The organism is Streptomyces actinomycinicus (assembly GCF_016741775.1).
Taxonomy (GTDB): domain Bacteria; phylum Actinomycetota; class Actinomycetes; order Streptomycetales; family Streptomycetaceae; genus Streptomyces; species Streptomyces actinomycinicus.
Genome location: NZ_JAERRK010000004.1, coordinates 170532 through 226495 on the forward strand (window position 1 = coordinate 170532; position 55964 = coordinate 226495).

The following is a 55964-nucleotide window of genomic DNA, read 5'->3' on the forward strand; positions in this document are numbered from 1 at the left end:
CAGGACACCTCCTGCACGGGGTCCGGTTCGGCGTCGAGCAGGTGCACTTCGTCGCCGTCGGGGGGCCCGACCCACAGCTGGGGGACTCCGCCGCGGTCGCAGATGAAGGCGACGCGGAGTCCCGCGGGGTCGGCGGAGGGGTACCAGCAGCCGTGCGCGATGAGCCGCGTCGTCGCGTCGCGCGGCCCGGAGGCGTCCGGCAGCGGGATGCGGGCGGGGGCGGCGAAGGCCGCGGGACCGCCGTCCGGCGCCGGCGGAACCCCGTCGGCGCCGGACGGCGGGTGCGCGGCCACGGCCTGCCCGGGGGTGGCCGTCGCCGTGACCGGGCAGGCCACAGCCTCCGTGGTGCGCCTCTCGGTCAGATTCCGTGCGTCTGCAGCCATATCTCCAGCAAAGCCACTTGCCACAGCGCGTTGGCTCCGCGCCTGGTGCGGTGTCGGTCGGGGGCCGCCAGGAGTCCGTCGAGGTACGAGTCCTTGAAGAGGCCGCGCCGTTTGGCCTCGGGAGCGTGGAGCGCCTCGCGCACTCGTTCCAGGACGGGTCCGGCCATGTGGGTGATCGCGGGGACCGGGAAGTAGCCCTTGGGACGGTCGACCACCTCGTGGGGCAGCAGCTTGCGGCCGGCTTCCTTCAGGACGCCCTTGCCGCCGTCGGCCAGCTTCAGCTCGGGCGGACAGGCGGCTGCGAGTTCCACCAGCTCATGGTCCAGGAAGGGCACCCGGGCCTCCAGGCCCCAGTCCATGGTCATGTTGTCGACGCGTTTCACGGGATCGTCCACGAGCATGACGTGGGTGTCGAGCCGCAGGGCCGCGTCGAGTGCGGTCTCGGCGCCGGGCGCCGCCATGTGCTCCCGCACGAACCGGCCCGAGACGTCGTCGGCGGGCAGCATGTGCGGCTGGAGCATCGCGGCGAGGTCGGCGTGCGACCGGTCGAAGTAGGTGTCGGCGTACCTTGCGGGTTCGTCCTCGCGGGCGACGGAGGCCAGTCTCGGGTACCAGCGGTACCCGGCGAAGACCTCGTCCGCGCCCTGCCCGCTCTGGACGACCTTCACGTTCTTGGACACCTGCTCGGACAGCAGGTGGAACGCGACCACGTCGTGGCTCATCATCGGCTCGCTCATCGCCGCGACCGCCCCGTCCAGGGCCGTCGACACCCGCTCCGAGGGAACGACCAGCTGGTGGTGATCGGTGCCGAACTCCCCGGCGATCAGGTCGGAGTACGCGAACTCGTCGCCGTCGTCGCCGCCCTCGGACTCGAACCCCACGCTGAACGTCGCCAGGTCCCGCTGTCCCTCGTCGGCCAGGAGCGCCACGATCAGGCTGGAGTCCAGGCCGCCCGAGAGCAGGACGCCGACGGGCACGTCGGCGACCATCCGCCGGCGCACGGCGGTGCGCAGGGCGTCGAGCACCGCGTCCCGCCATTCGCTCGGGCTCATGCCCGCGTGCTCGGGACGGCGCGTGTACGACGGCTGCCAGTAGCAGTGCTCCTGGTGGGTGCCGTCGGGCTCGACGATCCGCACGGTGGCCGGCGGGAGCTTGCGCACCCCGGCCAGGACGGTGCGGGGTGAAGCCACGGTCGCGTGCCAGCTGAGGTACTGGTGGACGGCGACCGGATCCAGCGAGGTGTCGACGCCCCCGGCCGCGAGGAGGGCCGGCAGGGACGACGCGAAACGCAGCCGGCCGGGGCTCTGCGCCAGGTACAGGGGTTTGATGCCGAGCCGGTCGCGGACCAGGATCAGGCGGCCGGTGCGGTGCTCGACGAGCGCGAAGGCGAACATGCCGAGGAATCGGTCGACGCAGGCGGTGCCCCACTGCCGGTACGCCTTCAGGACCACCTCGGTGTCGGAGGTGGAGCGGAACCGGTGGCCGAGGGCCTGCAGCTCGCTGCGCAGCTCCTTGTAGTTGTAGATGCACCCGTTGAAGACGCCGGTGACCTCCTGCCCGGGGTCCGTCATGGGCTGGGCGCCGCGCTCGGAGAGATCGATGATCTTCAGGCGGCGGTGCCCCAGTGCCACCGCGCCCTGCGACCAGATCCCCTGGCCGTCGGGGCCGCGGGCCGCGAGCCGGTCGCTCATCCGGGCCACGGCCGCCAGGTCGGGCGGCCCGCCGTCGAAGCGCATCTCTCCGCTCAGACCGCACATCACGCACCACCTCCCCTGCGCGTCTCCGGGCGGAGCGGCGGCATGGCGTGCTCCGTCCCGTCCGCCGGTGTGTGGTCCGGGTTGGTGGACATGGTGGTGCGTCTCCTTCGGAACTCGTGCAGTACGGGATTCGGATTCGGCAGTGTCCCCCGGTCTCGCGTCAGCGGCCCGCGATCCTTGCAGGACGGGAGCCGGATGCGTCTTCGACGGGCACCGGACGGGAACCGGAGCCGCCTTCGGCGGACACCGGGCGGTTTTCGGAGGGCAGCTCCACGGTGGTGGGGCGCCCGGTGCGGCTCGCGACGGGCCGGCGGCGCCGGTCCTCGTCTCCCCTGGTCTCCGCGATCGCCAGGTCCGTGCAGGCCAGCAGGTCCTCCTCCGCCGCGGTGCGGCGCATGCGGTGGGCGGCGCTGCCGTCCGTGAGCGCCTTCTCCGCCAGGTCCCGGACCGTCTGCCAGTCCCCGGCCGCCTCCAGTGCCGGGCGGACGTGCGCCAGGAGGCCGCGGACGACCTCGGCCGCGGGCGCCTCGTGACGGGTGCGGGGGTCGACCAGGGATCCCTCGAGGCCGGAGCGTGCCGCCCGCCAGGACGCGGCGCGCAGCCATTCGTGGTGCCCGCCGCAGGCGGGGGCCCGCGCCCCTTCCAGCCGCTCACCGGCCTCGGTCACCAGGGCCCGGAAGAGCCCGGTGACCAGTACGACCGTGGCCGCGCGCGGGCAGGCGTCGCAGATGCGCAGTTCGAGGGTCTTCTGGTGGGCCGAGGGGCGTATGTCGTTGTAGATCATCCCCGCGTCGCTGATGACGCCCGAGTCGATCAGGGCCTGCACGGCCGCGTCGTACTCGGCGGCGTTCGCGTAGCAGCCGACCGGGCCCGCGGTGGGCCAGCGCTGCCAGACCATCGTCCGCCAGCTGGCGTAGCCGGTGTCGGTGCCCAGCCAGAAGGGCGAGCTTGCGGACAGGGCAAGCAGGACGTGCAGCCACGGCGACACGTCGCACATGACGCGTACCGCGAGGTCGCGGTCGGTGGCGTCGACGTGGACATGGGTTCCGCAGATCAGCTGTTCGTCGGCGACCATGCGGTACTCGTCGATCATGTGGCGATAGCGACGGCCGGCCGTGGGATGCATGTCCGCGGTGCGGGCCAGCGGTACCGTCCCGGCGGACACGACGGCAAGCCCGTGACTGGTCGCCGCGGCGTCCAGCCGGCGCCGGGTGCTGGTCACGTCGCCGTACAGGTCGTCCAGTGACGTGTGCACGCCACTGTTCGACTCGACGGTGGCCTGTTGCAGCTCGGTCGTGAAAGTGGGGCGGGGCAGCTTCTCCAGCACCGTGTCGGCTCGCGGTACGAGCAGGCCCGTCTCCACCTCGACGATATGGAACTCCTCTTCCACTCCGATGCGAATTGTCACGGCGCTCCTAAAGGTGAAGGAGGGACGCTCGGCGGGCGCTGGCTGTGCATCTCCGACTTCCCAGCTTCCCCGTTGCTAACCAGGACCGCTCAACGGAGACATCTGCATCACGGATGAGCAATCGGGGGACCCGTGCTCGTGCGGGGCGTCGGACACCGGCTCCCTGAGGGTGCGGCACTCGCCCCCCGGCTGCAAGGTGGGAGAGCCGTACACACGTTCCCCAGCAGGAGGTCGACCATGGCGAAGGCGAAGGGCACGCCGGGGAAGGACCAGCCTTCCAAGGGCGACAAGGTGGCGTGGCGCAGCCACGGAACCGAGACCACGGGCAGCGTCGAAAGAAAGATCACCAAACGCACCGAGGCGGCGGGACGCACCGTGGACGCCTCGCCCGACGACCCGCAGTACGAGGTGCGCAGCGACAAGTCCGGCCGCACGGCCGTGCACAAGCCCTCGGCCCTCAAGAAGAAGAAGTAGACCGGCGTGACCAGCACCGACCAGCACCGCGAGACCTGGGACGCCTTCCGGGAACTGGTGAACATGACCCCCTCCGCCCTGGAGAAATGGCTGGCGACGGAGGACTCCCGGGCCGCCGGACAGCACAAGGACGGGGGCGAGTCCACCGGTCACGCCTCCGGACGCGCGATCGTCACGATCCTGCGCAAGAAGAAGGACGACCTCTCGGACGCGGACTACGCGCACATGCGCAAGGTGATCGGCTACATCCGCCGCCACCTCGCACAGCGCCCCTCCGGGGACCCGCGGGACACCCGGTGGCGCCACTCGCTGATGAACTGGGGCCACGATCCGCTCGACGACGGCTGAACGGAGGCATTCGCACCTTTGCGGACGCCTACAGTGGAATGCGCCCCCAGTCCTGACCAGCCGAGCGGAGCAGCCATGAAGCACCCCTCCGCCACGCCGGCCGCCGACGTCGACGCCTTGTTCGGTCTGGACGCGCTGGACACCGGCGCGCCGCCGGACGAGTGCGGCTCGGCCGGCCACGACGGCGTCCGCGGGCCCGCAGCGGAGGACCGCTCCTCCTTCCGCGACTCGCCCACGGCCCGCCGCCTCCTGCCCGTGCGGACCGTCTACGCGGAACCCGGCTCCGCCGCATCCGCGCGCGGCCGTGAGATCCTCGCCCGCTTCCCGGACGCCGAAGTGACCGAGGTGGACTCCCACTGGCGCATCCCGGGGCTGCACGGGAACGAGGGGAACGTCGAGCGGTGGGTGCGGGTGAAGGGGGAGACGCTGGTCCTGGGCGAGCGGAAGACGCTGACCACACGGCCCAACGGGCGCTCCGCCGACTGGATCGCCCCCGGTGCGTCCAATGGATGCGCCATGGCCTGCGCGTACTGTTACGTGCCGCGCCGCAAGGGATACGCCAACCCCATCACCGTCTTCACCAACATCGACGCCATCATCGCCCATCTGGCCCGGCACATCGCCCGTCAGGGCCGCAAGCCCGAGCCCAACCAGTGCGACGAGTCGGCCTGGGTCTACGACATCGGCGAGAACGGCGACTGCTCGGTGGACGCGCTGATCAGCGACAACACCGCCGACCTCGTCCGGTTCTTCCGCCGGCGGCCCTCGGCGAAGGCGTCGTTCGCCACCAAGTTCGTCAACCCCGATCTGCTGGCCCTGGACCCGCGGGGCAGGACCCGCATCCGCTTCTCGCTGATGCCCGCGGCGGACTCGCGGCTGCTGGACATCAGGACGTCACCGGTGGACGACCGGATCGCCGCCGCCGCGGACTTCCTGGAGGCGGGGTACGAGGTGCACTTCAACCTCTCCCCCGTGGTGCTGCGCCCAGGCTGGCAGGAAGCGTGGACGGAGGTGCTCCGGCATCTCGACGACGTCCTGCCCGACCGGGTCAAACGGCAGGCCGCCGGCGAAGTGATCATGCTCACCCACAACCGGGAACTGCACGAGGTCAACCTGGGCTGGCACCCCCGTGCCGAGGAGGTGCTGTGGCAGCCCGCCCTGCAGCAGGGCAAGCGCTCCGAGAACGGTGCGCTGAACGTCCGCTACACCAACCGGGTCAAGGCGGAGGCCGTGCAGGCCCTGCGCGGACTCGTGGCGTCCCACGCCCCCTGGCTGCGCATCCGCTACGCCTTCTGAGGGCTTCGGACGCCCGCCGCCACATCACCGGCCTGCACGTGGGTACCTCCCCGCAGAGGAGGTTGCGATGTTCGAGGCATCCGATATCCGCGAATGGCGAGGGCACGACGTCGTCGACAAGGACGGGCACAAGATCGGCACGCTGGAGTCGGTCTATGTGGACACGTCCACCGACCAGCCCTTCTTCGCCACTGTGACCGTGGGCCTGCCCACCCGGCGCCGCCTGGTGTTCGTACCCCTGGCCGGTGCAACCGTCGGTCCTGGGTACCTGAAGGTGGTGCACGACAAGGACCGGGTCAAGAAGGCGCCGTCGATCGACACCGACGGAGAGCTGCCCGCCGCCGAGGAGCCGGGGGTCTTCGCCCACTACGAACTGACCTACACGCCGGGCGCCGGCGGCGAGCGGCGCCTGGGCCGCCGTTGACGTACCGAAGCCGCCGGGAGAAACGATGAGCGTGTTCCTGTTCCTGATCCTCGTGGCCGTCGTCCTGGGCATCATCGGCTTCGCCGTGCACGGCCTGTTCTACCTGCTGATCATCGGCGCCGTCGTACTCGTCGCCGATCTCGTCTTCGGCGCCATGCGCTTCCGCCGGGGAGGCAAGAAACACCGCATCGCGCGTTGACGGGGCCCGCCGGCGCGGTGCCCGGCCGGTCGGACCGCCGTGTCCACGGTCGACGTCCGCCCCAGTGTCCTGCCAGTGGCTTTCTGCCGTCGGCCGCGATCGCCGCGGCACCGCGCTGCCCGTGGAGGTCCACGACGGACTGCGCGACGGGCTGCGGTGCGGCGACCGCCACACCGCCACCGTCACCCGGCACAACGGCCGCACCTCCGAAGTCCCTTTACATCGACGGGACTTGGGAGAGGAGCGGCCACGGAGTCCGTGGCACAGAAGCTGAGCAGGGCGCGCGTGCGGGCCTTCACCGGCCGCGACGGACGGCCGGAAGCGTCGACAGGCAGATCATCGACGATCTGCCGGTGGAGTTCCCGACCCTCCGACGCCGCAGGTCACGAGGCCGCAACGGCATCCCGCCAAGGGCGTCGATGACCGGCCGGCGCAAACGATGATGGGCTGAAAACCGTTCGCCCCTGCGGCATACACGGGCCGCTCCTCCTCGACCGACAGGATTCGCCATGCCGAACTCCCGCCAGACCAGCCGTCTCAGACCCGGCACCGTGCTCCGTACGACCGTGACGAGCGCGGCCGTCGCCGTGCTGGCGGCGACACTCACGGCCTGCAACGGAGACGGAGCCCCCACGGCAGCTCCCACCGCCGCCGACACGGCGACGGCACAGCCGAGCGGAGGCGCTGCGGGAACCGGCACCCCGACGACCGGGGCCGAGCCGGCCGGCAAGCCGGGAGCGGGCACCTCGGCCCCCGCCGCGGCCACCTCGCCCGCCCCCACGGCACCGGCGCCGGCCGCAACGGCCACGCCCGGCAGCGCGGGCGACGGCACGGGCTGCGACCACAAGATGCCCATCTCCCCCGACGAGATCGCGGTCTACCGCTACACCCCCGAGGGCGGCTCGCTGAGCCTCATCGTCAAGCACGGCAACTGGGGCTGTGCCCCCGCGGACTCCGACGGCGCGCCTTTCGAGACGGTGGGCAAGGAGACGTACCTTCCCCTGGATCAGGCGGCGTACGTCACCGTCACCGACCCCGTCGTGGAGAGCACCGAGAACCAGCACATAGGAGTGCAGGAGTTCCTCGACTGGCTCGAAGCGCACCCGGACAGCGGACTGGTCTTCACCTACCACCTCGGCGCCGACGGGGCGATCGACCGCCTGGAGGAGGAATTCACGCCCTGACCGGTCACGCCGGCGCCGCCTCCCGGCCGGAATCCGGCCACTCGTAGGGCAGATCGTCGGGAACACCGGGGAAGGCGTGCGCGTACGTCTCGTGGTCCTTGCGGACCAGCGCGGACTGGTGGCTGCGGTGGAAGGCCTCGTCACCGAGCCACGGCGGCAGTTCCCCGGCGGCGGCCAGAGCGGCCTGGTCCCGTACACGGGCTCCCGGACGGCTCGCGGCGTATCCGGCGATCAGGGACGCGGCGCAGCTGTCCTGGTGGCCCTGCTCCCGCCAGACCCGGCAGATCTCGAGACCGTAGCGGACCAGGGCCTCCTCGTACCCGTGCCACATCCGCACCGCCGGGTGCCTGCGCCAGCCGTAGCCGGGAACGGTGAGACCGCGCAGGACCTGGAGCGCCTCGACCCGCTGCTTGCCCAGCCGGCGACGGTCCAGGAGCAGCGCGGAGCGCCGGAAGTCGGGGTCGGGCAGGAAGGTCTGCATGGGCGCCGTCCTGGAGCTGGGTGCCTGGCACGAGGCCGGTACGGCTCGTACCCGGCCGCATGTGTCTCAGGGTGCCGCTGTGCCTGTCGGGGTCACCGAGTGCCCGGGAACCAGGGGCTCAACCACGGCCCCGCCGTACCCCGCGGGCCGCGCGCGGAGGTACGCCTCCAGCTCTGCGGCTCCGGTCAGCAGCGCCCGCCCGCGGGCGGACAGCCGGCCGTGCCAGTCGTCCAGCGTGGCCTGCAGCGGCTCCAGACCGCCGGCCGCCCGTACCTGGGCGATCAGCGGGGCGATCTGCTCCAGCAGGTAGCCGCCCCGCCTGAGCTGATGGGCCAGCCGGGCGTCCCGTACGGCGGCCTCGTCGTAGACGCGGTAGCCGGTGAGCGGATCGCGGGTCGGGCGCACCAGCCCGGCGCGCTCCCATTTGCGCAGCGTCGCGGGCCGGATGCCCAGTTGGTCCGCGAGCGGGCCGATGAACGTGCCGCCGTACCCGGATGCCGCGGCCGGGCCTCGTCCGGGGCCGTACCCGGATGCCGCGGCCGGCTTGTGCTCCGCACCGCGCCCGTGGGCCACCGCCGGCCCGGGGTGCGCGCCGGGCTCGGGGGCCGGGGTGGACTCCAGGTCGCGGAGGGCGCTCTCCACGGCCTGGAGGGTCCGCCGGTCGTCGAGGAGCTGGGCATGGCTGCCGTCGATGAGACGGAACGCGTCGTCCATCGCGTCCTGGTGCACGGCCCGCATGATCGACGCAGCGGTCCGGTGGCCGTGGCCGGGCACCAGGGCGAGAAACGCGCGCAGGGCCGCCGCGTGCAGCGAAGAGTAGGTGCGGTAGCCGTGGGGCGTGCGAGCGGCGGCCGGAAGGATGCCGGCCTCCTCGTAGTTCCTGATCGCCTGCGTCGACAGACCGTGCCCGCGCGCCAGATCAACCGGCCGAAGTCGCTCGGCGCTTTGAAGGTTCCGCCCCATGAATCCGAGGATATCGCGGCGATGTCACCGCCAAGTTTCAACCGAAGGTTCAACGATACGGTTGAAGGCATGGCTACCGACATCAAGGAAACCGCCCGTGCCGTCGAGGCCGCCGCGGTGATGGGGCTGCTCCCGGGCCGGCCACGCCTGCTGGCCCTGGGCGAGCCCACTCACGGCGAGGAAGCCCTGCTCGACCTGCGCAACGGACTGTTCCGGCAACTGGTCGAGCAGGAGGGCTACCGGACGATCGCCCTCGAGACCGACTGCTTGATGGGGCTGGTCGTGGACGACCACGTCACCTCGGGCTCGGGAACGCTCGACGAGGTCATGGAGCGCGGAATCAATCACGGCTGGGGCGGCTTCGAGGGCAACCGTGAACTCGTGCGCTGGATGCGCGCGTACAACGACGGCCGGCCCGCGTCCGAGCAGCTCCGCTTCGCCGGTGCCGACGGCCCGCTGGAGATCACCGGCGCCGCGAGCCCCCGGCAGGCCCTGACGGCACTCCACGACTTCCTGTCGGCCCGGGTGGACCCGGACCTGCTGCCGTGCACCGCGGAAACACTCGACCGCTTGCTCGGCAGCGACGCACGGTGGACCGAGCCCGCGGCGATGACGGACCCGGCCGAGTCCGTGGGACGGTCGCCCGAGGCCGGGGAACTGCGGCTGATCGCCGACGACTTGACGGCCCTGCTCGAGGAGCGGACCCCGCACCTGCTCGCGACCGCGTCGCCCGACGACCGGGACCGGGCGCACCTCTACGGCCGCACCGCCACGGGCCTGCTGCGGTACCACTACTGGATGGCCGACACCTCACCGGCCCGCATGACCCGGCTGGTGAGCGTGCGGGACCACATGATGGCCGCCAACCTCCTCGCCGTCGCCGACCGGGGTCCTGCCCTCGTCTTCGCCCACAACTCCCGTCTGCAGCGGGAGAAGAGTTCCATGCGGATGAGCGGGAAGCCGCTGCAGTGGTGGAGCGCAGGCGCGCTGGTGAGTGCCCGGCTGGGCGAGAGGTACGCCTTCCTGCCCACGGCCCTGGGCACGATCCGGCACCGGGGAGTGGACACGCCGCCGCCGGACACCCTCGAAGGCCTCCTCCACGCGCTCCCGGAAGACCGCTGCGTCATCGACGCTCCCCGCCTGGCCACCGCCCTCGGCGGCACGCGGCCCACGCCCCGCGAGTCCCCGTGGTTCGGCTACGCCCCGTTCGACCCGGCCCACTTGAGCCACAGCGACGGTCTCGTGTTCGTCAAGGACGTCCGGTAGATCCGGTGCGGGCGCCCTCGCCCGTCTCGCCGGCGCTTAGCCTTTTCCGACCTGTCGGCCTCCCGCGCTCTCACAGGCCGAACAGCCTGGTGGCGTTGTCGTGGCACACGGACCGCAGCCATTCCGGGCCGAGGTCCAGCCGTTCCAGGGCGGCGAGTTGGTGGACGTAGGGGTAGGGAATGTTGGGGAAGTCGGAGCCGAGCAGGATGCGGTCGCCGAGTTCGGCCAGCCGGGGCAGGGCCCGGGGCGGGAAGGGCATGAGCTTCTCGGTGAAGTCCGTGAACGCCATCGTCGTGTCCAGCCGCACCTCGCCGTACCGCTCGGCGAGGCCGAGGAATTCCTCGTACTCGGGCATCCCCAGATGCGCGACGATCAGCCGTAGCCGGGGGTGCCGCGCCAGCACCCGTGCGATCGGCCCGGGCCCGGTGTGCTTGCCCGGTGCCGGCCCGGAGCCGCAGTGGATCACCACGGGTACTCCGGCCTCGGCCAGCAGCCCCCAGGCCTGCTGGAGCAGTTCGTCGGCCGGGTCGTACGCCCCCACCTGGACATGCGCTTTGAACACGCGCGCGCCCGCTTCGACGGCCTCGCGGACGTACGTCTCGACGCCGGGTTCCGGGTAGAGCGTGGCGGTGTGCAGACAGCCGGGGGTGCGGCGGGCGAAGTCGGCCGCCCACCCGTTCAGCCACCGGGCCATGCCCGGCTTGTGCGGGTAGAGCATCGCGGTGAAGGCCCGGACGCCGAACTCGCCGAGCAGGGCCACCCGTTCGGCTTCCTCCTGTCGATAGGCGATCGGCCACTCCAGCCCGGCGGTCAGTGGTCCTTGTGCGTCGAAGTAGTCCCAGACCTTGCGCAGGACGCGCTCGGGCATGAAGTGGGTGTGGACGTCGACGAGGCCGGGGAGACCGAGCCGCTGCCAGAAACGACGTACCTCTTCGCCCTCTTCACCCGGGGACGCCGCGCCCGTGGCCCGGCTGGAGCCGGAGGCCGCGTCCGGTTCCGGCATCCCGGCGGTGCAGCAGGAGCCGTGGACAGCGGCCGGTCGTGAGGAGTCGGCAGGATCGACGGGTGCGGCACGGTGATCGTTCATGCCGCCCACGATCGGCCCGGGCCGAGGGGCCGGTCCACCCCTCATCGCAAGGGGCGCGTGAGGGATGCGTCACGCGCGCCGTCGTCCTGCGCCGCATCGCCGGCGTGGTCCCGCCCGGTGGTGCGCGCGGGGCGGGCGGCGTCGCCGGCCGGGGTGGTGAGGACGGCGAGGCACAGGATGACGAGGGCGACGCCGGTCCAGCCGAGGGCGGGGAGGCGTTCGCCGACGACCAGCACGGCGAGGACGGCCGCGACGGCCGGTTCGAGGAGGGAGAGGGTGGTGGCCGTGCTGGCGGGCACGTGCGCGAGGCCCCAGCCGAACAGGGCGTAGCCGGCGAACATCGGGATCAGCGCCATGTAGATGCCCACGGCCGCGTTGGACCAGGACCCGACGAGCGGGGCGCCGGTCGCCGGCAGGACGGGTACGAGGAGGAGACCGCCGGCTCCGAAGACGGCACCCATAGCCGCGCGTGAGGGGATCCCCTGGGTGATCAGCCGGTGTGCGGCCCAGGAGTAGAGGGCGTACGTGGTGGCCGCGACGAGTCCGAGGCCGACGCCGAGCAGCGTGTCCGCCACGGGCGACCGCCCCGCACCGTCGGCGGCGTGGGTGGCTTCCGCCAGGCACAGCAGGACAGTTCCGAGCAGGCCCAGCGAGGCGGCGAGTATCCAGCGACGCGTGAGCCGGCGACCGTCGACGACCCGTTCGATGACTGCAGAGGCCACAGGAGCGGTGCCGAGGGACACCACCGTGCCCACGGCGACCCCGGCCAGGTGCATGGAGGTGTAGAACGCCAGGGGATAGACGGCCACCGAGGCGGCGCCGAGCAGTACGGTGCGGCGCTGGGCGCGTATACGCCGCGCATGACGGGTGATCGGCCCCACCGCGGCGAGCGCCTGGAGCAGTCCGCCCAGGCCCATGGCGAGGGCGCCGATGGCCAGCGGGCCCACCTCCGGGGCGAAGGTGGCGGCCGTCCCCGTCGTGCCCCACAGGACGGAGGCCGCCAGCACGCACAGCGCCCCGGTCGCCGCGGACCCGCCGCGGCCGGCTCTCCTCACAGCCGGTCCAGCAGGGCGGCGGCGAGTGAGCGGGCGCGCTGGAGACGGTCGCCGCCGCCCTCCAGGCCTGCGCGGGCCATCGCGCCTTCCAGGAGGAAGGCCAAGTGCTCGGCCGTCGTGCGCGCCTCGTCGGGGCGGCCGGGCAGCAGGTCCGCCAGATGTCCGGCGATCAGGTGCTCGACCTCCTCCTTGTGGGCGCGGACCACGTCTCGGCCCTCGTCTCCGGCCGGCAGCTCGGCGGCGGCGTTGAGCAGTCCGCAGCCGCGGAACCCGTGCTCGTAGGCGAAGGCGGCGTGGTCCGCGTAGGCGTCGAACACCGCCAGCACGCCCTCGCGTGGTCCTTGGGCCCGCGCCAGTCGGGCCCGGTACAGGCCGAGCCACTCCTCGTGCCGAGCGTCCAGATAGGCCCGGATCAGGTCCGCCTTGGAGGAGAAGTTGTTGTAGAGGCTCATCTTCGCCACGCCGGCCTCGGCGGTGATCGTGTCGATGCCGGTCGCGGCCACACCGTCGGCGTAGAAGCGCCGGGCCGCCGCCTGGAGCAGGCGTTCACGGGCCGGGCGCCGCCTCCGGCCGCCCGTCCCACTCGCGCCGGCCGTCGAATTCACGTCGGTCTCGCCCATCAGGTTCCCAAACTAGGTAGGTCGGTCTACCTAGCATAGCGGGTGTGCCGGCGGAGAGCAGCCGGCCCCCGACCCGGCGCACCGCAGCCCACCGGACTCAGCCGTCCGCCTTCACGGTCTTCATGGTGAGGTGGGAGGTGAGACGCGGGAGGACGGGCAGGCCGCTGAGCCATTACTCGCCGGCGGATCCCCACCGGCCGCACCACCGACCGCACTTCCACCACCAAGAGACGCCTACGCTGTGCCCATGATTCATTCGCAGTGGGCCGGCGTGCGGGAGCGTGTCCTGGCGTCGGGCGCCGAGCCGGGCGGCGCTCAAGGGTGCGCAGCGGGTGGCCGATGGCGGTGACATGGAGACGAGATCCTTCCTCGCCGCACGCCTTCGCATGAACCGCCGCCTGCTGGGGGCCGCTGCGGCGCTCTGCACCGTCCTGTGGGTACTGTCCGTGGTGCCGGCGGTGACGGCCGGGGCGTTCTCGTCGCACCCGGCGGGAGCCGCGGACTCGAAGGCCCTGCGGGCGCTGTTCGGGTCGGAGAACCGTGTGATCGGCACGCGCGAGCACGTCGTGGCCGTGACCTTCAACGCCGCCTGGAACGATGCCGGCCTGGACCGCATCCTCGCCGGCCTCGCACACCGGCACGTGCCTGCCACGTTCTTCCTGACCGGCGACTTCGCCGACCGGCACCCTGCTGCGGTGAGGAAGATCGCGGCCGCCGGCCATGGACTGGGCAACCACTCCTACAGCCACGCCTGTTTCACCCAGCTGAATGCGGCCGACAGCCGCCGCGAGGTCCGGGCGGCGGACCGGGCCCTGCGTATGGCCGGGGCGGGCGGCGCGCTGACCCCGTTCTTCCGGTTCCCCTACAGCGAGACCGACCCCACCCGCATCAGAGAGGTCAACGGGCTGGGCTTCGCGGACATCGAATTCACCACCGACACCAACGGCTGGATGGGTACCGAGGGCGGTATGACCGTGGACCACGCCGTGCGCCGGGCTCTGGAGGCGCTGCGCCCGGGGGCGATCCTGCAACTGCACGTCGGCGCTCCCGAGGGCCGCACCGAGGTGATCGACGCACAGGCCCTGCCACGGATCCTCGATGCGGTCACCGGCCGCGGTTACCGTGTCATCGACCTCCGCAGCCTGCTCGCCCCCGACCGGACCACGTGAACGCCGGACCCGACTGATCACGCCCATGTCCGCCGTGCCCGGTCGCCATCGGCCGCGGCCGGTGGGCCGCCGGGCCCGGGAACGCGGCGAGAGCGTGCCGCCCGGGCCGGGCGGCACGCTCTCGCGTGGGTGCTGGAGCGCGGACGGTGGCGGCCGTTCCGTTGTTCGCCCTCGCGGGATCAGCGCATGCGCAGGGCCTGGCGGATCGTGGTGAACAGGTCGGTCTGGTTGGTGAGACCGAGAACGCGGTACGCCTCCGGGCCCTGGGCGGCGATGCGCACCTGGGTGCCGGTGTGCTCCTGGGACTGACCCGGGGTGTTGGTCGAGTAGTTGACCTTCAGCTGCTGGCCCTCGTTGGTGACGAGCGTCGAGGACAGGCCGGGCGGGGTGGCCTCCAGCGGGACGATCTGGCTGGTGTGGCCGTGGTCGGCGGTGGTGACCACGAGGGTGTCGGGGTGCTTGGCCGCGTAATCACGGGCGATCTTCACCGCGCGGTCGAACGCCGCGGTCTCGCCGATCTGGCCGCAGGGGTCGGCGGCGTGGTCCTGCTTGTCGATCGAGGCGCCCTCGATCTGCAGGAAGAAGCCCTGCTTGGAGTGCTTCTGCTTCTGCTTGGCCTCGAGCAGCTGGATCGCCTTGGAGGCGGAGTCCGCGAGGCTCGGCGTGGTCGACGGGCGGTTCGGGTTGGAGGTCACGCACCGCTGCGCGTCCGTGCCGCCGACGGCCGCCGCCTTGCCGGTCCACTCCACCGGCACGTTGCCGTTGGCGAACAGGCCGAGCACCGGCTTGCCGGACTTCACGCCCTTCAGGCCCGCCTTGTCGGTGACGACCTGGTAGCCGAGCTTCTTCGCCTGCTCGGTGACCGTGAGGCCCTTGTACTTGCCGTCGGTGACCTTCTGGTCGAAGCGCTGCTTGCCGCCGCCGATGAGGACGTCGACCTTGTGGTTGACCTCCTGCTCGGCGATCGAGCCGGGGCCGCCCGCCGCGATCGTGTCGGCGGGGCACTTGGCCATGTCGGCCGGGCCCTGGCAGGAGCGGTCGGTGGCGTGCGAGGCGAGGACGGCCGGGGTGGCGTCGGTCAGCTCGGCGGTGGTGACGTCGCCGGTCGCGTAACCGTTCTTCTGCGCCAGCTCCAGGAGGGTCTTCACCGGCTTGTCGGTGCCGGGCGTCTTGGAGATGCGGCCGTTGACCGTCTTCACGCCGGTGGCCCAGCCGGTGCCGCTGGCGGCGGAGTCGGTGACATAGTCGGGCGTGCCGTCGGCGTGGACCGCGTACGTCGTGTAGGCGCCGGTGAGCGGGAACTTGTCCATGTTCAGGCGGCCGTTGGCACCGACGGTGTAGTCACGGGCGAGGGTGATCTCCGAGTCGCCCATGCCGTCACCGATGAGCAGGATGACGTTCTTCGCCTTCCCGCCCTTGATCGCGTCCTTGGCCTGCTGCGCGTTGTCGAAGGCACCGGCGGCGGTGGTGACGGCCACGGCGGCCGTGGTCGCGGCGACCAGAGCGGTCGCGATCGTGAGGTGACGGCGGGTGGGTCTGTGCATGAAATGACTCCTTGAGGCGTCCCGTGGGACGGTGCGAGCACCAACGCAAGCCAGATCACCAGGCGTTGGCAAAGCGAAGATGAACGGATGATCTTCTTGACGTATCCGCCACATGACACGCGTCCGGCGGCCGCAGGAGCCGACCCGGGCAGGCGGTGGAGAGCCGCCCGGCCGCGTGTGCCGGTGGGGGCCGGCACACGCGGGCCGTCGGTCAGAAGGTGAGTTTCCAGCTGTCGATGAAGCCGGTGTCCTGCGCGGCGACGTCCTGCACCCGCAGCCGCCACGTTCCGTTCGCCGTCTCACCGGACGCGTCGACGGTGTAGGTGGCGATGACGTCGTCCGCGGAGTCCGAGCCGCTGGAGTTCTTCAGCCGGTAGGCCGTACCGTCCGGCGCCAGCAGGTCGATGACCAGGTCACCCCGCCAGGTGTGCTTGATGTCCACCCCGACCTTGAGCGTGGCCGGCGCGTTTCCCGTACGGCCGGAGACGGTGATGGACGAGGTGACCGCGGCCCCGTTGTCGGGGACGGCGACGTCGGCGGTGTTCTCGTACGACTCGCCGGGCGGCGAGGACTCCGTCCCCAGCGTCCATATCGCGTGTGCGAGGGCGTCGCTGTTGCGGTCCAGCGCGGTGTCGTCGATGTTGGCCGTCGTGTCGCAGGAGGAGTGGTAGCACCGGTCGAAGGCCTGACCGGAGGTGCCACCCCACTTGGTGACCTGCGCGGCCGTCTTCGTGCGGCCGGCGCCCGTGAACAGGCCGCCGACCGGTATGCCGACGTTCTTGAAGGACGCGTGATCGGAGCGGCCGTCGCCCTCCGTCTCCGGTTCGGTGGGCACGCCGATGCCCGCGTACCAGTCCTTGAAGACCTTCTCGAGCGCCGGATCGTCGTCGTAGACGAAGTAGCCCGGGTTCGGGGAGCCGGCCATGTCGAGGTTGAGGTACCCGGTGATCTTGGCGCGGTCGGTGGCCGGCAGGTTGTTCACGTAGTACTTGCTGCCGACCATCCCCAGTTCCTCGGCGCCCCACCAGGCGAATCGCAGGTGTTTCGTGGGCTGGAGCTGCGCGCGGGAGACGGCGAGGGCCGTCTCGAGCACGGCTGCGGAGCCGGAGCCGTTGTCGTTGATCCCGGGGCCCGCGGAGACCGAGTCGAGGTGTGCGCCGGTCATGAGGACCTGGTTCGGGTCGCCGCCGGGCCAGTCGGCGACGAGGTTGTACCCCGTACTGCCCGAGCTGGTGAACTGCTGGAGGGTGGTGGTGAAGCCGGCTGCGTCGAGTCTGGCTTTCACGTAGTCGATCGAGGCCTTGTAACCGGTACGGCCGTGAGCCCGGTTCCCGCCGTTGGCGGTGGCGATCGACTGCAGCTGCGCGAGGTGTGCCTTGACGTTGCCGATCGGGATGTCGGGTGCCGCCAGGGACTCGGCGCCCGCTGCGGCGGGGCCGGTCCGGCCGGGCGTCGCCGAGGCAGCGGGTGTTCCGGCCAGCAGGGCCGCCGCGGCCGTCAGAGCCATGGCGGCGACTGCCCGGGAGTTGGCGCGGGGCAGCCTGGACCTGGGATGCGTCATGTGGGGAGCCGCACTTTCTCGTCGATGTGGGGAGTCGAACGGTGCCTGGTTCGGTGGTGCCAGAGCTGTGCGGGTGCTGTCTGCGCCTGATGCTCAGTCAGCGGCGGTTCCCCGTCAAGAGCCATATCCGGGCGTGAGCAGCCCGGCTTTCATCCGGTGAGGAAGGCGGCCAGCGCCTCCGCTGTCCTCTCGGGTGCTTCGACCTGCGGATAGTGGCCGACGCCGTCCAGGACGGTGAATGCGGCGTCGGGGCGCCGGCGACGCAGCCGGTCCAGGACGTGGGCCCCGCTGACGGGGTCTTCGGGACCCCACACGAACAGGAGCGGGCCCTCGTAGTGTTCCAGGGCGCTGGTCCACCGGTGGAAGTGGACGCGGCGGTCGTCGATGTACCGGAGCAGGCGCGGGGCCAGGTGGTGGCCGTTGCCGCGGGCCATCGAGGTCCACATGTCGTGCAGCAGTTCGTCGGGGACGGGTCTGGCCAGAACGCTGCGCAGGCCCGCGGTGAACTTCTTCTCGTCGGCGAGGCGGGCGAGGAGCGGGCCGACGGGGCTGTGCAGGAGGCGCTGGAGCAGGATCGGGCGGTGCAGGTCGGCATAGAGGCCGCCGTTCAGAAAGGCGGCGCGGGTGATCCGGCGCGGGTCGCGGGCCAGCAGCTCCTGTGCGACGGAGACACCGTAGTCGTGGGCGACCAGCGAGGTCTCGCCGACGGCCAGGTGCTGCCAGACGGCTTCCACGAGGTCCGCCTGCTCATGGATGGAGTAGCGGTGGCGGGGCGGCTTGTCGCTCTCCCCGAAGCCGAGCAGGTCGAGGGTGGTCACCTCGCATCCGGCCGCCACGAGGGCCGGGACGGCCGGTGCCCAGTCGTGTGAGGAGGTGGGGAAGCCGTGCACGAGCGTCACCGGTACCCCCTCACCGTCTCGGCGCAGGAAGAGGCGGTGCCCGTTCACCCGCACCGTGTCGCCGCCTGCGATCCAGTCGGCAAGGTTCATCGGGGATCTCCGATTCCGTCGAGGAGGGCGGTCAGGCCGAAGCGGAACTCCTGGTCGCCGTCGGGGAGGTTGAGCGGTACCGCGAGTTCCCGTACCAGCGGGTACTGCGGCAGGCCGGCGAACAGGTCCGTCATCGCGGTCCGTTCTCCGGCGCCGCGCGCCGCGCCGCCGGTGCCGAGCAGTGCGGTGCCGATGACGAAGTGCGTGACGGTCAGGTAGATCTGCACGGCCTGTGACGGTTTCCATCCGGCGCTGATCAGCAGGCCGAGGCCGGTCTCGCGGGCCCGCAGGGCGTTGGGACCGAGGAGTTGGCCCGCCGTCAGCAGCGGCACGATCGCGGGGTGGCCGAGGAGAACGCGTCTGAAGTCCCAGGCGGACTGTTCCGCGTCGGCCCGCCATCCCTTGCCGCTCTCCGCGGGCCTCACCTCCCCCAGAACATGGTCGACGAGTTCCACGAGCAGTTCGTCCCTGCTGGCCACGTGCCGGTACAGCGAGGTGTGCCGTACCCCCATCTCCTCCGCCACCCTGCGCATGGTGAGCGCGGCGAGCCCTTCGCCGTCCACGATCCGCAACGCCACCTCGGTGATACGCCCCAGTTCGAGCCCGCCGGCCCGCGGCCGCTGCCGCGCGAGCGCCGCGTAGCGCGCCTTCCACCATCCCGCTGATCCGGCTTTCACCCCGCGACTATGCGTCCAGCGGACGCATATAGCAACCCTCTGACGCCGGGAGGAGGGAGATTCTCCTTCTGCCGGTCCGCGCCCGCTGCGCGCGAGGGCGGGGGACGAGCCACTCCCCCGGCCGCCGTCAAGGGTGCGTGGACGCCGAGCCGGCGGTACCGACCACCCCCGCGCGCCGGGCGGGCGCCGGGACGCGGGTCGAACAGGGCGGCACGGTGATCCGCTCCGGGCACGCGTCCTAGCCGTCCTCCTCGTGCAGGTCCAGGCTCGTCGTCAGGTGGATGTGGGCCGTCACCCAATACGGGGCGGCCGCCGGAGCGCCCTGGTCGTGCAGGGTGCGGACGAGGTCGTCCAGGTGGTGGGCCGCGGAGTGCAGGCCGGTGCGGCGGAGGCGGGCCGCGCTGGTGGTGAGGGCGGTGCGGGTCGCGGGGGTCGCGCGGCGCAGGCCCTGATGGGCTGCGTCGGCCAGGGCCGTGAGGGCCGACTCCAGGGCTGCCGTGACCGGATCGGCCGGGCGGTGCACGGCCGCCGGGAACGCACCGTCGCCGACGCCGGGGGCCAGGTCCGGCACGGTCACGCCTTCGCCGGTGAGTACGGCCAGCGGGTCGAGCACGGTACGGCCCCCGGCCCGGGCCAGCATGCCGCTGACGGCACGGATACCGTCGTCGGCCAGCGCGGCGGCCAGCGCGTCGAGGCCTCCGGGGCACAGCGGGTTGTACTCGGCCCGGAGCCGGACGCCGTTGCCCGCCGGGTCGCGGAGAAGTGCTTCGAGTCGCTGTGCGGCGGGGTCGTAGCCGATCTCGTCGACCGCGTCCACCATGACCACCCGTACGGTGTCCGCCTCGACCCGCGGGCGGATCAGCCGCGGTGGGCGCTCGCCGGCCGACCGCAGGTGTGCGGCGGTGTCCCGCAGCAGCAGGCTCCCGGGGAGTTCCGTCCAGGCCGATCCGACCGGCGTGATGCTCGTCGCGGCGATCCGGCCGCGGGAGAGGGTGACCGTGCGGTCGGCGGCGCGTGTGGTGTGCTCGCTGACCACGTTCGCGGTGGCCAGGGCGCCCAGCGGGGAACCGAGCAGGCGGCGCGTGGCCAGGTCGTGGCCCGTGGGTGCCTGATCCCCCGTCAGGTTCCAGCGCGTGCGCAGGACCAGGGCGATACCGGCGTCGGCGTGTGCGAAGTACGTCTCGGCCGTACGGTCGTGTGTGGTGCCGCCGACCCGGCAGCCGAGCGCCACCAGTCGTACCCGGCGCAGCGGTGTCGTGAGCGCCTCCGCCGTACCCAGCACGCCGGCGGGGTCGTGGCCGGCGGCGCGGTCGCGGGCGTGCAGCTCGGCGAGGAGCAGGGCCAGGCGTTCGGGGGCGTAGCGCGTGGTACGGGCCGAGTACGCGTCGAGCTGGTCCTGGAGGTCGGCCAGCGCGCCCGCGGGCCAGTGCTGAGAGGTTGCGGTCAACGCCCGGGCGGCCCGGCGGAGCGATCCGGTGAACACCGGGCCCGCCTGTTGCACGCCGTCCAGGAGCAGTTCGCCGGCCAGTGCCACGGCCACGCGCCGCGCCTCGTCGGCGGCGGGCCTCTGCGCGGTCGGACGGCCGCCTACCGACACCTCCGTCGACTGCCCGGCGTCCGCGGCGCGGAAGGCCCACACCGCCAGGGTGATGACCTCGCCGCGCAGGGCCGTGGCGGCGTCGGTGAGGGCGTAGCCCAGCTCACGCGGGACGGGGAAGCGGACGGTGCAGGTGGGCAGCTCCACCCGGGGCGCCGGGTCCGCGGCGGTGGGGCGGTGAACGCGGGCCGAGTAGCCGCGGGCGCGGGTGCGCTGGGCGGCGGTCAGGGCGGCGCGGCCCAGGGCTGCGGACAACGCGTCGTCGTCGAACCCGCCGGGCGACCAGTCCACGAATGCCACTCCGGCCGCCGGCGCGTCGGCCCTCGGCGCGTCGGCCGTCATCGACTCGGCCGTCACCGCATCGGCGGTCTGCGCGTCGGCCGTCAGCGCGTCGGCTGCCTGCGCGTGGTTCGGTGCGGCGATCTGGGGCTCGGCCGGTGCGTCGGCCGGTGCGGCGGTCTGGAGCCCGGCCGGTGCGTCGGCCGGTGCGGCGGTCTGGAGCCCGGCCGGTGCGTCGGCCGGTGCGGCGGTCTGGAGCCCGGCCGGTGCGTCGGCCGGTGCGGCGGTCTGGAGCCCGGTCGGTGCGGCGGTCGGTGCCTCGGTCAGGGGCCCGGTCGGTGCGTCGGTGGTCCTGGGGCGGGTCGGTGCGACGCTCTGGTACGCCAGGACCAGCGTGATCCTGTGCCGGCACGGCCCCGCCGCCGCGCAGGTGCACTCGGCCGCGTCCAGGCCGCGGCCCGGGGGCAGCGCGGTCTCGGTGCCGTCCGGGAAGGTGCCGCGCACGGTGCCCTCGTCGCCGGTGGTCACCATCGGGCCGCAGCCGGCCGCCAGGTCCTTCTGGGCGCGTTTGACCAGGCCTCGGTTGGCGAGTGAGGCGAGCGTGTCGGGTGTCAGCGCCAGCAGGTCGGCTCGGGTCACCGGGTTTCCCCTCCCCGGCCGATCCGTTCCGCGACGAACTCGGCGAGCCGGCCCGGTGTCATCGCCCCCACCGGGGCGCCCACCGCGGCCAGCTGGCCGGCCAGATCCCGGTCGTAGACCGGATCTGCGGCCTCGTCCAGGGCGGCCAGGCACAGCACGGTGGTGCCCTGCTCGACCAGTTCCCGCACGGTGCGCACCAGGCGGAACGGGTCGCCGCCCTCGTAGAAGTCGGAGATGAGGGCGACGACGGTGCGCCGCGGGTTCTCCACGAGCGAGGCGCCGTAGTCGACGGCGCGGGCGATGTCGGTGCCGCCGCCGAGCTGCACCCGCATGAGCAGCTCGACCGGGTCGGTCACGTCGGAGGTGAGGTCCACCACCGCGGTGTCGAAGGCCACCAGATGCGTCTTCAGCCCCGGCAGGCTCCACAGGCAGGCGGCCGTGACCGCCGAGTGGATCACCGACCCGGCCATGGAGCCCGACTGGTCCACCAGCAGCACGAGCTGCCACTGCTCCAGGTGCCGGCGGGTGCGGGAGTGGAAGTGCGGGCGCTGGATGAGGATGCGGCGTTCATCGGGCTGGTAGTGGGCGAGGTTGGCGCGGATGGTGGTGCGGAAGTCGAAGTCGCGGGCGAGCGGCAGCCGGCTGGGGCGGCGGGACCGGGAGCCGGTGAAGGCGCGGCGTACCTCCGGCCGAAGTCGTTCCATGAGTTGCCGTACGACCGTCTCGACGATCCGCCGGGCCGCGGCCAGCACCTGGGGGTTCATCAGGTGCTTGGTGCGCAGGACGGCCCGCAGCAGGGTCTGGTTGGGCTCGACGCGGGCGAGGACGTCGGGGTCGGTGACGATCTCGTGGATCTCGTACTGCTCCACCGCGTCCCGTTCCAGCCGCTCCACGGTCTCCTTCGGGAAGAGGCGGTGGATGTCGTCGAGCCAGTCCACGGCGGTCAGTGCGGACGGTCCGCTTCCGCCCGTGCGGGATTCGGTCGAGCCGCGGCGCACGCCGCGTCGGTGCAGGTCCTCGTCGCGGCCGTACAGCCAGTCGAGTGCGGCGTCCCGGCCCGCGGACGCGCCGTCCAGCGGGCCGGTGCAGCGTTCCGCGGGGGCGCCGAGCACGAGCCGCCAGCGCTCCAGCCCCGGATCGGGGACCGGTGGGGCGCCGGGCGGCACCGGAGCCGGAGCCGGAGCCGGAGCCGGAGGAAGTATCGGGGGCGCACCCGGGGCAGCCAGGGTCGGGGCGAAGGCCGGCTGGGTGCCGGCAGGTGCCGGAGCCGGGGCGAAGGCCGGCTGGGTGCCGGCAGGTGCCGGAGCCGGGGCGAAGGCCGGCTGGGTGTCGGCAGGTGCCGGAGCCGGGGCGAGGGCCGGCGTTGGATCCTGGGGTGCTGGGTTCATCGGGTCGGCTCCGGGTGCGGTGCGGGCGCTGCCCGGTCCGCGGGCGAGGGCCCCAGCCCGTGGCGGTCGAGCAGGCGGGTCACGTTCTCCTCCAGGGCTCTGGCACGGGCCAGCAGCAGGGGGTCGGCGGGGGTGCGCAGCAGGGAGCGGGCCGAGCCGCGCAGCCGGCGGCGCTCCAGCAGGCGCTCGGCGATGCGCTCGCGTTCTCGCGGCGGGAAGAAGGCGAAGGCCTGGCGCAGGGCAGGCAGTCCGACGAGGAAATCCGGCTCCGGTAGCGCCGACACGACACCGTCGACGACGTCGATCAGAGAGTGCTCCTCGGCCCCGGTGTCATGGGCGACCTCCTCGCGCGCCACCGCGAACAGGCCGGTCAGCCAGTCTCCGAGTGCGTCCGCCGCGGTCGCGGCGAGTGCCTGGACCACCGGTCCGGGGTCGTCCGGTACGCCCAGAGCCCAGCGCAGGCCGAAGGCGGCGCCGCGCAGACCGGCCGGAGCGCGCGGGTCGCGGCTGATGCGGGCGGCGGCCTCGGCGGCGGTGCGGGGGGTGACGGACAGCAGGCCGGGCGCGTACCGAAGGGCGTCCCGTGCGGCCTCGAGCGCGCGCAGCGCGGCCAGGTCCACCCCGGGGCCTCCGTGCAGCCCCTCCGCCAGCCAGATCACCCGGTCGACGGCGCTGCGCACCACCCCGCCCAGCAGCTGGTCCCGGGCCACGCCGTACACCCTGTCGTGCCGCCACAGGCTCAGCGTCGCCGACAACATCTCGCCGAGCCGGCCGAGGTCGCCGACCTGTCCGACCCGGGCCGCGAACGCCGTCAGGAGGTCGGCGCAGAGCGCGCCGGCCCCGCACTGCACGGCGTCGAACAGCAGGTCGGCCGGCGCCCCGGCCTCCGGGCCCGCCGCACTCATGCGTTCACCGAGCCGCGCCGCTGCCGCCTCGTCCAGGCGTGCGCCGTAGGCCCCGGCCTCGATCAGGGCGGCCTCCCGCCCGCCTGCCGCCGGCCGGGGCTCCCACACCTCGGTGAACACCGGGTCCGTCCCGTCGGCCGGCCCCGAGACACGGGTGAAGCCCGGGACGCCCAGGACGCGCAGCCGGTGGAGGGCGCGGCTGCGGGAGCGGTCCTCCTCCTCGGTCAGGTCCAGGGTGACCGGCGCGTCGGTGTCGGCCAGTCCCAGACCGGCGAGGCGGGCGGCCACGTCGTGCACCAGCGGGGGCAGCGGTGTGCCGGGGTGCAGCCGGCCCACGGCGTCGCCGGTGCAGGCGGCGACCATCTCCACCACCACCGGGTGGTTGCCCGCGCCGAGGGTACCCCCGGTCGTCCATGGCAGCGGGCGGTCCAGGTCGTCGGCGATCAGCGCGCCGGCCAGGCCGTCGAGGACGTCCACCCGCGTCTCGTACGGGTGGCCACGCAGCCGGGCCAGGCCCTGGGACAGGGAGCGGGCGGCGATCAGGCCGGCCGTGGACAGCGGGATCCCGCGGGCGCGCAGCCGCTCGGTGACCGCGCGCAGCAAGCCCTGTCCGGCGCCCTGCGGGTCCGTCTCCCACAGCCGTTGGTAGTAGCCGGGCGAGGGCATGCCGGACTGGTAGCCGGCGAAGGCGTCCAGTTGCCGGAAGGAGTACGGCACCAGGAAGCTGCCGCCGAGCGCCCCGTCGGGCGGTGCCGGCACCGCGGGCCAGTCGGCCGGGGCCGCGGCCTGCGCGTACCGTGCGGACAGTGTCCGCAGGGCCGGCTGGTGGAAGCCGCCGGTGACCACGAGCACCGGGCGGTCACCCGCACGGGCCAGCGCGGCGTGCACCCAGGAGGCCATGTACTCCTCGCGCGCCCGGTCCGCCGCGTCCGCCTCCGCGTCGCCGCGCACCAGGCCGAAGTAGGTGTCGAGCCGGGTGCGCAGCTCCTCCGGGTCGGCATCCGGCCCCAGGACCTCGAACAGGCCGTCCCACAAGGCGTCCACGGTGTCGACGGCGAAGTGCTCGCACAACCTGCGCGTGGCTTCGGCGTACCGCGCCTCGGCGTCCGCGTAACGGTTGGCGTACCGCTCGGTGTGGCCGGCGACGGCCGGGTGCCAGGCGGGCAGGTCGACGAACCGTACCTCGGCGCCGGCCGCGTGGCCCTCCCGCAGTGCGATCCACTCCGGGGAGTAGTCGCACAGCGGCGCCCAGGACGTGGCGACGCGCTCGGCGTCGCGGTAGTGGCTGAACACGGCGATGGGCAGCGTGTGTGCGAGCAACAGCTCGTCCAGCCGGTCGTTCATGTCCGCCGGGCCTTCCACCAGCACGAACGCCGGCCGCAGCGTCCGGATGGTGTGGGCGACCAGGCGTGCGCAGGCGGGTGAGTGATGGCGTACGCCGAGGAAGACGGCGGGCGCCGGCGGGGTCGCCGGCGCCGGGCGCGACTGTCCCGCCGGCCGGTCCGGGAGCGAGGCCGGCATCAGTCCGCCAGCAGGTGACGGGCCTCGTGGAGGGCCTGCCATTGCGGGCCTGGGCGGCGCCGCGCCTCCTGTTCCAGGAAGCGGCGCAGCCGGGCCAGGTCTTCCGGGCTGTCCTTCGCGGCCGTGCCCGCCAGGCAGGCCACCACGTCGGCGGCCGCGCCCGGCTCGCCACGCAGGAACCAGGCCCGCACGCCCACCGCGTGGGCCACCGAGACGGCTTCCGCGGTGCTCATCACCGTCGACATCCGTTCGCCCTGTGCCGCGGTGCCCCGCAGTTCGCGGAAGGTGCCGACCAGCACCTCCAGCACGTCGCGGCGGGGCGGCGGCTCCACGCCGGACTGCCGCAGCAGCGTCGCGGACTCGGCCTCCACCAGGTCCAGTTCGGTCTCGAAATCGGCGATGGGGAACACGGTCTCGAAGTTGAAGCGGCGTTTCAGGGCGGCGCTCATCTCGTTGACGCCCCGGTCGCGGGTGTTGGCGGTGGCGATGACGTTGAAGCCCTGCCGGGCGAATACCAGGCCCTGCGGCCCGTGCAGTTCGGGGACGGTGATGACCCGGTCGGAGAGCAGCGAGAGCAGGCAGTCCTGCACCTCCAGGGGGCAGCGGGTGATCTCCTCGAACCGTACGATCCGGCCTTCCGCCATTCCGCGCAGCATCGGCGCGGGTACCAGGGAGCGTGCGGAGGGGCCCTCGGAGACCAGCAGCGCGTAGTTCCAGGAGTACTTGATCTGGTCCTCGGTGGTGGCCGCGCCGCCCTGCACGGTGAGGGCGCTGCTGCCGCTGACGGCCGCGGCGATCAGCTCCGACAGCAGCGACTTGGCGGTGCCCGGCTCGCCCACGAGCATCAGGCCGCGGTTGGTGGCCAGCGTCACCAGGGCGCGCTCCACGAGGGAGACGTTGCCGACGAACTTGCGGCTGATGCCGGCCTGTTCGTCGCCGACGATGAAGCGGCGGGCCGCTCGCAGGCTCAGCTTCCAGCCGGGCGGCCGGGGATCGTCGTCGTCGGCACGCAGGGCGGCGAGTTCGTCGGCGTGGCGGACCTCGGCGGGCGGGCGCTGGAACATCGCCTCGCCCGCCTCACCGGCCTCGCCGAATCCGGCGGTGACCGTCACTGGGCCGTCACCTCGGTGAGGTCGGCGAGGATCTCGGAGGCCATGACCGGGCCCAGGTCACCGAAGCGCAGCGGGTGCTCGTCCCTGGTCCAGTAGTCGCCCGGAGCGGTGTCGAGCCAGACGTACTCGAAGGTCTGGTCCGGGAAGAAGTCCAGCGCGCCGACGGCGATGCCCTCGTCGAGTGCGATGACGAGGTGCCGGCTGTCGTCGATCCGCCGATGGAACCAGCGCTCCACGCCCGCGTCCTGTGGCTCGCCGCGCTCCCAGCCCCGCTTGGTGAGGCCGAGGAGCTTGCCGACCGGCACCTTCGCGCCCTCGAACCGCGTGAGCCGGTGCCCGGCGGCCTCCTCCTCGGTCAGCGCGTGCACGGTCCGGCCCAGCTGGGGGAAGGGCTGGAGGATCTCGTAGTCGGCGAACAGGTCCGACCACGCGGTGAGGTCGTCGGCCAGGTGCAGCGGGTGCGCCACACGGACCGTGGCGTGCGCGGGCAGTGTCAGCTCGTCGTCGTGGACATCGGCGAAGGTGCGGTCCTCCGCCACCCGGAAGGCGGTCACCGTACCTGCGGTGTCGGCGAGCCAGACCAGGCGGCGGACCAGGTGCCACACCAGGGGGTGGGCGACGAACAGTTCCTGGAACTCCGCAGCCGTCCAGGAGCGTTGGGTCACCATGGCCGCCTCCAGGCGCCGCACCTGGTCGGTGGCGACGGTGCGGACGTCCTTCTTCAGTGCGGCGAACCGCTTGCGCTCGGCCGGGGCCAGTTCCGGGTCGTCCTTGACGCCGGGCGCGGGCAGTGCCTTGCGCTGTTTGCCGTCGGCGTCCCGGACGTAGGGGCGCAGTTGCTCGTCGAAGCCGACGGTGAACCGGCGGGGGCCGTAGTCGATGACGGTACTGCCGTCGGAGCCGAGGCCGAAGTCGGGCACCAGCCGGTCCCCCAGCTGCTCGCCGGTCAGGCCGAGGCCCTCGGCGACCTCGGCGATCTTCTCCTGGGCGCGCTGCTTGAGCGCCTTGAAGGGCACGCGCTGGGAGATGCCGTGCAGGTGCATCAGGGCCACGTCGGTGCCGATCGTCGCGAGCACGGTCAGGCCCTCCACGGCACGGTGGTGGCCGCCTTCGCCGGGCCAGGCGCGTACGACGGGGGTGAGCCGGCGCACGGTCCCGTCGTCGCCGAGCCAGCCGAGGGCGTACAGCGCCCAGCTGTCCTTGGGCGGCATCCCCGCCAGCCGCCACTGCTCGAACACACCCCAGGCGAACTCGGCGAGCGAGTCGGCGGTGCAGTGCGCGCTCACCACCGGGAGCCCCGGGTAGACCTCGCCGGGCTTGGACAGGGCGATCAGTGTGAGGACGTTGCGGACCGCCTCCGTGGGCAGGGCGCCGCCCTCGCGGAGCAGGATCTGCGGCAGCAGCGCCGGGTCCGCCCAGGCGCCGACCGTCGGCACACGCGCGGGCAGGGCGCTGACCAGCGGGTCGACGGCCAGCGTCTCCTGGACGATGCCCGCGGCCTCCGCACCGCAACCGGCGACGGCTGCCGTGAGTGCCGTGTCGCCGTGGGCGTCCGCCAGCAGCCGCAGCGCCCTCTCCGCACCGCGCCGGACCGTGCCGACCGGACCCACCGCGTGGGGGACGAGGAAGGGCACCGCGTCCAGGCCGTGCCGGTTCAGCCAGGCGCGGGCGGTGGACTCGGCGGACTTCGCCCGTGCCAGCCACTCGCACACCAGGGTGGTCACCTCGGCGTCCCGGTAGGGCAGCAGCAGCTCGCTCAGCGTGCTCGGATGCCGGGCCGCGGCTCGTCGCACCAGCGGCAGCGCGGCCAGGCCGTGCCGGGCGGCGACCGGTTTCAGCTCTGCCGCGCCGCCCCAGTGGTACTCGGGGGCGCAGTCGGCGAGCAGCGGACGCACGACGTCCTCGGGGCCGTGGATGAACAGGCGTACGTCCCAGGCGCTCCCGAGCCGCCCGGTCTGTGTCAGGTACTCGATCTCGCGGGACCAGTCGTAGTCGGCGCGCCAGCTGCCGTAGCGGGCGTCGAGCTTGGCCCAGGTGTCCTGCTCGCCCTCCTTCCACACCACCTGCGGTGCGGGGGCCGCGGGTGCTGCGGCGGCCACTCGCGGCTTGCGGGCCTTGCGTGCCCCCGCCCACGGCGGGGCGGTCAGCAGCGCGGGAAGCTTGTCGGCAGGGGCCTCGGCCGCCCGGTCGCGGGTGAGGTGCGGCGTCACGAACTCGGCTACCTGGGCGGGCAGTTCGGGCAGGACGGTCGCGGTCAGTCCGGCGTGTGCGTGGACGTGCGCGATGAGCAGCCGGCCGGCCATCTGCCCGTTCTCGCCGGAGCCGGTGGCCGCCGCGCCCAGCAGGCGCAGGGCGCGGACCGGGTACCGGCGCAGCGCCTCCAGGAGGCTCGGGCGGACGCGCTTGTCGTCGATGCGGTCCAGGAGCAGGCGGAACGCCTCGTCCGTCGGCAGTTCGACCACTGCGTTCGCCAGGGTCCTGATGTGCTCGGAGTTGCGGGCGCGGTCGAGGGCTTCGTCGAGGAAGGGGGCGAACGCCTTGCCGGTGCCTTCGGCGAGGGTGGCGACGAGCGCCATCGTCCAGCTGTTCCAGCCGAGGCCCGGACGACGGCCGAAGTGCCGCAGCTGCTCAGGGGAGTTCACCGAGTACAGCAGCGTCTCATTCAGGTGCGCGTCGGCCTGCGGCAACTCGGCGCAGCACTCGTCGGCCCACTCGCGCTCCGTGGGCAGCAGGTAGGACACGAGGAACCGGGAGCGTACGCGGGTCCGGCGGCCGGCCAGTGCGGCGACCGTCTCCCGGTAGGTGTCCTCGTCGGTCACGGAGAGCAGGGCGCGCAGCCGGTGGGCGAACTTCGGTCGCGTCCGGTGTTCGCCCGAAGCCGTGTCGGCGCGGAAGCCTAGCCAGAGGTCTTCGCGGCGGGAGCCGTGCTGCTGGTAGTGCGGCTCGAGGTCGAAGTAGTCCACCACCGCCTGCGCGGCGAACGTCAGGCCGTGCGCGCGGACCCAGGCGTCGACGGCTTCGCCGTCCGGGTCGTCCCATTGGAAGGTCAGCGATGCCAGCGCGGCGGCGCCCAACGGGTTGTGGCTGCCGTTCAGGTGAGCCCGGGTGGCCTCGACGATCCGTGGATCGCTCTTCGGGGAGGCGAGCAGTGCCTCGATCCAGTCGGCGTACTCGTGCAGCCGGGAGGTCGTCCGCCGCTCGGCCTCGGGGGGCAGTTCGGGGATGCACCGCTCGATCCCGCCGCGGCGTGGATGCACCAGCCTCCGCCAGGCGGCCGGCATCCGGAAGGTCTCCTCGTCGGGCAGCGGGACCGGCCCGTGCTCCGTTGCCGTCTGTCCGCCGGCCGCGGGAGCCTCTCCCCCGGCCTCCCCCTTCACCGAATCTCCCGCGGCCAACTCCGTGCGCGGCACAGCCCCTCCTCCGCCGACCCCCAGGCGGGATCGCTCGCTTGATCAGATTGGTGTCACGTTATCGGGGGCCACTGACAACGCCCCCGGTGCCGCCGGCGGAGCAGCCGTCCCGGGCGCCCCGCAGACCGGGTGCCCGGTTGCGGAGGCGTGGGCACCGGGCCCGGTGCGCGCTCCGAGGGGCCACGGACAACCCTTCGAACCCTTCTAAGGGGCCACGGACAATCGTTGGCCAGTGGCCCGGGGTGCGGCTGGTGCATCGGCGCAGTGGGGCGTGGACGCGCACGGGGGCGGGGCAGCGCCCGCGGCTCTCCGGTGGTCCCTTCATCGGCGTAGGCGGCGCTGTCCGTTCACGCGGACGAGGCTCGTGCCGAGGGGCGAGGCACCCTGTGTGCGGGGGCCGGAGAGCGGGCCCGGACGGCAGGCCGGAGCAGTCGGATGCGGTTCGCTCATCAGCGGTTTCCGCCACCGGAACCGGCGAGGTGCCGTCCCGCGCGGGCGGGTTCGGGCAGCGCGCGGCGTCCGTCGGCGCTCCGGCCGGACGGGCCCCGGGTGCGCCGGGTTCCCGTCGGCGGCCACGCGGGGGCGGACACGGCCACTACGCTTCCCGCGGGCTCCGGCCGACCGGTTTTCGTCGCCGTTGGGGAAATGCCGGAGCTGTCCGTGCGGCCGCGCGCCCGAACGCCTCGGCGTCCGGGCGTCCGGGCTCCGCGAAACCTTGGGGGGTTCCTTTGATCATGCGTTTGTCCTTGCGTCGCGAACACCGCAGACGGGGTCGCGCCGCGTGGCGCCGGTGGGCCGCGGCGCTTGCGGTGGCCGTCGTCACCGTCACCGCCGGGACCGCGTCCGCCGAGGTGCGCCCGGGCGCCGAGCCCGGAACCGTCACCCTGTCCACCCGCAACCTGCACCTCACCGCGGCGGACACGTCCTGCTTCAAGAAGTCCTACCCGAACTGCGCGAGTTCGGACCCGGCGGTGTCGTTCCAGCTCGTCAGCCGGGGCGACACCAGTGCCTGCTCCTTCACCCTGAGCACCACCTGGGGCGACGGCGCCGGCGGCACTCTCGACTTCAGCGGGGGTCCGGACGGGACCCTTCTGACGCCGGTGAAGCACACGTACACCAAGCCGAAGCCCTTCGTCGCGCCGAAGACCTACGCCGTCACCTGGTCGGTCACCGTCCGGTCGGGCAGCAACTGCCGCCCCAGTTCGGACAAGCTCAGCTTCGCCCGTACCTGCACGTCCAGCTCGCTGAGCGGTCCCGCCTGGGCCGCCCGCTTCCCGACCAGCACCCGGTTCGAGGATCTGAAGGACGGTTTCCGGGAACAGGTCACCTCGTTCGTCAGGGCCATGAGGAGCGGTGGCATCACGGTGGTGCCGCGCGCCACGCTCCGGCCGCCGCAGCGGGCGTACATGATGCACTACGCCTGGCTGATCGCGAAGAAGAAGACGTCCGCCGACAAGGTGCCGCCGTTCAAGCCGGCCGCCGGGCAGGCACCGGTGGACATCTGCTGGCAGCACACCAAGGCGGACGGCACCTTCGACTCGGCCGCCTCCGTGGCCGCGGCACAGCGCCTCGTCACGGCCTTCGGAATCGACCCGAACCTGAGGGTGGCCCCCTCCCTGACCACCTTGCACACGCAGGGGCTCGCCATCGACATGACGACCACCTGGTCGGCGCGCAGCATCACCGTCACGGATCACGGCGGTCACCGGGTGACGATCTCGACCACGCCGCACACCGGGCTGAACACCAAACTCATCTCGGTGGGCCGCAGCTACGGCGTGATCCACTACTCGTCGCCGCCGGAGGACGACCCCAACCACTGGTCGACGAACGGGCACTGACCCCTCGGCGTACCTCCGGGAGCGGGTGGGGAGCACGCGTTCTCCACCCGCTCTCCTGCGCGCATTCTCCCGCCCGTCCCGGCCCTGCCCACGGGGCCGGCCGAGGTGCCGGCCGCGCGTTCGCCCCGCCCGACGGTCCGACGAACTCCCCCGGGTTTCCAGGCGATGCCGGCCGAGGCCGCTCAACTCCGCCCGGGCCGCCCGCGTGGGCGTGGAACCGGACCACGTCCCGGAGACGGTCAGCCGCGTTGTCCCCGGAGTTCCCCGTTCCCCGCGTTGTCTTCCCGGAGTTCCCCGTTCCCCGCGTTTTCTTCGCGGAGTTCTCCGTTCCCCGCGTTGTCTTCCCGGAGTTCCCGTTCCCCCCCACTCGCACCCGGCCGGCGTCGGGCCGGGGGTGTCCCCCGGCCGTCGCCGTGCGCGCGTTCGTGTCTCCGCTCATGCTGGAAAAGACGGGTGACGCAGGAGGAAGTGGTGACGATGCGGACCGTTGTCGACCTCACGCGGTGCCAGGGCTATGCACAGTGCGTGTTCCTCGCGCCGGAGATGTTCGAGCTGCACGGGGAGGAGGGGCTGCTGTACGCCACGGCGGTTCCCGACGATCAGGTGGAACGCGTACGCCAGGCCGCCGCGGCATGCCCGGTGCAGGCGATCCTCCTCGGGGAAGAGGTGAGCCCCGATGGCCGATGACCTCAAGAGCGGCCGGATCGTCGTCGTCGGCGCGTCGCTGGCCGGGCTGCGGGCCGCGGAGAAACTGCGCGAAGAGGGGTTCACCGGCTCACTGACCGTGGTCGGCGACGAACCGCACGTGCCCTACGACCGGCCGCCGCTGTCGAAGCAGGTGCTGCTGGGCCAGGCTACGGCGGACACCACCGAGCTGCCGGTGCGCCGGAATGCGGACGCCGAGTGGCGGCTGGGCGTGCGCGCCACCGGTGTGGACCTCACGGCGAAACGGGTGCTGCTGGCCGACGGGGAGTCGTTGCCGTACGACCGGCTGCTGATCACCACGGGAACCCGTGCACGGCCCTGGCCGAATCCGGAGGAAGCCGGGCTGGCCGGGGTGTTCACCCTGCGCACGCGCGAGGACGCGGCGGGACTGAGCGAGCGGCTGTCCGCGGGACCGGAGCGGGTGCTGGTGATCGGCGCCGGCTTCACCGGCTCGGAGATCGCCTCCGCCTGCCGGGAGCGGGGGCTGGAGGTCACTGTCGCCGAACGCGGCCCTGCGCCCCTGGTGGGCGCGCTGGGCGGCACCTTGTCGAAGCTCGCGGCCGTCATGCACCGCAACCACGGCGTCGACCTGCGTACCGGGGTCACCGTCACCGCCCTGAACGGCAACGGCGCCTTCACCGGCGCGCAGCTGTCCGACGGCAGCCGCGTCGAGGCCGACGTGTGCGTGGTGGCGCTGGGCGCGGTCCGCAACGTGGAATGGCTGGCCGACTCCGGGCTCGCGGCGGACCCGCGCGGTATCGCCTGCGACGCCGGGTGCCGGGCCTTCAACATGTACGGGATCGTCACGGACGACGTCTTCGTGGCCGGCGACGTCTCCCGCTTCCCGCACCCGCTGTTCGGCTACCAGATGCTCTCCCTGGAGCACTGGGGCAATGCCGTCGAACAGGCCGAGGTGGCCGCTCACAACATGGTCAACCCGGGGCCGCTGCGGCGCCCGCACCTGGCCGTCCCGGTGTTCTGGTCGACCCAGTTCGGCCTCAACATCAAGTCGGTGGGCGTGCCCACCTACTCCGACCACCTCGTCATCGCCCAGGGCTCCCTGGAGGCGCGCCGTCTGGCGATGGTCTACGGCTTCAAGGGCCGGGTCACCGCCGCGGTCACCGTCGACATGGCCAAGTCGCTCGATTACTACCGGCACCTGATCGAGACGGGCGCCCCGTTCCCGCCCCCGCCGGGCGCGGCCGACCGGCCGATCGCGGCCGACGTCCCGGTTCCGTCCGACGTACCGGACCCGTCGGTGCTGTCCCACGGCCCGACCGTCGCGCTCACCGGCCACCTCCCCGACCGCCGGCTGACGGTGGTCTGATCTGTTTCCCGTACGACGAGCAGGAGCCGTCATGGACTCCGAGACCTTGCTGGCTCGCATCACCGACTACGCCAGCCGTCCCGACCCCTACCCGCTGTACGCGGAACTCCGCGAGGCCGGGCCCGTGGTGTGGCAGGCAGGCGGCAACTGCCTGATCGGCGGTTACCACCACGTCGCCGCCCTGCTGCACGACCCGCGGATGAGTGCCGACCCGCGCACCGGCGGCGAGCTGGGCCACAAGCCGCCGTTCCTGCGGCTGGACGATCCCGAGCACCACAGACTGCGGAACCTGGCCATGCGGCCCTTCGGGCCGCCGCACAGCCCCGGCAGAGTGGACGGGATGCGCGGTGAGATCCGCCGGATCACCGAGGAACTGATGACCTCGTTCGAGCCGGGCCGGCAGGTCGACATCGTCGACGACTTCGCCTATCCGCTGCCCGTCACGGTCATCTGCCGTCTGCTCGGTGTGCCGCACGAGGACGAGCCCCTCTTCAGGGCCTGGTCCGACGTCCTCGTCACCGCCGCCGACGTCAGGCCCGACGCGGACAGCACCGAGTCGGACAAGGCCGGCGACCAGGCCCGGATCGAGATGGGCGGGTACCTGCTGGAGCTCGCCGAACGGCGGCGCGGCAAGCCGAGCGAGGACATGCTCGGCGCCTTCGTGAACGAGCCCGACCCGGCCCTGCGGCTCACCCAGGAGGAACTCGCGGAGACGGCCGTGCTCCTGCTCATCGCCGGACACGAGACGACGGTCAACCTCATCACCAACGGTGTGCTGACCCTGCTCCGCCGGCCCGACTCGCTCGACCTCCTGCGCCGCGAACCGCACCTGCTGCCGAGCGCGGTGGAGGAACTGCTGCGCTACGAACCACCGGTTCACATGCGTGAGCGCATCCCGCACGCCGACATCGACATCGCCGGCACCACCATCCCCCGGGGCACGTCCGTCGTCCTGGCCCTTGCTTCGGGCAACCGCGATCCCAAGCGGTTCCACGAGCCCGACCGGTTCGATCCTGCCCGGCCCGACAACCAGCATCTCGGCTTCGGCGGTGGCATCCACCTGTGCTACGGCGCGCCCCTCGCCCGCCTCGAGGCCCAGGCCGCGCTGGGCGCGCTGCTCCCCCACCTCGGCACCGCCGGCCTCGTCCAGGACCCGCCCCCCTACCGGCAGAACGCCATGCTCCGCGGGCCCCGGCATCTGCACGTCCAGTTCTGAGGCGCGCCCGGGTCCGGACAACCAGGCGCGTCCGGGTCCGGGCAACCGGGCGCGTCCGGGTCAGAGGCGGAGCGGTGACGATACGGCGACGGGTCCGGACACGCACGGTGCCCGGACCCGTCGCCTCACGCGTCCTCACGCGGCGAGAGCGTGGCCGGGGTGCAGAACGACCTTGGTGTAGCCCTCGATGCGCTTGTCGAACTTCTCGTACGCCTGCGGAGCCTGCTCCAGCGGCAGCTCGTGGGAGACCACGAAGCTGGGCTTGGCGCGCCCGGCGATGATCAGATCGCGCAGCTGGCGGTTGTACCGCTTGACGTTGCACTGGCCGGTGCCCACCTTCTGGCCCTTCTCGAACATCCTGCCGATCGAGACCAGGAGCTGGCCGTGCTTGGCGTGCTCGTCGGGGCCGCCCGGGTCGGAGGGCACGTACAGGCCGGGAACGCCGAGCCTGCCGGTCGCCCGTACCGTCTCCACCAGTTCGTTGAGGACGATGGCGGGTTCCTCGTGGCTGGCGTCGTGCGCCTGGGCCTGGTAGCCGACCGCGTCCACTCCCTTGTCGGTTCCTTCCCCGTTCATCTGTGCCTTGATCTGCTCGGCCGGGTTCCCTTGGGTGAAGTCGACGGGGATGGCCCCGATCTCCTCCGCCTTGGCGAGTCGTTCGGGCACTCTGTCGACCGAGAACACCTTCGCCGCGCCTCGCAGCAGCGCCGAGTAGGCGGCCATCAGGCCCACCGGTCCGGCGCCGTAGACGGCCACGGTCTCGCCGGGCGACACCTGGGCGAGTTCGCAGCCGTGGTACCCGGTCGGGAAGATGTCCGCGAGCAACACGAAGTCGGTCTCGAACTCCTCGCCCGGCGGCAGTTTCAGGCAGTTGAAGTCGGCGAAGGGCACCCGGAGCCGCTCCGCCTGACCGCCCTTGTAGGGGCCCATGGCCACGTAGCCGTAGGCGCCACCGGCGAATCCCGGATTGACCGTCAGGCAGAATCCCGTCTCGCCGGCGAGGCAGTTCTTGCAGAATCCGCAGGCGACGTTGAAGGGCATCACGACGCGGTCCCCCACGGACAGGGAGGCCACACCACCGCCGACCTCCTCCACGACACCCAGGTTCTCGTGTCCGAAGACGATGCCCGGTTCGGCCGCGGTGCGGCCTTCGTACATGTGCAGGTCGGATCCGCAGATCGCGGACGACGTGACCCGGACGAGCACGTCGTTGGGATGCTGGATCTGCGGGTCCTCGACGTCCCTCACCGTGACGCTGAAGGGCTTCTCGTAGACGACGGCCTTCACCTCTGTCACCTCCGCGTCGAGCGCTGGAAGACGGCAGCGAGAGCCGGCCGTGCCCGGGGCCGCACACGAAGGCGAGGCCCTCGGTCCGTGCCGTGGCCTGTGCGCTCGCTTCACCGCCGGTACTTCCAGGTAACGCCCGCGGGGCAGGTGGTGCAACCCGCCTCCGGCCTGCCGGAGGTCCGAGGGCGCCACGGTGGCCCGGGCGACTGGCCGGAGCGTCCGGTCACGCCCCGATGAAGGCTCTGCGCTGCGCCTGCTCGAACTCGGTGAGGGGGTCGCCGCCCTTCTGCCAGGGCCAGGCGGTGACCACTCCCCCGACGGCCTCGAACACCGTACGTGCCTCGGCGCGCCGGTCGCCGGCCACCAGTGCGTAGGCGAGGAGGTTCAGGTCGGCGAGTGCCTTGGCGTGACGGAGGAATCCCGGCTGCCCCCAGGTGTGCATCACGCGTTCGAGCGCATGGGCGGCCGTTCCCTGGGACCAGTGGTTCCGGGCGACCAGTGCTTCGTAGCCACCCCGGTCCAGGATGGCGTGGTACTGGAGGATCTGGGCGGTGAGTTCCGTGCCCACGCAGGGCGCGTTGGCGGGCATGCGGGCCCCGAGCGCGTCCACGAAGTCCAGGACCTGGAGCCGGGAACCCGATTCCTCGGGGGCGAGATAGGCCAGCATGGTCAGGTACGCCTCGCGGTTCCAGCGGTCACGCGCGAGGACCTCGTTCCACACCCCGAAGACCTGGGGCTGCCGCCAGCGTTCCCAGCGCGCCACCCTGAGCAGGGCCACCCACGGGGCGGGATCGTCCGGCGCGAGTTCGGCGGCGCGCAGACAGCCGTCCACGGCGTCGGCCATGTCGCCCCGGCGGTCCTCGGCGCGAGCCTGCGCCACCTCGGACCAGGCGTGCAGCACCAGGGCGTCCGGGTTTCCGGGCTCGCGGGCGGCCCACGAACGCGGCAGATGGGACGCGGCGAGGAAGTCCGCCAGGACGCTGATGCGGTGGGTACGGCGGTCCCAGTCGCCCGGCTCCTGGTCCAGGAGACGGGACATCTGCGCGGCGCACAGGTCGGTGGTGGCGATCGTGCCGGTCCGGGTGGTCGCCCGCAGGGACTTCAGCAGCCTGCCCAGCTCCTGGTCGTCCAGTTCCGGGGCGATGCGGACCCGATTGCGGCGGCTTGAAAGAAATCCCATGGGCGGAGGCTAAAACGGATCACACTGCGCACAAGGGCTGAGCCGAGATCGTTACCGATCACTTGCCGTGCCCGGCCGAATACGGCTCCGAGCCGGCCGGTGGAACCTCGTGGCGGGCGCACGGCCGGGCGGCCTGGTCGCGGGAGGCAGCGGGGACCGCATCCGTGCGTCGGCGGAACAGCGGTGCAACCATCGGCGCAATCCGCGTGTCTCACCCGATAGCAGCATGACACTCGACCAAGGGGGACATCATGCGACGATCAGGGGCGGTGGCGGCGGCGCTGGTCATGGCGGCGGCCGGGCTGGGAGTGACGGCGAGCGCCGCGGACGCGGCGACCGCGGCCGGTCCCCGCGCGACGGCCTGTCCGACGGGCTGGGGCAGTGGCGACAAGGGCGGTACCGCCACGGGCGCCGTTCCGCTGAAGGACATCAGGACCGGTCGGCACGACTGCTTCGACCGCATGGTCTTCGACGTGCCCGGCGGCGGTTCCGTCGAGTACTCCGTCAAGTACGTCGACCGGCTCACCGCGAGCGCCAGCGGACGCTACATACCGGTCAGCGGCGGAGCCGTGCTCGACGTCCATGTCGGTGCGCCCAGTTACGACCCGGAGACCGGTGCGCCCACGTATCCCGGACAGGTGGGCCACGCCCTTCCCGGCGTCAGCGTCAGCGGGTACCGCACCTTCAGGGACACCAGGTTCGCAGGCAGCTTCGAAGGAGAGACACAGATCGGCCTCGGCGTTCGCGCCCGGCTCCCGTTCCGGGTGATCCAGCTGTCCGACCACCTCGTGGTCGATGTGGCCCACAACTGGACGGGCAGCCGCTGACCCACCCACGGCGCGCGAAGCAGCCGCCGCGCACGGACGTGCCGTTCTCAGCGGGTCCCGTCCTCCGGGGCGAAGGTCACGGGAAGCCGGGACGGACCTCGGAGGCCACCGGGGCGCCAGCCCAGTTCCGAGGGCGGCACGGCCAGGGTCAGGTCGGGGAGCCGGCGCAGGACCGTCCCGATGGCGATCTGGCCCTCCAGCCGGGCGAGCGGCGCGCCCAGGCAGTAGTGGATGCCGTGACCGAAGGCCAGGTGGCCGTTGTCGGGCCGGGTGACGTCGAGGCTGTCCGGGTCGGGGAACCTGTCCGGATCACGGTCGGCGATCGCGGAGGCGATGAGCACGGTCGCGCCGCGCGGGACGGTGACGCCCGCGATCTCGACGTCCTCGCGGGCGAACCGGGCGATGCCCGGGCTGACCGGGCCGTCGTAGCGGAGGAATTCCTCGACCGCGCCGGGCAGCAGTTCCGGCCGCTCCCGCAGCAGGGTGAGCTGGTCGGGGTGGGCGAGCAGTGCCGCGATACCGCTGCCGATGAGGTTGACCGTCGTGATGTACCCGGCCACCAGCAGCAGGAAGGTCGTGGCGATCAGCTCGTCGTGGTTCAGCCGCTGCTCCTGGTCGTGGGCGCTGATCAGCGCGCTGAGGAGATCGTCGCCCGGCCGGGCCCGTTTGGTCTCGAGGTGCTTCGTCACGTACGCCCGCATGTGCTGCCACGCTTCGTCGACGACGGCGGGATCGGTCATCTCCTCGCCCTGTACGAGAAGGGCGTCGGTCCACCGCTGGAAGTCGTGCCGGTCGTCCACCGGTACGCCGAGCAGTTCACCGATGACGGTGACCGGCAGGGGCAGCGCGAGGTCCGCCACGAGTTCGGCCCGTCCTTCGGGCACGACCGAGTCGAGCAGCCGGTCGGTGATGGCCTGCACGCGCGGCCGCAGGCCGTTGACCCGGCGTGCGGTGAACGCCTTCGACACCAGGCGGCGCAGCCGGGTGTGGTCGGGCGGGTCGGACCGCAGCATGTTGCTCATCATCGACTCCCGCTCGAACTCGGGCAGCTGCGCGATGAGGCGGGGGTCCGAGGCGTCACGGACATCGCTGCTGAGCCGGGGGTCGGACAGGGCGGCGAGCCCGTCCTCGTACCGTGTCACCAGCCAGGCTTCCACGCCGCCGGCGATGACCGCGCGCCGGACCGGGCCGTCCTCGCGCAGACGCCGGTAGAGCGGGAAGGGGTCCGCCAGGAAGGCCGGGTCGGAGTAGGGCAGAAGGACTGGCTGCTGGCTCATCATGCCTCCCGGGACGGGCACCGCCTCCGTGCACACGTCCGCCGCCCGTCGCGCACGCACCGTTGCTGGCATTTTCGGAGTTATACCCACATTCGCGAGTTTGGTACTGAAGTGTGGTGGAGCTGCGAAAATCGCGGGCCGTTCCGCCGTGATCCGGCCAGGATGTCCTCCTGTGAACGATCTTCTGTGCGGCCTCGCCGCGAATCCGGCGCTTCCCTCCGGGCTGGTCTGGCGCCTGATCGCGGTCGCGGACGCGGACATCGCCGAGGGCCTCACCCTGCGCACCGACCTCAGCCGTGATCAGGCGGTCGGCCTGGCCGCGCGGATCGGGGAGAGCGCTGTGCGGCTCGCGTACGGGGGCGTACTGACCGCCGCCGACGTCGACCCCGTCACACAGCCCGAGGCCGCCCTCGCCCTGCTCGACGAGGGTGCGGGCGACCCGCGGTGGGCCCGTCTGTTCGCCGGTGACGCGGATGCCGGGCGCAGGGAGAAGCTGGCGGGCTGCCCCGGGCTCCCGGCCGACGTGCAGGAGCGGCTCGCCGCGGACCCGGACGTACGAGTCGTCGCGGAACTCGCCCTGTGGACCACGGCGGAGCTGGCGAGCCGTCTTGCGCGCCATCCGCATGCCGAGGTCCGCAGCGCGGTGGCGGCCAACGAGGCGACGCCCCCGGAGGTGCTGGCGATGCTGGTCACCGGCGAGGGGCTGCCGCCGGCCGAGCGGTGCCTGGTCTGCGACAGCGTGGCGACGCCGTACACGCATGATCGGGAGTGTCCGCGGCTCGACTGCGACCTGCCGCCCGGCGCCGCGTGCGACGGCTCCCACCAGTCCACCCTGCACGAGACGGCGCAGCGGGCACTCGGAAATCCCGCCACGCCCGTCGGGGTGCTCATCCGGTTCGCCGACCACCCGTCGATGCTGCTGCGCTGCGGACTCGCCGCCCGCCCCGACCTGCCGCCGGAGGTGGCCGTGCGGCTCGCCGGTGATCCCGTTCCGGGCGTTCGGGCCGAACTCGCCGAGAACCCCGCGATCGACGAGGCCCTGATGCGTGGGCTGGCCGCCGACCACGGCCACGACGTCCGGCGCAGGCTCGCGCACAACCCCCGCGTGCCGCTCGACGTGCTCTCGGGTCTGGCCGCCGCCGTGAAGATCGGCCCGACGCTGCTGCCGCGGATCGCAACCGTCTCCCCGTCCGAGGTCGATGAGCTGTCCAGGTCGTCGCAGCCGGTCGTACGGATGCTGCTGGCCGAGCGCCGTGATCTTCCGGCGGGGATCCGGGACGCGCTCGCCGCCGACCCCGACGCGAAGGTGGTCAGGTCCATCGCACCGCATCCGGGCCTCTCGGAGGCCGCGCTGCGGGCCATGCTCGCACGTCATGGGGTCCAGGTCGCAGCAAGGGTGGCGGCGAACCCGGATGCGCCACCGGCACTGCTGGAGGAGCTGGCCGGGCTCGTACCACCGGTCCGGAAGGTACTGCGTGAGGTCGCCCGGCACCCCTGTGCGACGGGCCCGGCCCTGCTCGCGTGCCTGGCGGACGCGCGGATACGGCCGACGGCCGCCGGCCATCCGGCCATGCCCGCGCGAGTCATCGTCGAACTGCTCGGCGACGACGACCGGCGGGTGGTGGAAGCCGCTGCCGCCAACCCGTCGCTCCCGCCGGCGGTGATGGCGGACCTGGTGCCCGAGCCGGGCGGGGTCTAGCTCGTCCGTTCGTGCGGTACGCGGGTCGGAGGTCGGCGACGAGCAGCCGGTCCCCGGCGTCCGTGTTGTCGTGTACGCGGGTCAGAGGTCGGCGACGAGCAGCCGGTACCCGACATCCATGGTGCCGCGCGTGAGCAGCTCGGGGTGCCGCGCGTGCCAGCGGCCCGTGTCCAGGTCGTCCGCGAGCCTGGCCAGGCCGGGGGCGAGGGCGTCCTCGCCGGGTTGGGAGAGCAGGGAGATTCCCGCGCGTACCCGGGGGTCGAGGCAGGCGTCCGGGCGGCGCCAGTAGGCGGCCGCGAATCCGTCCACGCAGTCGTGGGGGATCAGGACGGGTTCCTGACGTGCTCCGCCGAGCAGGTCGGCCAGTCGGTCCGTGGGCATGGCACGGGTGTCGTCGAATGCGGCTGCCTCCGGGAGGTCGTCCCTGACGAGCCAGAACCGCTCGCGGAAGACGTGCTGGTCCCACGTCAGGATGACGACGCGGCGCCGGGCGACCCGGCGCAGTTCACCGATCCCGGCCGCCGGGTCGGTCCAGTGGTGGACGGTGAGCAGGGCCATCACGGCGTCGGCGGCGTCACGCAGGGGAAGGTGTTCCGCGACGGCAGCGCCTGCCGGCCGGCGGTGAGGCCGTCGGCGCACCCGACGAGGGCCGGGGACGCGATGCGTGCGAGTCGGGCACTCTCCGTACGGCGTCGAGCACATGGGGGAACCTTCCTCGGCAAGATCCCGTCTAGCAGGGCGGCATGCCACCACCGGCGGCCAAGTCCTTCCTCGCTCGGCCCGGTTGAGCGCCTCGGGCGGCTCCGTCGTGGTGGTCCATCGGAGATTGGAGACACCCCCCATGCGTCATTCCAGCGCCCACAGAACCGCGCCCCGGCGGATCGCCTCCGTGGCGATCGCCGCCGGCGCGGTGCTCGGGCTCGTCGGTACGTCCACCGGGGCGGCCGACGCGGCGACGCCGGCGCACCCCTCCCGTGCGGACCGTCCCGTCATCGGCGGCTCCGAGAAGCCCGTCGGCTCGTATCCGTTCATGGCGGCACTGCTGTCCAAGGGCCGCGGCAACCCGCACGACCGGCAGTTCTGCGGTGGCAGCCTGCTGGACTCGAACGTCGTCATGACGGCCGCGCACTGCGTCGTCGACGTGCAGCCCAAGGAACTCGAGACGGTCGTCGGCCGTACCGTGCTGTCCAAGAAGAACCAGGGCCAGCTGCGCAACGTCCTCGACGTCGTCGTGCACCCCCGCTACGCCAGGGGCCAGGAGGCGTACGACGTCGCGTTCCTGCTGCTGGACAAGCCCGTGACCGGCACCGCGCCGGTCAACCTGCCGACCGCCGGCACGGACGCGCTCATCCGCCCCGGCGCCAAGGCCACGGTCATCGGGTGGGGCAACACCGACACGGAGATCCCGGACTACCCCGACCGGCTGCGTGCCGTCGACGTCCCGATCGTGTCGCACATCGAGTGCAAGGCGTCGTACCCGGGCTACGACAAGAAGGTCAACGTCTGCGCGGGCGTCGAGGGCAAGGACTCCTGCCAGGGCGACAGCGGCGGACCGCTGTTCCGCAAGCTGCCGGGCCGCCGCGGCGTCTACCAGATCGGCATCGTGTCGTACGGCGACGGCTGCGCGGCCCAGGGGGCCCCGGGCGTGTACACGTACACCGGCTCGGCGAAGCTCTGGGACACGCTGGGCGAGTCCGCCAAGGGCAAGAAGCTGAAGCGACTGCTCGGCCGCTGATCCGGTGAGAGGACGCCCTGTTCTCCGGCGTCCCGGGCGGACGAGGCTTCCTCGCCCCCCGGCGTCCCCGGCGGACAGGGCCTCCTCGTCCCGGGTCCCCGGCTCCCGTGGCGTCCCCGGCGGACAGGGCCTCCTCGTCCCGGGGCCGGGCGGACAGGGCGTCCGCGGGGGCCGGCGGAGTGTGCCGGACGGCAAGGGGATCGGTCAAGCCACGAATTCTCCTGGCATGACCCGAGGGCCCGGGGTGGGCCCCAATGGATGCAAGGCACCCGCCCACCCCCACTCACCAGGATGTGTATGACCATGGCTCTTCGTCCCGCCTACCAGCGCCTCGCCCTCATCGCCGCTTCCACCACGGTGGTCACCGGAGGCGTGCTGCTTCCCACCACGGCCTTCGCGGCCCCGCCGGCCCCGCCGGTCGCCGCCGCGGCCCAGACCGACGGCGGGGACGAGGACAGCGCCGACTCCACGGCACAGGCCGACAGCACCGAAGCGGACAGCGCCGACTCCACGGCACAGTGGATGCCGACCACCGACGAGGACAGCGGCATCTCGGCCGAGCTGCCCGGGCAGGCGGAGACCGCGGCGCTCGACGGGCACGACGGCCGCGCGTACGACGTGGAGACCGACTACGGAACCATCGGTTTCGCGGTCATCGACGAGGACGACGCCGATCTCCAGGGCCTCCTCGAGGAAACCGTGGACGGCTACAACCAGTCCGCGGAGTCCCCCGAGGAGGCGCTCAGCAGCGGGAACGTCCAGGCGAGTGTCACGGACGACGGCACTCCCCGCCTCGACGCGGACCTGACCTCCGATGACGGCACCTACGGCCACGTCACCTACGTGGTCGTCGGGGACCACGTGCTCGAGTTCAGCGTGCTGGGCACGGACGACCAGGTGGACGCCATGCAGGCCGATTTCGATCACCTCGTGCAGAGCATCCAGGTGGCGGACGACGACTCGGAGTCCGACGACAGCTGAGCCTCTGGCCACAGCCGAGCCCCTGGCCACGGAACCTCGATGGGCCCTTTCCGGAGGGCCCACGAGCCGTGTCCGGGGCCGTGGTAGCTTCGCCGTGGCAGCGCACAGGTGCTAGCCCCGGACGAGATGTGCGCCGTACCCGGCCTGCCAAGACGACGCACTCGAAGGAGACGTCATGGACGCGGGCACGCACCTGATCGACTTCACCGCGGCGCCTCCCCGGCCCCGTGCGCTGGACGTCCGGTGGATCCACGGCTCGCCGTCGGCCAAGCACAACACCGATCCGGACATCCAGGTGTACCGGTACGACGAGCACACCTTCATCCTGCGGCAGAACAAGGCGGTCAACTACGAGGCGCCCTTCCTGTTCCTGATGTTCGGGAACGCCCAGGCGGTGCTGATCGACACCGGCGCCACCGCGTCCGCCGAGTTCTTCCCGCTGCGCCGGGTGGTCGACGAACTCGTCACCGGCTGGCTCGCCCGCCACCCCCGCGACGCGTACCGCCTGCTGGTGCTCCACACCCACGCGCACGGCGACCACGTGGCAGGGGACGGCCAGTTCACCGACCGCCCCCACACCACCGTGGTCGGCGCCGATCTGGCCACCGCCTGGAAGTACTTCGGTTTCGACGCGGATCCGGACACGGTGGCGCGTGTCGACCTGGGCGGCCGCGTGCTGGAGTGCCTGGCCACCCCGGGGCACCACGAGACGGCGGTCACGTTCTACGACCCCTGGACCGGCTTCCTGCTCACCGGTGACACCGTGTATCCCGGCCGGCTCTACGTCCAGGACTGGCGCGCCTTCGCCCGGACGATCGACCGTCTGATCGACTTCTCCGACCGCCGACCGGTCACCCACGTGCTCGGCTGTCACATCGAGATGACCAGGGAGCCCGGGGTGGACTACCCGATCCGCACGACCTACCAGCCCGACGAACCTCCGCTGGAGATGGCCACCGGCCATCTGCACGAGATCCAGGCGGCGATCAAGGAGGCCGGCGACCGGCCCGGCCGAAGCTCGCACTCCTTCTTCATCCTCTGGCCGAACGAATGAACCGCCTCTGACGCCAGCCCCCCGCCCCGGTCGCCGGCCGTCACAGATTCGCCGGCCGTCACAGATTCGCCGGCCACCCTGTCTCGCCGGTGTGGGCTTGACGCACCGGGTCCGGCGGGGCGTCCGCCGGTGTCCGTCGAAGCGAATCGGCGTCCCGCGAGCCGGGCCGGGGCGGGGCGGGGCGGGCGGAGGGTCATCCGCCGGACATGGCCTCGCGCATCGCCTTCGCGGTGCCGGCCGGGTCGTAGTTCTCGGGGACGCCCGGGACCAGGATGATGTCGCCGTCGATGTGCCGCGAGCGCAGCGGGGCGATCTCCTGGTACGCGGGCGAGTCCCACCAGGTCCGTGCGTCGGTCATGGAGGGGAACGCGATCACGACGACGTGCCCGGGCCAGCGGCCCTCCTTCACCTCGTGCTGCGTGCCGTGGACGAGGAAGCGGCCGCCGTACGGCTCGAAGGTGGCGGTGATGCGCTCGATGTAGTCGGCGATCTCAGGGTGGGAGTGGCCTCCTGCAAGTGCGCTATGGCGTAGGCGGTCATGGTGTCCTTCCGGTCGATCGGGCTCCGTACTCCGATGATCGTGGCACGGCTGCGCGTCGGCGGCGATTACCCGCCAAGTCATGGTCGCCGGCCGGGACATGCGGAGCCGGAGCCCGCTGCACGGCACCGCCCTCAAGGCCTTTGCGCCGCTCGGCGTGAACTCGAGTTTCAGACATGCGTCTCGGGCGGGAAGCCGGTCCAGCGCAGTTCGGCGGGCAGGTGGCGCATGTCGTTGGACACGAGGACGGAGGCCGGCCGGCCGGGTGCGTACCGGATGACCGTCAGGGCCGCGTTGGCGTGATTGAGGCCCAGCCACCGCCACTTCGGCGCGTACATGGCATCTCGGACCAGCCAGGCGACCAGGAAGTTGTGCGTGACGACCAGCTCGTGCCGGTCCTCCTCACCGTCCACCGGCCCGGTGAACAGCTCCAGCGCACGCTGGGCCAGTACGGCCCCTTCCCGCCCCTCTTCCTCCGTGGTGGCGGAGAGGAAGCGGAGGAAGAAGTCCGCTGATTCCTCCGGGAGTTCCTCCCTCGCCGGCACGTGGGGGACGTAGTCCCCGGCCACGTCCGAGACCTGGAGGGGCACGTCCTTCAGCTGCTCCCCGATCAGGCGTGCGGTCTGCTCCGCCCGGGCCAGCGGGCCGTGGTGCACGACCGTGAGGGGGACGCCGCGGAGGCGTTCACCGAGCAACGTGGCCTGTGTGCGGCCGGTCTCCGTCAGTCCGCTCTCGTCCGGCAGTGCCTCGCCGTGCCGGACGAGATAGAGGTAGCGGGTGGCTGAGCCGGTCATGGGGAACTCCTCCGCGTCCTTCGATGATCTTGTGCATCCATGGACGCCGGCTCCCCCGGCGCCGGTTCCCCGGGGTCGCGGGCCGGTCAGGCGACCCAGGCGCCGGTGAGAGCCTGGACCGCGGAACCGTCGGCGTCGGCCAGCTTGGTGCCGACGAAGCCGCGGGCCCAGTCGGTGGTCTGGATCCGGAAGGCGGGCCGGTCGGCGTCGAGGGCCTCCATGACCGCCTCCGCCGCTCCGCCCGGGGTCTGGGCACTGCCGTCCAGGAACTGCTCGACGGTGCGGTCGATGTAGCGGCGCAGGGCGCCGGAGTACGGGCCCGCGTCGATGCCCGCCTCGAGGTCGAAGCCGATGTTGTTCACGAACTCGGTGGCGACGGCGCCGGGTTCCACGACGGACACGCTCACGCCCAGGGTCCGCGCGACCGGGGCCAGGCTCTCCATGTAGCCCTCGACGGCGAACTTGGCTGCGCAGTAGGCCTCGTTGAACGGCTGGCCGATGACACCGCCGACGCTGGTGACGGTGATCAGGCGGCCTCCGGAGGCGCGCAGGTGCGCCATGGCGGCCTTGGAGACGTTGAGCACGCCGAAGAAGTTGACCTCCATCACCTTGCGGATGTCGTCCATGGCGTCGTTCTCGAGGGTGCCCAGGTGGCCGGCGCCCGCGTTGTTGACGACGGCGTCCAGGCGGCCGTAGTCGGCGATCACCCCTTCGACTGCGGTGGTGACGGAGGCTTCGTCGGTCACGTCGAGCCGGCGGATGTCGAGGTCCACGCCCGCTTCGGCGGCGGCCTTGCGCAGCGCGTCGGCCCGGGAGGTGTCACGGAGGGTGGCGACGGTGCGCCAGCCGGCCCGGGCGGCGGCGACGGCTGCGGCGAGGCCGATGCCGGAGGAGGTGCCGGTGATGAGGACGGTGCGGGGGCTGGTGGACATGGCGGAGCCTTTCGGGTTCACGGACACGGCTTTTATGTGCGTGCACACACAACATAGCTTTGTGTGTGTGCACACGCAACCCGCCTATACTCGTGTCCATGCCGAAGAAGCTCCCCCAGGCCGAGATGCCCGCCGCCGACTACGCCTTCTACGGGCTGGTGTGGGCGGGCACGGTGATGACCGAGCGCGTCGACCGGGCCCTGGTCAAGGCACACGACCTCCCGGTCTCCTGGTTCGAGGTCATGCTCTGGCTGGCGTCCAGCCCCGAGCCCGTGCCCGCCTCCGTCCTCGGCAACAGCACCATGCTCAGTCGCAGCCAGGTCTCCCGGGTCGTGGACGCCCTCCAGGCACGGGGCCTGGTGGCGCGCACGCCCTCGGCGCGTGACGCGCGGTCGGTCGAGGTGTCGCTCACCGCCGAGGGCCGTCGGCTCTTCGAGGAGGCGGACGCCACTCGCCGTGAGGTCCTGGCGCCGGTCTTCACCGATCTCCTCGACGAACAGGACCTGGCGGCACTCGGCACGGTGTGGCGCAAGCTCAAGGCCGAGAAGGAGAAGCTGGCGCAGGAGCCGGCCACCGGGCCACGCCGGTCGTCGCGGTAGGCCGCCGGTGGGCCGGCCCCCGGCGCCGTCGCCCCGGCGGGCCGGACCGGGCGCCCTGGTGCACCCGGTCCGGCGCCCTGCCCGCTCAGCCCTGCTCGCGCAGGCCCCACGGTGAGCCGTACTCGGTGAGCAGATCGAGGAACGGGCGGGGCGGGAGCGCCTCGGGACCCAGGACGCCCGTGCCCTGCCAGACGCCGGTGGCCAGGAGTTCCAGGGCCACGACCGGGTTGACGGCGGTCTGCCAGACCACGGCCTGGGAGCCGTACTCGCTCATGGACCACTGGTTGTCGACGACGTGGTAGAGGTACACCTCGCGCGGAGCACCGTCCTTCGTGCCCTTCACCCAGGTGCCCGCGCAGGTCTTGCCGGTCATCCGCTCGCCCAGGCCGGCCGGGTCGGGCAGGCAGGCGGCGACGACGTCCCGCGGCGACACGCTCACGGGACCGTCCGCACCGGGGACGGTGACCTTCGCGGTGGCGTCCAGGCCCAGCTCGTGCAGGGTCTTCAGCTTGGCGATGAAGTCGTCGCCCAGGCCGTACTTGAACGTCACCCGGCGGGCGTCCACCCAGCGCGGGATCAGCAGCACCTCCTCGTGCTCCACGTTCACGCACTCGACCGGGCCGATGCCCTCGGGGAAGTCGAAGACCTCCGGCTCGCTGAACGGCGCGGTGGTGAACCAGCCGCGGTCCTTCTCGTAGACCACAGGAGGGTTCAGGCACTCCTCGATGGTGGTCCAGATGCTGAAGGAGGGGGCGAAGTCGTAGCCCTCCACCGTGAGGTTCGCCCCGTCGCGCACGCCGATCTCCTCGATCTCGTCGAACAGCTCGTCGGCGGCGTACCGGGCGAAGACGTCGGACAGACCGGGTTCCACGCCCATGCCGACCAGGGCCAGCCGGCCCGCGGCCGCCCAGCGGTCGGCCAGCTCGAACTGGCCGTCGCCGAGCTTGACGCCGCACTCCTCGTAGGGGCGCTCGGCGTGCGGCGCGGACAGCGACATCGCCATGTCCATGTAGTGCGCGCCGGCCGCGAGGGCCGCGCGGTACAGGGGCATCACGAACCGCGGATCGGTCGCGTTCAGCAGGACGTCGCAGCGCTCCTCCGTGAGCAGCCGGCGTACGGCGTCCTCGTCGGAGGCGTCGAGGCGCCGGGCACTGAACCGGTCCCCGTGCTCCTTCAGCGCCGCCACGGCGGCCTCGGCCCGGGTCAGGTCGTAGTCGGCCACGACCATGTGGGCCAGGAACCCGCGGCGGGCCGCGATCCGGGTGACGGCGGTCCCCACACCGCCCGCGCCGACGAGAAGTACTCGCATGTCACAGACCTCTTTCTGGAAGCACGCGCAGGTGCGCACGCAAGGACGCACACAGGGCCGGGGCCCTGCGGGATGCCCCTGATGCAACGGGACGGGCCCCGGTAGAGTCAACGGCGTTGGCATAAGAGTCGCCGTAACGGCGGTAGGGCGGAGTGGTGCGCATGGCCAAGCAGGTGGTGCCCGAGTCGGCGCGGCGCAGGCGCCGGCCGACGCAGCAGGGCACGGTGCTGTCCGAGCGGCTGATCGTGCACACCGCGCTGCGGGTGCTGCGGGAGCACGGCAGTACCGGCCTCACCGCGCGCCGGCTGGGCACCGCCCTCGGCGCGGATCCCAGCACGCTCTACCGGTACTTCGCGGGCATGGACGACCTGACCCGGGCCATCGGCGAGGAGCTGATGGGACAGGCGCTGGACAGCTGGTCGGCGACGGGAGAGTGGCGGGCCGACCTGCGGGCCCTCGGGCTCGCGATCCACTCCTCGTATCTCGCGCATCCGCAGGCCGCCGCCCTGACCGCGAGCCGGGTCACCGGTCGTCCCCGCGAGATCGCGGTCGACGAGACGATCCTCGGCATCCTGCGCACCGCCGGCTTCCCGGACGCCGCCGCGGTCCGCCTGTACCACGCCTTCATCGACCTGAGCCTGGCCTTCGCCGCCCTCGACGCCGGGGCGCTGGCGCTGACCGAGGAGGCCCGGGCGACGGACGAGGAGATGTGGACCTCCACGTACGCCCGGCTCCCCGCCGAGTCCTACCCCCACATCGCCGCGACCGCCCGTCTGCTGGCCGCCCGGATGCCCCACAGCGCCTATCCGGTCGTCCTGGACACCTTGCTGGACGACGCCGCCGCGCGACTGGCCTCAGCGCGCCGGGGCTGAGTCCTGGCCGCGCGGGGTCAGCCGGAAGTCGAAGCCGAGCGTTCCCGGGTCGAGGGCCGTGGCCCCGCCGTCGGCCGTGAGCACCGCGCCGTTGACGTACGACGCCGCGGGCGACAGCAGCCAGCCGATCACCTCCGCGATCTCGCGGGGCTCTCCCGGCCGGCCCAGGGGCAGCGCCCGGGTCGCCTCCGCGTACGCGGCGTCCACGCCCCCGTCCTCCCCCAGGTCCGCCTCCTGCGCGAAGCGGGTCATGCGCCGGTCGGCCATCTCGGTCCGCACCCACCCGGGACACACGATGTTGGCCCGCACCCCCTGAGGCCCGTAGTCGACGGCGACGGAACGGCACAGCTGGAGCAGGGCGGCCTTGGACGTGGCGTACGGGGCGTTGCCGGTGCCGTTGCGCAGGGCGGAGACCGAGGCCACGGCGACCACCGAGCCCCTGGACTCCAGCAGGTGCGGTATCGCCGCCCGCAGCAGCAGGAGCGGGCCGGTGACGTTGGTGCGCATCACCTCGTCCCAGTCCTGCAGCGACATGTCCCCCACCGCGCCCCCGCGTCCGATGCCCGCGTTCAGCACCAGCCCGTCGATCCGGCCGTGGGCGGCCAGTGCCGCCCGGACCAGTCCCTCGGCCGCGGCGGGATCCCCCACGTCGGACGGGTGGGCGAGCGCGCCGGTCTCCCGCTCCAGACGCCGCAGTGGTTCGGCCCGCCGGCCGGAGACGACCACCTCGTGCCCGCCCTCGCGCAGCAGCCGGGCCGTGGCCTCCCCGATGCCCGTCCCTCCGCCGGTCACGACGACAACCCTCTTGTCCGCCACTGCAGTCAGTCCCTTCAGCGAGATCATCCAGCGCAGCCGAGACTAGAACGCGCGGACGGGCTGCTGACGACTTCCGGCCAGCGCCCGCCGCGAGGTCCGGGCGCGGCTCAGTCCGCCTCCCCGGACCGGGGCGCTCGGGCCCAGCCCAGGGACCGTTCCACGGCTCGCTGCCAGTTCTCGTACTCCGACGCGCGGCGCTCGGGGTCCATGGCGGGCAGCCACTGGCCGGCGCGGTGCCAGTTGCGGCGCAGGACCTCGAGATCGGACCAGTAGCCGGCGGCGAGGCCTGCGGCGTAGGCGGCTCCGAGGGAGACCGTCTCGATGACCATGGGCCGGACCACGGGGACGTCGAGCACGTCGGCCACGAACTGCATGAGCAGGTTGTCGGCCGTCATCCCGCCGTCCACCTTGAGCTGTTTCAGGGCGACGGAGGAGTCGGCGTTCATGGCGTCGACGACCTCGCGCGTCTGCCACCCGGTGGCCTCGAGGACGGCACGGGCCAGGTGCCCCTTGGTGATGTACGAGGTCAGGCCGACGATGACCCCGCGCGCGTCGCTGCGCCAGCGCGGTGCGAACAGGCCGGAGAAGGCGGGAACGATGTAGCAGCCCCCGTTGTCCTCGACCGTCCGGGCCAGCGTCTCGATCTCGGGTGCGCTGCTGATCAGCCCGAGGCGGTCGCGGAACCACTGGACCAGCGAGCCGGTGACCGCTATCGATCCCTCCAGGGCGTAGACCGGTTCCTGGTCCCCGATCTTGTAGGCCACGGTCGTGAGGAGTCCGTGGCGGGAGCGTACGAGTTCGGTTCCGGTGTTGAGCAGCAGGAAGCTGCCGGTTCCGTACGTGCACTTCGCCTCGCCCGGTGAGAAGCAGGTCTGGCCGAAGAGGGCGGCCTGCTGGTCGCCGAGGGCCGCGGTGATGCGGACGCCGGGGAGGACGGCGCGGGCCTCGCCGTACGGTTCCGCGGAGGGCCTGATCTCGGGGAGGACCGGGCGGGGCACGCCGAACAGGGCCAGCAGTTCGTCGTCCCAGGTGAGGGTGCGGATGTTCATCAGCATGGTGCGGCTGGCGTTGGTGGGGTCGGTGAGGTGCAGGCCCCCGTCCGGGCCCCCGGTGAGGTTCCAGATGAGCCAGCTCTCCATCGTCCCGAACAGCACCTCGCCGTCCTGGGCGCGCTGCTTCAGTCCTTTGACGTTGTCGAGCATCCAGCGGAGCTTGAGCGCCGAGAAGTAGGTCGAGGGCCCCAGGCTGCAGCGCTCCAGGAAGAACTCCTCGCCGGGCCGGCGTCTGAGTTCGTCGACGAGCGGGGCGGTCCGCGTGTCCTGCCAGACGATGGCCCGGGTGACGGGTGCGCCCGTCCGCCGGTCCCAGAGGACGGTCGTCTCCCGCTGGTTGGCGATGCCCACGGCGGCGATCCGGTCGGCGTCGACGCCGGCGACGGACAGGGCCTCGGGCACCACGCGCTGGAGGTTGTGCCATATCTCGGCGGCGTCGTGCTCGACCCAGCCCGGCCGCGGGAAGTGCTGCTCGTGCTCGTGCTGGGCCACCGAGACCAGGCGCCCCCGGTGGTCGAACAGAATGCATCGGGTGGAATTGGTGCCCTGGTCGATGGACATTACGTACCGTTCCACCATGATCGTTCTGCCTTCCCCGGGGTGCGGGAGCGCGGGCCGGGCCTACCAGCGGCCGGCGCCCAGTTCTCTGGAGACCGCCCGCGCGGCCTCGCGGAGCAGGGTGATCAGACTCGGCCGCGGGTGCCCCTGGCTGTCACAGATCCGCTCCACCGGTCCGGACAGGCCGATGGCGCCGACGACCAGGCCGCCGTGCCCTCGGATCGGCGCGGCGACCCCCGCCTCCCCCATGCTCATCTCCTGGATCTCGGCGGCCCAGCCGAGGTCCCGGACCTCGGCGAGCGCCCGGTCGAGCTGCTCCACGGTGGCCAGGGTGTGCCGGGTGTAGGCCTCCAGTTCCGGTCCCGTGGCGGGCTCCAGGGCGGCGGTTCCGTAGGCGAGCAGCACCTTGCCGAGCGAGGAGGCGTGCAGGGGCAGCAGTGCGCCGACGTCGAGGGTCTGGAGCGTGTCGTCCGGCCGGAAGACGTGGTGGATGACGAGGACCCTGCCCTCCAGCGGGGTGCCCAGGCGGACGGCCTCCCCGCTGCGGGCGGCCAGGGCGTCGGCCCAGTTGATCGAGCGGGAGCGCAGCTCGTTGACGTCCAGGTAGCTCGTGCCGAGGTGCAGGAGGGCGGCGCCGAGCTGGTATTTCCCGGTCGCGGTGTCCCGCTCCACGAAGTCCACGTGCTGGAGCGTGCGCAGGATGCCGTAGGCGGTCCCCTTCGCCAGTCCGAGCGAGGCCGCCACCTCGCCGAGCCCGAGTCGTCGGGGGCCGGCGGCGAGCAGGCGCAGGATCGCCGCCGCCCGTTCGATCGACTGGACCGGGCCGGCCATGAGGCGAGCCTATTACCGCCCCGAAGTGTTCGCCGTTCGTGCAGGTGACGGCTGTTGTTTCGGCGCCCATCTGCGGCGTTCGGTAATGCCGACCATCGTTCATTGACCGCGCCGACCGCACTCCATAGCGTGCATAAGGCCGGCATCGTGCCCGGCCCAGGCGCCCCCGGCGGGGCGGTGATCATCCCAGGAGACAACATGGCGGTACAGCTCAACACGCTGGTTCGGGAGGCATGCGAACACGTTTGTCCGCTGCCGCCCGTCGCCGGGGCCGTCTCGGCCGTTCGCCGACGCGTGCGCGGAGTCCTCTCCGACTGGAACGTGTCCCCCGACATCGTGGAGGACGCGCTACTGGTGGTGACGGAGCTGGTCACGAACGCGCTGCTGCATGCTCTGCCACCGGCCGTGCTGCGGCTGTCGTGGGTACGGCACGACGGGACGGGCACCCTGCGCATCGAGGTCACCGACATGGGGCCCGCGTTTCCGGCGGGCGAGTCGCGCCTGGGGCTGGACCCCGAGGAGTGCGGGCGCGGCGAGGAGATCGTGCGCGCGCTGGCGGCCCGTCACGGGGTTCGCGTCCATGCCGGTGCGGTCAGCCGCTGGGCCGATCTCGTGGCGGCGTGAGGCGCCGTACCCGCTATTCGACGGCCGGGTCCTCCTGTGCGCAGTGCAGGGCCCGCCTCACCGCACGCTCCACGTCCTGCCGGCTCGACCCGGTGGCCTCCGCGTACTCGGTGACGGCGGCCCGCAGGGCGCCCGCCGCCTCGCACCAGCGGCGCTCCTGGGCGTCGTACTGATCGCCGGTCAGACCCGCGAGACGGGCGCGTGCCTCCTCGGCGGCCCGCTCCAGCTCGATCAGCCCATCGGGGATGTCTGCCACATACACGATCATAAGCCGCGGGTGTGGCCGCCGACCTGTCGGTGCTCCCGCCGTTCGGGTGGGCCCCGCCGGGCGGCGACGGGCTCAGGGGTGCCGGGGCTCAGAGGCGCCGTCTCAGGGCCGCGCGGCGATGTACAGGCTCTGCGTGCTGCGGCCCAGGGGACCCTTCTCGTCGTACAGGGCGGATTCCGCGAGGCCGATGCCGGCGCCGTCCACCGTGGTCCGGGCGTCCAGGCAGACCCATTCCCCTTCGGGGTGGCGGTGCAGGCCGACGGTGAGGTCGGCGTTGATGAAGACGTAGCGGTGGAAGTCCAGCTCGGCGCTGACGCCGTTGCCCGAATCGGCCGCCGTGAGGACCCGGCTGAGCGGCGTGATCTCCTCGCCCGCGACCAAGGGCACCCGCATGCGCATCCACGCCGTGGCCGGGCCCGGCTCGAGGAAGGAACCGGCGGCGAACCGCAGGTCCATGGCGGTGTGGTAGCCCTGCTCCCACGGAACCGGGAAGAAGGACTTCGCGGGCACGGCCTCGGGGCCGGGCAGCTGCCGCGCCTGCGACACCTGCGGGACCGAGTCCGGGGCGGTCTTCATCAGCAGCGCCGTCACCCGCATCGCTTCCTTGCCGCCGTCGGGGACCAGGGAGGCCTCCACCAGTTCGACACTGCGCCCGGCGCGCAGGACGCGCGTGGACACGGTCAGCGGCCGTATCGGGACCGGGCGCATGATCTCGTACGTGAGCCGGACGGTCCGCATGTCCGGCCGGGCGTCCGGCCGCTGCTCGACGGCCAGGCCGAGCAGCGCGGCCGGCGGGCCGGCGTGCTGGGAGTCCGCGTCCCAGGGGCCCCGGGTGTAGGCCGTGGGGAGGAACCGGTCGGGGGCCTCCCGCTGGTAGAAGGCTTCGGCTTCCGGCACCGGCATGGCTGTCCTCCTGTTGACGCGGACGCTTCACCCTCATGTTACTAAGCGCTTGCTCATTCGGGGAGGGTGTACGAGGAAGCCCCGGCCGGACCTTCAGGGTGCCGGAAGGAGCACCCCCGGATTGAGGACGCCGGCCGGGTCCAGAGCGGCCTTGGCCGCCGCCAGCGCGGCGGCGAAGGGCTCGGGACGCTGACGGTCGTACCAGGGGCGGTGATCGCGCCCCACGGCGTGATGGTGCGTGATGGTGCCGCCGGACGCCTCGATCGCCTCGGACACCGCGGCCTTGATGTGGTCCCACTGGGCCACGGTGCTGCCCCAGCGGCCGGGCGCGTACACACCGAAGTACGGTGCCGGCCCGTCCGGGTAGACGTGGGTGAACCGGCATGTGATCACACCGGTCCCGGTGACCTCGCTCATGGCCTGACGCGCGGCCTCCGTGACGGCCCGGTGGAGCGCTTCGAACTTGTCCCAGGTGCACGCCGTCTCGAACGTCTCGGCGATCACCGCGTGGCGGGCCAGCACGTCGCGCTGGTAGGGCATGCGCAGGAACGACGAGCGCCAGGTCTCCGCGGCCCGCGCGGCCCCGGACTCCGTGCCGGAGGTCCCGCCCGGCTCCCCCGTGGCGTCGGCGGACGGTTCCCCGCCGTGGTCGCGGCAGAGTTCCACGGCGCGTGCCAGGCTGTGGTGCACCGGGTGGTCGGCGGACTCGAATGCGAGGACGAGCACGCCCCCGCCCACGCTCACGCCCGCGTTCAGCAGCGACTCGGCCGCGTCCAGGAGGCGGCAGTTCGCCGGGTTCAGCCCGCTCTGGGCGATGGCACGGGTGGCGGCCACCGCGGCCGCGTAGTCCGCGAACCGCACCGACGCCCCGGCGCGCCGCCGGGGGCGCTCCTGCAGGCGCATCCACGCCTCGGTGATGACGCCGAGTGTTCCCTCGCTGCCCAGGAAGAGCCGGTCCGGTGACGGCCCCGCGCCGGAGCCGGGCAGCCGCCGCGAGGCGCTG

50 protein-coding genes, 1 pseudogene and 1 riboswitch (2 of these 52 cut by a window edge) are annotated in these 55964 nt (G+C 72.5%); of the genes and pseudogenes, 20 read left to right on the forward strand and 31 right to left on the reverse strand.

Annotated features, from left to right (window positions below; all coding sequences use genetic code 11):
* The 3 genes from JK359_RS10350 to JK359_RS10360 form a co-directional block, all read right to left on the reverse strand.
* A protein-coding gene (locus JK359_RS10350; RefSeq protein ID WP_201834220.1) for a S9 family peptidase crosses the window boundary here: on the reverse strand, positions 1-383 show its beginning. Its footprint begins 1858 nt before the window's first position; 383 of the gene's 2241 nt are visible here — the first part of the coding sequence; its start codon is at positions 381-383; the stop codon falls past the left edge of the window.
* On the reverse strand, positions 359-2140 hold the full coding sequence (locus JK359_RS10355; RefSeq protein ID WP_201834221.1) for an N-acetylglutaminylglutamine amidotransferase: 1782 nt from the start codon (positions 2138-2140) through the stop codon (positions 359-361). The genes JK359_RS10350 and JK359_RS10355 overlap by 25 nt, the downstream gene beginning before the upstream one ends.
* A 160-nt stretch (positions 2141-2300) precedes the next feature.
* Positions 2301-3548, reverse strand: a complete 1248-nt coding sequence (locus JK359_RS10360; RefSeq protein ID WP_201834223.1) for a carboxylate-amine ligase — start codon at positions 3546-3548, stop codon at positions 2301-2303.
* Positions 3549-3785: 237 nt separating this feature from the next.
* On the opposite strand from JK359_RS10360, the gene JK359_RS10365 reads away from it, so the two are divergent.
* The 6 genes from JK359_RS10365 to JK359_RS10390 all read left to right on the forward strand — a co-directional run bounded on the left by JK359_RS10365 (position 3786) and on the right by JK359_RS10390 (position 7473).
* Entirely contained in the window at positions 3786-4022 is a 237-nt protein-coding gene (locus JK359_RS10365) for a hypervirulence associated TUDOR domain-containing protein (protein ID WP_201834225.1), read from the forward strand.
* Positions 4023-4028: 6 nt separating this feature from the next.
* A complete protein-coding gene (locus tag JK359_RS10370) occupies positions 4029-4370 on the forward strand; it encodes a DUF3140 domain-containing protein (RefSeq protein WP_201834227.1) in 342 nt (113 codons plus the stop codon).
* A gap of 75 nt (positions 4371-4445) precedes the next feature.
* Positions 4446-5666, forward strand: a complete 1221-nt coding sequence (locus tag JK359_RS10375) for a spore photoproduct lyase family protein (protein ID WP_201834229.1) — start codon at positions 4446-4448, stop codon at positions 5664-5666.
* A 67-nt stretch (positions 5667-5733) separates the two neighbouring features.
* Positions 5734-6090: a PRC-barrel domain-containing protein gene (locus tag JK359_RS10380; RefSeq protein WP_201834230.1), complete on the forward strand. Its 357-nt coding sequence runs from the start codon at positions 5734-5736 to the stop codon at positions 6088-6090.
* A 25-nt stretch (positions 6091-6115) separates the two neighbouring features.
* Positions 6116-6289, forward strand: coding sequence for a hypothetical protein (locus tag JK359_RS10385; RefSeq protein WP_201834232.1), 174 nt, complete (start codon positions 6116-6118; stop codon positions 6287-6289).
* Positions 6290-6798: 509 nt separating this feature from the next.
* Complete coding sequence (locus tag JK359_RS10390; RefSeq protein WP_201834234.1) at positions 6799-7473, forward strand: hypothetical protein; 675 nt, start codon at positions 6799-6801, stop codon at positions 7471-7473.
* A gap of 4 nt (positions 7474-7477) precedes the next feature.
* On the opposite strand, the gene JK359_RS10395 is transcribed toward JK359_RS10390, so the two are convergent.
* Positions 7478-7954: an MSMEG_6728 family protein gene (locus JK359_RS10395; protein ID WP_201834236.1), complete on the reverse strand. Its 477-nt coding sequence runs from the start codon at positions 7952-7954 to the stop codon at positions 7478-7480.
* 66 nt (positions 7955-8020) lie between these two features.
* Positions 8021-8917 (reverse strand): TioE family transcriptional regulator, encoded by an 897-nt coding sequence (locus JK359_RS10400; RefSeq protein WP_201834238.1) that lies wholly within the window; start codon positions 8915-8917, stop codon positions 8021-8023.
* 69 nt (positions 8918-8986) lie between these two features.
* Between JK359_RS10400 and JK359_RS10405 the strand changes: the two genes are divergently transcribed.
* Positions 8987-10183 carry an erythromycin esterase family protein gene (locus JK359_RS10405; protein WP_201834240.1) on the forward strand — a complete coding sequence of 399 codons (1197 nt, stop codon included), beginning with the start codon at positions 8987-8989 and terminating at the stop codon, positions 10181-10183.
* 70 nt (positions 10184-10253) lie between these two features.
* On the opposite strand, the gene JK359_RS10410 is transcribed toward JK359_RS10405, so the two are convergent.
* From JK359_RS10410 to JK359_RS10420, 3 genes are read right to left on the reverse strand one after another with little or no spacing between them, the layout of a single operon-like run.
* Positions 10254-11270 carry an amidohydrolase family protein gene (locus JK359_RS10410; protein WP_201834242.1) on the reverse strand — a complete coding sequence of 339 codons (1017 nt, stop codon included), beginning with the start codon at positions 11268-11270 and terminating at the stop codon, positions 10254-10256.
* 41 nt (positions 11271-11311) lie between these two features.
* Entirely contained in the window at positions 11312-12325 is a 1014-nt protein-coding gene (locus tag JK359_RS10415; RefSeq protein ID WP_372445386.1) for a DMT family transporter, read from the reverse strand.
* Entirely contained in the window at positions 12322-12945 is a 624-nt protein-coding gene (locus tag JK359_RS10420; protein ID WP_201834244.1) for a TetR/AcrR family transcriptional regulator, read from the reverse strand. Before JK359_RS10420 ends, JK359_RS10415 begins: the two co-directional genes overlap by 4 nt.
* Positions 12946-13295: 350 nt before the next feature.
* On the opposite strand from JK359_RS10420, the gene JK359_RS10425 reads away from it, so the two are divergent.
* Positions 13296-14114 carry a polysaccharide deacetylase family protein gene (locus JK359_RS10425; RefSeq protein ID WP_236677603.1) on the forward strand — a complete coding sequence of 273 codons (819 nt, stop codon included), beginning with the start codon at positions 13296-13298 and terminating at the stop codon, positions 14112-14114.
* A gap of 179 nt (positions 14115-14293) precedes the next feature.
* On the opposite strand, the gene JK359_RS10430 is transcribed toward JK359_RS10425, so the two are convergent.
* From JK359_RS10430 to JK359_RS10470, 9 genes are all read right to left on the reverse strand, one after another.
* Positions 14294-15658, reverse strand: coding sequence for an alkaline phosphatase (locus JK359_RS10430; protein WP_201834245.1), 1365 nt, complete (start codon positions 15656-15658; stop codon positions 14294-14296).
* Between the two features lie 211 nt (positions 15659-15869).
* Positions 15870-17219, reverse strand: a complete 1350-nt coding sequence (locus JK359_RS10435; protein WP_201834247.1) for a M28 family metallopeptidase — start codon at positions 17217-17219, stop codon at positions 15870-15872.
* A 149-nt stretch (positions 17220-17368) separates the two neighbouring features.
* Entirely contained in the window at positions 17369-18208 is an 840-nt protein-coding gene (locus JK359_RS10440) for an alpha/beta fold hydrolase (RefSeq protein WP_201834249.1), read from the reverse strand.
* Positions 18205-18885, reverse strand: a complete 681-nt coding sequence (locus tag JK359_RS10445) for a TetR/AcrR family transcriptional regulator C-terminal domain-containing protein (protein ID WP_201834251.1) — start codon at positions 18883-18885, stop codon at positions 18205-18207. Before JK359_RS10445 ends, JK359_RS10440 begins: the two co-directional genes overlap by 4 nt.
* 238 nt (positions 18886-19123) lie before the next feature.
* Positions 19124-21400 (reverse strand): YehQ family protein, encoded by a 2277-nt coding sequence (locus tag JK359_RS10450; RefSeq protein ID WP_201834253.1) that lies wholly within the window; start codon positions 21398-21400, stop codon positions 19124-19126.
* Positions 21397-22788, reverse strand: coding sequence for a VWA domain-containing protein (locus tag JK359_RS10455; RefSeq protein WP_236677604.1), 1392 nt, complete (start codon positions 22786-22788; stop codon positions 21397-21399). Before JK359_RS10455 ends, JK359_RS10450 begins: the two co-directional genes overlap by 4 nt.
* On the reverse strand, positions 22785-25214 hold the full coding sequence (locus JK359_RS10460; protein WP_236677605.1) for a DUF5682 family protein: 2430 nt from the start codon (positions 25212-25214) through the stop codon (positions 22785-22787). Before JK359_RS10460 ends, JK359_RS10455 begins: the two co-directional genes overlap by 4 nt.
* Entirely contained in the window at positions 25214-26278 is a 1065-nt protein-coding gene (locus JK359_RS10465; protein ID WP_201834710.1) for an AAA family ATPase, read from the reverse strand. The genes JK359_RS10460 and JK359_RS10465 overlap by 1 nt, the downstream gene beginning before the upstream one ends.
* A 44-nt stretch (positions 26279-26322) precedes the next feature.
* A complete protein-coding gene (locus JK359_RS10470) occupies positions 26323-29703 on the reverse strand; it encodes a DUF4132 domain-containing protein (protein ID WP_307788048.1) in 3381 nt (1126 codons plus the stop codon).
* A gap of 842 nt (positions 29704-30545) precedes the next feature.
* Here JK359_RS10470 and JK359_RS10475 point away from each other — a divergent pair.
* From JK359_RS10475 to JK359_RS10490, 4 genes are all read left to right on the forward strand, one after another.
* On the forward strand, positions 30546-31577 hold the full coding sequence (locus tag JK359_RS10475) for a hypothetical protein (RefSeq protein WP_201834255.1): 1032 nt from the start codon (positions 30546-30548) through the stop codon (positions 31575-31577).
* Between the two features lie 477 nt (positions 31578-32054).
* Entirely contained in the window at positions 32055-32264 is a 210-nt protein-coding gene (locus JK359_RS10480; RefSeq protein WP_201834714.1) for a ferredoxin, read from the forward strand.
* On the forward strand, positions 32254-33609 hold the full coding sequence (locus tag JK359_RS10485; RefSeq protein WP_201834256.1) for an NAD(P)/FAD-dependent oxidoreductase: 1356 nt from the start codon (positions 32254-32256) through the stop codon (positions 33607-33609). Before JK359_RS10480 ends, JK359_RS10485 begins: the two co-directional genes overlap by 11 nt.
* 31 nt (positions 33610-33640) lie before the next feature.
* Entirely contained in the window at positions 33641-34825 is a 1185-nt protein-coding gene (locus tag JK359_RS10490) for a cytochrome P450 (RefSeq protein WP_201834258.1), read from the forward strand.
* A gap of 135 nt (positions 34826-34960) precedes the next feature.
* Here the strand turns inward: JK359_RS10490 and JK359_RS10495 are convergent, their stop codons facing one another.
* Together JK359_RS10495 and JK359_RS10500 are read right to left on the reverse strand one after the other, a co-directional pair.
* A complete protein-coding gene (locus JK359_RS10495; RefSeq protein WP_201834260.1) occupies positions 34961-36112 on the reverse strand; it encodes a glutathione-independent formaldehyde dehydrogenase in 1152 nt (383 codons plus the stop codon).
* Between the two features lie 223 nt (positions 36113-36335).
* Positions 36336-37292: a hypothetical protein gene (locus JK359_RS10500; protein ID WP_201834262.1), complete on the reverse strand. Its 957-nt coding sequence runs from the start codon at positions 37290-37292 to the stop codon at positions 36336-36338.
* A gap of 251 nt (positions 37293-37543) precedes the next feature.
* Here JK359_RS10500 and JK359_RS10505 point away from each other — a divergent pair, with 251 nt between their 5' ends.
* Complete coding sequence (locus JK359_RS10505) at positions 37544-38119, forward strand: AMIN-like domain-containing (lipo)protein (protein ID WP_201834264.1); 576 nt, start codon at positions 37544-37546, stop codon at positions 38117-38119.
* 47 nt (positions 38120-38166) lie between these two features.
* On the opposite strand, the gene JK359_RS10510 is transcribed toward JK359_RS10505, so the two are convergent.
* Positions 38167-39396, reverse strand: a complete 1230-nt coding sequence (locus JK359_RS10510; RefSeq protein WP_201834266.1) for a cytochrome P450 family protein — start codon at positions 39394-39396, stop codon at positions 38167-38169.
* 172 nt (positions 39397-39568) lie between these two features.
* On the opposite strand from JK359_RS10510, the gene JK359_RS10515 reads away from it, so the two are divergent.
* Entirely contained in the window at positions 39569-41095 is a 1527-nt protein-coding gene (locus tag JK359_RS10515; protein WP_201834268.1) for a hypothetical protein, read from the forward strand.
* An 81-nt stretch (positions 41096-41176) separates the two neighbouring features.
* Here the strand turns inward: JK359_RS10515 and JK359_RS10520 are convergent, their stop codons facing one another.
* The gene (locus JK359_RS10520) at positions 41177-41734 is read right to left on the reverse strand and encodes a methyltransferase domain-containing protein (protein WP_201834270.1); all 558 of its coding nucleotides are present in this window, start codon (positions 41732-41734) and stop codon (positions 41177-41179) included.
* 202 nt (positions 41735-41936) lie between these two features.
* On the opposite strand from JK359_RS10520, the gene JK359_RS10525 reads away from it, so the two are divergent.
* The 3 genes from JK359_RS10525 to JK359_RS10535 all read left to right on the forward strand — a co-directional run bounded on the left by JK359_RS10525 (position 41937) and on the right by JK359_RS10535 (position 44865).
* On the forward strand, positions 41937-42830 hold the full coding sequence (locus tag JK359_RS10525) for a S1 family peptidase (protein WP_201834272.1): 894 nt from the start codon (positions 41937-41939) through the stop codon (positions 42828-42830).
* Between the two features lie 303 nt (positions 42831-43133).
* A complete protein-coding gene (locus JK359_RS10530; protein ID WP_201834274.1) occupies positions 43134-43811 on the forward strand; it encodes a hypothetical protein in 678 nt (225 codons plus the stop codon).
* Positions 43812-43905: 94 nt separating this feature from the next.
* Positions 43906-43973, forward strand: a riboswitch (guanidine-III (ykkC-III) riboswitch).
* Between the two features lie 13 nt (positions 43974-43986).
* Entirely contained in the window at positions 43987-44865 is an 879-nt protein-coding gene (locus tag JK359_RS10535) for an MBL fold metallo-hydrolase (protein WP_201834276.1), read from the forward strand.
* A gap of 193 nt (positions 44866-45058) precedes the next feature.
* Here the strand turns inward: JK359_RS10535 and JK359_RS10540 are convergent.
* From JK359_RS10540 to JK359_RS10550, 3 genes and pseudogenes are all read right to left on the reverse strand, one after another.
* Positions 45059-45405 (reverse strand): annotated as a pseudogene (locus JK359_RS10540) (DUF1330 domain-containing protein).
* Between the two features lie 168 nt (positions 45406-45573).
* Complete coding sequence (locus tag JK359_RS10545; RefSeq protein WP_201834277.1) at positions 45574-46197, reverse strand: histidine phosphatase family protein; 624 nt, start codon at positions 46195-46197, stop codon at positions 45574-45576.
* 86 nt (positions 46198-46283) lie between these two features.
* Positions 46284-47156 (reverse strand): SDR family NAD(P)-dependent oxidoreductase, encoded by an 873-nt coding sequence (locus JK359_RS10550; RefSeq protein WP_504739951.1) that lies wholly within the window; start codon positions 47154-47156, stop codon positions 46284-46286.
* A 71-nt stretch (positions 47157-47227) separates the two neighbouring features.
* On the opposite strand from JK359_RS10550, the gene JK359_RS10555 reads away from it, so the two are divergent.
* Positions 47228-47728 (forward strand): MarR family winged helix-turn-helix transcriptional regulator, encoded by a 501-nt coding sequence (locus JK359_RS10555; protein ID WP_236677607.1) that lies wholly within the window; start codon positions 47228-47230, stop codon positions 47726-47728.
* Between the two features lie 85 nt (positions 47729-47813).
* On the opposite strand, the gene JK359_RS10560 is transcribed toward JK359_RS10555, so the two are convergent.
* Positions 47814-49037 (reverse strand): saccharopine dehydrogenase family protein, encoded by a 1224-nt coding sequence (locus tag JK359_RS10560; protein ID WP_201834281.1) that lies wholly within the window; start codon positions 49035-49037, stop codon positions 47814-47816.
* Positions 49038-49198: 161 nt separating this feature from the next.
* On the opposite strand from JK359_RS10560, the gene JK359_RS10565 reads away from it, so the two are divergent.
* Positions 49199-49909 carry a TetR/AcrR family transcriptional regulator gene (locus tag JK359_RS10565; RefSeq protein WP_201834283.1) on the forward strand — a complete coding sequence of 237 codons (711 nt, stop codon included), beginning with the start codon at positions 49199-49201 and terminating at the stop codon, positions 49907-49909.
* Here JK359_RS10565 and JK359_RS10570 read toward each other — a convergent pair.
* The 3 genes from JK359_RS10570 to JK359_RS10580 all read right to left on the reverse strand — a co-directional run bounded on the left by JK359_RS10570 (position 49892) and on the right by JK359_RS10580 (position 53166).
* The gene (locus JK359_RS10570; protein WP_201834717.1) at positions 49892-50725 is read right to left on the reverse strand and encodes an SDR family NAD(P)-dependent oxidoreductase; all 834 of its coding nucleotides are present in this window, start codon (positions 50723-50725) and stop codon (positions 49892-49894) included. The two genes, JK359_RS10565 and JK359_RS10570, sit on opposite strands and share 18 nt — an antisense overlap.
* A 107-nt stretch (positions 50726-50832) precedes the next feature.
* The gene (glpK, locus tag JK359_RS10575) at positions 50833-52356 is read right to left on the reverse strand and encodes a glycerol kinase GlpK (protein ID WP_201834286.1); all 1524 of its coding nucleotides are present in this window, start codon (positions 52354-52356) and stop codon (positions 50833-50835) included.
* A gap of 42 nt (positions 52357-52398) precedes the next feature.
* On the reverse strand, positions 52399-53166 hold the full coding sequence (locus JK359_RS10580) for an IclR family transcriptional regulator (RefSeq protein WP_201834288.1): 768 nt from the start codon (positions 53164-53166) through the stop codon (positions 52399-52401).
* Between the two features lie 198 nt (positions 53167-53364).
* On the opposite strand from JK359_RS10580, the gene JK359_RS10585 reads away from it, so the two are divergent.
* Positions 53365-53790 carry an ATP-binding protein gene (locus JK359_RS10585; protein WP_201834290.1) on the forward strand — a complete coding sequence of 142 codons (426 nt, stop codon included), beginning with the start codon at positions 53365-53367 and terminating at the stop codon, positions 53788-53790.
* Positions 53791-53803: 13 nt separating this feature from the next.
* Here the strand turns inward: JK359_RS10585 and JK359_RS10590 are convergent, their stop codons facing one another.
* The 3 genes from JK359_RS10590 to JK359_RS10600 all read right to left on the reverse strand — a co-directional run.
* A complete protein-coding gene (locus JK359_RS10590) occupies positions 53804-54046 on the reverse strand; it encodes a hypothetical protein (protein ID WP_201834292.1) in 243 nt (80 codons plus the stop codon).
* Positions 54047-54160: 114 nt separating this feature from the next.
* Entirely contained in the window at positions 54161-54955 is a 795-nt protein-coding gene (locus JK359_RS10595; RefSeq protein ID WP_372445394.1) for a thioesterase family protein, read from the reverse strand.
* Positions 54956-55054: 99 nt separating this feature from the next.
* Positions 55055-55964, reverse strand: partial view of an FAD-binding oxidoreductase gene (locus JK359_RS10600; protein ID WP_201834295.1) — the 3' portion only. 695 nt of this gene lie beyond the right edge of the window; 910 of the gene's 1605 nt are visible here — the last part of the coding sequence; its start codon lies beyond the right edge, outside the window; the stop codon is at positions 55055-55057.

Bases quoted from the DNA above. Each gene is read 5' to 3' on its own strand.
- JK359_RS10355 (WP_201834221.1), bottom strand. From the start codon at position 2,140: ATGTGCGGTCTGAGCGGAGAGATGCGCTTCGACGGCGGGCCGCCCGAC.
- JK359_RS10365 (WP_201834225.1), top strand. From the start codon at position 3,786: ATGGCGAAGGCGAAGGGCACGCCGGGGAAGGACCAGCCTTCCAAGGGC.
- JK359_RS10375 (WP_201834229.1), top strand. From the start codon at position 4,446: ATGAAGCACCCCTCCGCCACGCCGGCCGCCGACGTCGACGCCTTGTTC.
- JK359_RS10380 (WP_201834230.1), top strand. From the start codon at position 5,734: ATGTTCGAGGCATCCGATATCCGCGAATGGCGAGGGCACGACGTCGTC.
- JK359_RS10385 (WP_201834232.1), top strand. From the start codon at position 6,116: ATGAGCGTGTTCCTGTTCCTGATCCTCGTGGCCGTCGTCCTGGGCATC.
- JK359_RS10390 (WP_201834234.1), top strand. From the start codon at position 6,799: ATGCCGAACTCCCGCCAGACCAGCCGTCTCAGACCCGGCACCGTGCTC.
- JK359_RS10395 (WP_201834236.1), bottom strand. From the start codon at position 7,954: ATGCAGACCTTCCTGCCCGACCCCGACTTCCGGCGCTCCGCGCTGCTC.
- JK359_RS10400 (WP_201834238.1), bottom strand. From the start codon at position 8,917: ATGGGGCGGAACCTTCAAAGCGCCGAGCGACTTCGGCCGGTTGATCTG.
- JK359_RS10405 (WP_201834240.1), top strand. From the start codon at position 8,987: ATGGCTACCGACATCAAGGAAACCGCCCGTGCCGTCGAGGCCGCCGCG.
- JK359_RS10410 (WP_201834242.1), bottom strand. From the start codon at position 11,270: ATGAACGATCACCGTGCCGCACCCGTCGATCCTGCCGACTCCTCACGA.
- JK359_RS10420 (WP_201834244.1), bottom strand. From the start codon at position 12,945: ATGGGCGAGACCGACGTGAATTCGACGGCCGGCGCGAGTGGGACGGGC.
- JK359_RS10425 (WP_236677603.1), top strand. From the start codon at position 13,296: ATGGAGACGAGATCCTTCCTCGCCGCACGCCTTCGCATGAACCGCCGC.
- JK359_RS10430 (WP_201834245.1), bottom strand. From the start codon at position 15,658: ATGCACAGACCCACCCGCCGTCACCTCACGATCGCGACCGCTCTGGTC.
- JK359_RS10435 (WP_201834247.1), bottom strand. From the start codon at position 17,219: ATGACGCATCCCAGGTCCAGGCTGCCCCGCGCCAACTCCCGGGCAGTC.
- JK359_RS10440 (WP_201834249.1), bottom strand. From the start codon at position 18,208: ATGAACCTTGCCGACTGGATCGCAGGCGGCGACACGGTGCGGGTGAAC.
- JK359_RS10455 (WP_236677604.1), bottom strand. From the start codon at position 22,788: ATGAACCCAGCACCCCAGGATCCAACGCCGGCCCTCGCCCCGGCTCCG.
- JK359_RS10460 (WP_236677605.1), bottom strand. From the start codon at position 25,214: ATGCCGGCCTCGCTCCCGGACCGGCCGGCGGGACAGTCGCGCCCGGCG.
- JK359_RS10465 (WP_201834710.1), bottom strand. From the start codon at position 26,278: ATGTTCCAGCGCCCGCCCGCCGAGGTCCGCCACGCCGACGAACTCGCC.
- JK359_RS10480 (WP_201834714.1), top strand. From the start codon at position 32,055: ATGCGGACCGTTGTCGACCTCACGCGGTGCCAGGGCTATGCACAGTGC.
- JK359_RS10485 (WP_201834256.1), top strand. From the start codon at position 32,254: ATGGCCGATGACCTCAAGAGCGGCCGGATCGTCGTCGTCGGCGCGTCG.
- JK359_RS10490 (WP_201834258.1), top strand. From the start codon at position 33,641: ATGGACTCCGAGACCTTGCTGGCTCGCATCACCGACTACGCCAGCCGT.
- JK359_RS10500 (WP_201834262.1), bottom strand. From the start codon at position 37,292: ATGGGATTTCTTTCAAGCCGCCGCAATCGGGTCCGCATCGCCCCGGAA.
- JK359_RS10505 (WP_201834264.1), top strand. From the start codon at position 37,544: ATGCGACGATCAGGGGCGGTGGCGGCGGCGCTGGTCATGGCGGCGGCC.
- JK359_RS10510 (WP_201834266.1), bottom strand. From the start codon at position 39,396: ATGAGCCAGCAGCCAGTCCTTCTGCCCTACTCCGACCCGGCCTTCCTG.
- JK359_RS10525 (WP_201834272.1), top strand. From the start codon at position 41,937: ATGCGTCATTCCAGCGCCCACAGAACCGCGCCCCGGCGGATCGCCTCC.
- JK359_RS10530 (WP_201834274.1), top strand. From the start codon at position 43,134: ATGGCTCTTCGTCCCGCCTACCAGCGCCTCGCCCTCATCGCCGCTTCC.
- JK359_RS10535 (WP_201834276.1), top strand. From the start codon at position 43,987: ATGGACGCGGGCACGCACCTGATCGACTTCACCGCGGCGCCTCCCCGG.
- JK359_RS10545 (WP_201834277.1), bottom strand. From the start codon at position 46,197: ATGACCGGCTCAGCCACCCGCTACCTCTATCTCGTCCGGCACGGCGAG.
- JK359_RS10555 (WP_236677607.1), top strand. From the start codon at position 47,228: ATGCCGAAGAAGCTCCCCCAGGCCGAGATGCCCGCCGCCGACTACGCC.
- JK359_RS10560 (WP_201834281.1), bottom strand. From the start codon at position 49,037: ATGCGAGTACTTCTCGTCGGCGCGGGCGGTGTGGGGACCGCCGTCACC.
- JK359_RS10565 (WP_201834283.1), top strand. From the start codon at position 49,199: ATGGCCAAGCAGGTGGTGCCCGAGTCGGCGCGGCGCAGGCGCCGGCCG.
- glpK (WP_201834286.1), bottom strand. From the start codon at position 52,356: ATGGTGGAACGGTACGTAATGTCCATCGACCAGGGCACCAATTCCACC.
- JK359_RS10580 (WP_201834288.1), bottom strand. From the start codon at position 53,166: ATGGCCGGCCCGGTCCAGTCGATCGAACGGGCGGCGGCGATCCTGCGC.
- JK359_RS10585 (WP_201834290.1), top strand. From the start codon at position 53,365: ATGGCGGTACAGCTCAACACGCTGGTTCGGGAGGCATGCGAACACGTT.